Origin of the sequence: Candidatus Laterigemmans baculatus (assembly GCF_010367455.1) — a bacterium.
Taxonomy (GTDB): domain Bacteria; phylum Planctomycetota; class Planctomycetia; order Pirellulales; family Pirellulaceae; genus Laterigemmans; species Laterigemmans baculatus.
In genome coordinates, this window is record NZ_WRPR01000072.1 from 1 (window position 1) to 57,671 (window position 57,671).

The window sequence follows — 57,671 nt, forward strand, 5'->3', positions numbered from 1 at the left end:
GGGGAAGCGGAAAGCCAATAATCGGTGTTAGCCTTGGTTCAGCTCCCCACCTTTCCTTCGTGCTCTTCGTGTCCTTCGTGGTTTCCCCCATCGGGCGGCGATCCGCGGGCATCAGCTCGCGTAGGTAGATTCCGTTAGAGTCAGGAAATCTCAGATCTGGAATCCCCTAGTTCTAACGGAATCTCTGCGCGCACCGGGCCGGGGAAACAACCACGAATCACACGAATTACACGAATGGTGGCCACGGAAGGACACGAAAAAACACGGAAAGGAAAGGGACCGCCGATAGCACGGAGAACGCGGATAAAAGGGGAAGCGGGAAGCCCACGTCTCGCGGCAAGATCAGTCCGTACTTTCGCGGCGCATCACGGAGGTGGCCGCGATCTCGGGAACCGCCAGGGTCAAGATCGAAGGCAGCCAGCTGACTTGTTCCGGAGCGATCCGGACGCGGACCAGGATGTCCGCACCCGGCTCGGCATTGGCGAGGATCTCCGGTTCAAGCTCGATCGTCGCGGCCTCGACCGACATCAAACTCAGCTCCTCCATCACCCGCTTCCGCACCCCCGCTTCGGTAGCGCTCGGTAGCACGGCCATCCTCGCTCCTTCGCGGGTGGCTTGAACGGCCGCATTCTTGACCATCATCAGCCGTGCGCTCTCGATCATCCCAAAGGTGAACAACAACATCAGCGGCGCGATCAAAGCGAACTCGACCGCCGCAGCGCCTCGGCGGCGGCGTGTAGTTCGGTGGCGGCGTGCAGTTCGGCGGAGGGAGGGGGTCAGCGACATGGAAGTGATCCAGGAAAGTTGAGTGGGCGATGAAAACATGCCGAAGCTCACTGGACGAGCCGCACGGGAGCGAACGCATAGTGGCTGTTGGTGGTCGCCGCGTTGGTCACCACCGCCCCGCGAGCCAGCGTCATCGCCGGCTGAACGACCAGCCGCTTCTGCTTCATTGGACCCGTTAGCTTGACCTCCAGGATCCGCACCCCTTCAAAGCGGATGATCGTGTAGTTGGCGTTGTTCCCGTTGCCGCTTACCGATTCAAAGATCGGAATCAGCCGCTTCTGGCCGATGATCGACGCCAGCTCATCTTTGATGCCCGCGCTGATCCCAGTGTCGCCATTGAGATAAAGCTTCCCGTAGTCGTCGAACATGAGAGGCTTGCCGAGGTCGATGAAATCCTGCCGTGAGATTCCGTGCAAGATCTGCCGCGAGAGGTCGGCGGTGCTATTGTTGCGGCCCCCGATATCGACCGTGCCCCGGTTGCCTGGTGAGCCGGTGCCCTGAGGGTAGAGATTGCATTCATAGATTCCATCGCCACCCTTTTTTACCACGCCACCGACCACGCAGAAATCATCCGATGTGTTTTTGGCGATCGTCTCCTCCCAAGTTTCTCGATCGAGCGCGATCGGCAGCAAATTGATGTTGTGGTCTTCCGAAGGTGGAGTCCGAAAACCGCCGATCGACGCGGACATCGCAGCCGTCGACGAGCACTGCAGCCCCAGGCTGCCGCGCCCAAGCAGTTGCGAGAAGAACAACGGTACCTCGCCGTTGACCGCATCCTGACGCCGCAAGTGAACCCGCACCGCATTGAACTTGCTCGGGTCGCTCGTATCAAACAACGCGGGCGTTTCGCTGTTGTAATACCCGAGTTGCACGTCGCTGTACTCGTCGCTCAACAGTGGCGATTCGGTACAGATCGTGTTTCTCGCAGCCACGTTCGAGGCGGCCACGGTGATCGCTTGCGCCAAATCGTGTTCGCCGGTGCCCTTGACTCGCTCGTCAAACAGCTGCCAGCACGCAGCCATGGCCGCTGCGTCGGCCGAGCGACGAAGCTCGCCGCGGGCCACCGACACGTACCCCAAATCGATGCTGACCGCCATCAAAACGATCAGCGCAGTCGTTAAGAACAAGCCGAGTACGGCGGCCGCACCGCGACGATCACGGCTAGCTCTCCGCCCGGCCCTTTTCCGCGGAGCCAACCGGAGCTCCTTCGTTCGGCTGGGGCAGTTGGGAACAAGGGGATGCGATACTGGTAGAAATCTAGACATCGAAATGAACTCGCTGCACAGGATGGAATGATGCGTGGAAGCACAGGCAAGGCGGAATCCAAGACCCGATTAGGGGCTACGGTTCACGCTGACTTGACTCACCGTTCCATCGGTTCGATACAGCCGCACATCCCTTAGCACCAGCGATTCGACTCGATTGCCGCCAAACCCAATGTCGATCATTTCCAGTGATTGCGAGGGATCGTAAGCATTGAAATGCAATGTCCCTTGCGCTGCCATTCGCACAGCAGTCCAATATCCACCAAAAGATCCCCAGTCCGCGGCGTACCCATCTTTGACGTGGTAATACACGCTGTCTCCATGGACGTTCATGACGCTCGTCCAGCGGACCGTTTGAGCATGGGAGACGAGGGGCTGATACGTGCTACTGCGGAAGCTGTCGAGATGCTCAGAGCCGTCCGCGGCGACCACATGGAAGCCGCCCCCGGAGAACTCGTGATCGACCGCATGATTCAGTTGCAGCTGGAAGTAACGGTCGGGATCCGCCGGATTCGGGGGGAGGAAGAAGGTGAGTTGCGGAGAATGGATCGACGAGTCGGGCTCGTTGATGACCATCTCCCAATCTTCTTCGATTCGATAGATGTCGGCAGCACGACTGGATTGGACTCCAATCGCACAAGCGATCAGCAGAAAGGCGGCGAGACCGGGCCATGGCCGAAAGAATCCGGCCGCATACGCAGAACGCACCATGGTTACAGTTCCCAACGAGAAGAGAGATTCGAGGAGGCGCCACCAGCCGTCTCGATGCCTGCACTCAGCCCTTCGGCAGCCTGGCGATCCACCACACGGGGTGGACCCATAGCTTTGCGTCACGGCCTCACGACCGCTTTGCCCTTATCGATTGGATAAGCGAACAGGGGGAACATGCATCGACATCAGTGGGCGTTTGAAACCTAGGTTACGGTCGGAGGAGGTGCAGAAAAAAAGGTGAAAAAGCATCAAAATTTTGCGTGGCCCGAAGCACCCCCGCACCGCGCCCACCCTCTCCAGTTGCAATTGGATTATCATCGGGGGACTTGGAACCGCTCCGTCCAAAAATCCTGAGCCGACGGCGCTAGCCGCGGGTTCCCCTGAGCCGACGGCGCTAGCCGCGGGTTCCCCTGAGCCGACGGCGCTCGCCGCGGGTGCTGCACGCGGTTGGCGCTGACATCAGCCGCCACGCGCTAGCGTCCGGTTTCGCGGCGTTTGGGTAACCGCGGGTTCGCGCCCGGCGGCTGATGAATCATCCGCGCTCGCCGCGGGTTTTCCGGCGGAGCTTTTGTATCTCGAACGCGAACGTGGAGAGCTGGATGTTGCTGCAACGGAATTTTGTCCGGGGGGTGTTGCTGGTCGTGCTCGCGATGGCCGGTCCGGTTCATCGGGGGGCGGCGGCAGAGCAGCCGAATATCGTGTTCATCTTCAGCGATGACCATGCGCCGCACGCGATCGGAGCCTACGGCGGCCGCTACGACTCGCTCGATCCGACGCCGAACATCGACGCGCTCGCCAGGCAGGGGATGACGTTCCGCAATAGCTTTTGCACCAACAGCATCTGCGGACCGAGCCGGGCGGTGATCCTCACCGGCAAGCACAGCCACATCAACGGCTTCATGAACAACGGCAACCGCTTTGACGGCTCCCAGCCCACCTTCCCGAAGATGCTCCAACAGGCCGGGTATCAAACGGCGCTGTTCGGCAAATGGCACCTGCAGGGAGAGCCGCAGGGTTTCGATGCGTGGCGGATCCTGCCGGGGCAGGGGGAGTACTACAACCCCGTGATGATCGGCCCGGAAGGACGCGAACGGATCGAAGGCTACTGCACCGATGTGGTCACCGAGCTGTCGCTCGAGTGGCTCAAGCGAGGCCGCGACCAGGACAAGCCGTTTCTGCTGATGTGCCAACACAAGGCGCCGCACCGCAATTGGATGCCACCGCTGCGGTACCTCACCTTGTATGACGACGTCGATATTCCCGAACCCGAGACGCTATTCGACGACTACGAGGACAACGCCAGCCCGGCGCGGCATCAGGAGATGGAGATCGATCGCCACATGGATCTGACCTTCGACCTGTTTGTCGATCTGACGGCCGATTCGGAGCAACCCGAAAAGCCCACCGACGTCTCGGCTCGCCGCAACATGCGGCACATGACGCCCGAACAATTGGCCGCCTGGAATGCCGCCTTCGGCCCCAAGAACGAGGCCTTTCACAAAGCCAATCTGAAGGGGCGAGATCTGGTCCGCTGGAAGTACCAGCGGTACATGAAGAACTATCTGCGGTGCATCAAATCGGTTGACGACAGCGTCCAGCAATTGATGGCGCACCTCGAGGAGGCGGGGTTGGCCGAGAACACGATCGTCGTCTACTCCTCTGACCAAGGGTTTTACCTCGGCGACCACGGCTGGTACGACAAGCGGTGGATGTACGAAGAGTCGTTGCGAATGCCGCTGATCGTTAAATGGCCAGGCGTAACCCAACCGGGCTCAACCGCCGATGCCATGGTCCAGAACCTGGACTACGCTGAGACCTTTCTCGATGCGGCGGGCGTGGAGATCCCAGACGACATGCAGGGGGCTTCACTCGTTCCGCTGCTCGAGGGGCAACAGCCCGACGATTGGCGGAATTCGATCTACTACCACTACTACGAATACCCGAGCGTCCACATGGTCGCCCGCCACAACGGGATTCGCACCGACCGCTACAAGCTGATCCAGTTCTATCAGTTTGGAGAGTGGGAGTTCTACGATCTCGAACAAGATCCCGACGAGTTGACCGACCAGTACGGCAATCCGGAGTACGCCGACGTGATCGCGGAGCTCAAGCAGCAACTCGAACAGCTGCGGCAGAAGTACGGCGACGAGACGGTCACCGAACCGCTCTCGCCGGAGGAGCAGGCGAAGATCCGCCGCCGCTAGGCGTGCGAATGGGGAACCGGCTGATGGGGCGGCAGGGATTTGTGCGGCGGCAGGGGTGAGGAGGGTGTGGCTCGCTCACTCGGCTCGGGAAAATCCTTGCCGCTGCGGGCCGGCATGGCCGTGACGACCCGCTCGATCTCGGCCGCCGACATGCCCCGCTCGGCCAGGGCGATCTTGAGTTCGACGTCCATCCGGTGCCTGCGGGCTTGACTGATCGCCTGCGCGACTGCCTGAATCACGAGATAGGTGAAGGCGCCGAGGATCGCCACGACCGGGATCGCAAAGGGGCTGAAGAGCATTGGTCATTTCCTTGTCGATTCGTAGAATAAGCGAACGCCACCGCGATTCCGTCTTCGCTCGTCCGCGCCCCCGACCTTCTCGCTCTCGGATTATTTTCTCGGATGCCGGAAAAAGCCTTTCCTCCCCCGCCGCTCGAGATCGGCCCGCTGCGGATCGATCCTCCGATTCTACAGGCACCGATGGCGGGTTTCACCAACTACGCCTTTCGCCAAATCGTCCGTGGCTACGGCGGAGCCGGGCTGCAAGCGACCGAGATGGTCAACGCCCGCGGCTTCGTCTGGCTCGACGAGCACGAAGCGGAGCACCCGGATCGGCTGTGGGGCGTGGCCGAAGAAGCCCGTCCGCTAGCGGTGCAGATCTGGGACAACGATCCCGAGACGATGGCCAAAGTGGGTCGCCGGCTGGCCGAGGAGTATCGGGTCAGCGTCGTCGACATCAACTTTGGCTGTCCGGTCCGGCAGGTCACCGAGAAAGCTCACAGCGGCAGCTACTTGCTCCGCGATCCCGGTCGGATGCACGCGATTATTCGGCAATTGGTCGAAGCCTGTGCGCCGACGCCGGTGACCGCCAAGATCCGCCTCGGCTGTACCCGCGATCACATCAATGCCAACGAGATCGCCCGCGTGGTCGAGGAAGCGGGGGCGGCGGCGCTGACGGTGCACGGGCGGACGGCGCAGGACTTTTTCAAAGGCTCGGCCGATTGGGACCGGATCAGCGAGATCAAGCAGCACCTGCGGAAGATCCCGCTGATCGGCAACGGCGACTTGGATTCCGCCGACGCGGTGGTCGAGGCCTTCCGTCGCTACGACGTCGACGGAGTGATGATCGCCCGCGCCTCGCTCGGACGCCCCTGGCTCTTTGCTCAAGCGGCCGCGGCGCTGCGCGGTGACCCGGTCCCGCCGGAACCGACGCTCGAGGAGCAGCGGCAGTGCATGCTGCGGCATTACGAGCTGGTCGTCGAGCGTTTCGGTGAAGCGAAGGGGACGATGCTGATGCGGAAATACGCCTGCTGCTACGCCCAGGGCAAGCACGGGGCCCGCCACTTCCGCACCCACGTCGCGGGCGTCACCACGGGCGAGGAGTTCGCCCGTGTGGTGGAAGAGTACTTTCCCCGCGAGCCGCAGCCGGTCGCTTCCTGAGGGCTGCCCTTAAACGCAATTCCGTTCGTTTTCCATCTCATCAGCCGCCGGGCGCTAGCCCCTGGTTTCTGAAAACGCCGTGACAACCGGACGCTAGCGCGTGGCGGCTGATTCTGCGACCGCCATGAAAATGAACGGTGCTGCCCCTAGACGGTGGGCGTTTCGGTCGCCGAAGTCTCGCTCGGAGGAGCGACCGCTCCGGGACCCGCATAGGGCTGAATCTCCCCGCTCTGGAGCCGGTCCCAGTAGTGGGTCAGGCGGCGGCGCACCAGTCCGCTGAGGATGAACACCCCGAGCAGGTTGGGGATGCACATCCCGAGGATCATCAAATCGCTAAAGGTGAGGATGTTGCCGCGGGTCACGACCGAGCCGAGGAACGTGAAGGTCAAGAAGAGCAGCTTATAGATCGGCGAGGTGTGCGCCCCGAACAACTCCGCCCAGCAGCGTTCCCCGTAGTAGGACCAGCTGATGCAGGTCGAGTAGGCGAACATCACGACCGCGCCGTAAAGCATGTAGCGGAACCATTCGTGCCCTCCTTCGCTGAAGGCATACACGGTCAGCTTGGCCCCTTCCTTATCGGCGATCGCTCCGGCCATTTCCGGCGCGTTGTAGGCTCCGGTGACGATCACCACCAAAGCGGTAATCGTGCAGACCACGACCGTGTCGACGAAAGGCTCCAGGAGCGCGACGATCCCTTCGCTGACCGGCTCATCCGTTTTGGCGGCGGAGTGGGCGATCGCCGCCGAACCGACTCCCGCTTCATTGCTGAACGCGGCCCGCGTGACCCCCACCACCAAGACCCCGAGGAAGCCTCCATAGATCGCGTCGGGCGAAAACGCCTTGCTGAAAATGGTGCCGAACGCTGCCGGAATTTCCGTGACGTGGAGGGCCAGAATGTAGAGAGCCGAAAGGACGTAGGCGGCACACATGAAGGGAACGATCTTTCCAGCGACCGCTCCGATGCTCTTGATCCCACCGACAATCACCACCCCCACGAGAACCGCCATCACCAGCCCGTACACCCAGGGATAGCTCTGCAGCAGCGGGACGTCGGCCCGGATCGCCTCGAGCGACTGACCGACCTGAAACGAGTTGCCCCCGCCCAAGCTGCCGCCGATGCAGAGGATCATGAAGGCGACCGCCAGAACGCGTCCCAGCCCCCCCATCCCTCGCTCGGCCAAGCCGTAGCGGAGATACCGCATCGGTCCCCCCAGCACATGCCCGTCCTCGTCCTGCACCCGATAGAGTTGGCCGAGGGTGCACTCGGAGAACTTCGACGACATCCCGATCAGCCCGACGAGCATGATCCAGAACGAGGCTCCGGGCCCCCCGGTGCCGATCGCAATCGCGACTCCCGCGATGTTCCCCAAGCCGACGGTCGCCGAAAGCGCCGCGGCGAGCGCCTGGAAGTGCGAGACCTCTCCCGGCTCGTTGGGATCGTCATAGTCCCCTCGGACCAGCCGCAGGGCATGCCCAAACCCGCGAACATTGATAAACCCCATCCGCAACGTCAGGTACACGCCGCCGCCGAAGAGCCAGACGACGACGAACGGAACCGACGTCCCCAGCCAGTCTTTGGTGCCGAAGTCGTAGAAAATCACCGTCTCGATCGGCGTGACCACGTAGGAGCCAAAGAACGCATCGATCTGCCGCATCCAGCCCGCCGCCCGGCTCTCTTTCTTGGCTTCCCCCGGCACTCCCTCGGCAGCCGCACCGTCGACGCCCGCTTCCGCTTCGGCCGCCGCCTCCGCAGCGGCGGGGTCGGCTGCGGGATCGCCAGCCGGTTCGAGCTGGGCGACCAAGACCGGTTCAGCGGCCCCCAGCGACTCAGCGGCCCCCAGAGGTTCAGCGGCCTGTAGAGGTTCAGCGGCCTGTAGAGGTGGGGCGGCCCGCAGGGAAGGGCTGCCCCAGAGCGATAGGAGCACGAAGAGGAGTGGCGCGGCGTTACGGAGCATCATAAGCTTCGTACCTTTGCGGTTAAAACGGACACGGATAAAAGGACAGTTAGGACCTGGAGGTCAGCTCATCGAGGTTAAACGCCCTCGCTGACTCCGTAAACCTCGGGTTTTCCGTTCTCGGCGGCCGTCTTGGCCGCTGCCCGCCGAGTATCTTAGCCGTTCGCCGCGACCGCCTCGTCGACAACCTGCACGATTGTTTCCGTCACGCCGTCGGGGTCGGCGTACCAGTCTTTAGCCAGCACGCGCGCCACTCGCCACCCGAACGCCTGCAGCAATCTCGGCCGCATCACGTCGCGTTCGACGAGATCGGTTTGCTCGTAGTAGGCTGCGGTGTCGACGAGGATGCCGAGCCGATAGCGATCGTCTCCTTGGCGGTAGACGGCCAGATCGCAGCGGAAATGCGACTGCCCCACCGCGCGGTCGACCCGGTAGCCGCGGGCGGTCAGAGCCTCGGCCAGTCGTTCGGAGACGACGTCCGCAGCGGGTTCCTCGACGGCGCTTCCATCCCTCCACCGCGACAGGCCCTGCAGGATCCGCTCGACGGTCGCGGCGTCCCCGACCGACGCGGCTTCGGCGTACCGCAGATAGTTTTTGAGACAGCTCGCCCCATCGTTGTAGTCGTTGGTGATCTCGTTCGCAGTGATCGAACTGACGACCGCCATGTGGCGTTTGGCGCGTGAGAAGGCCACGTTCAGTCGCTTCTCGCCACCGCTTTTGTTGATCGGGCCAAAATTCATCCGCATTCTGCCGTCGGGCGGGCGGCCGTAACAAATGCTGAGGATGATCAGATCCCGCTCGTCGCCCTGGATGTTTTCAAGGTTCTTCACGAGCAGCCCCACGAACTGTCCCCCCTCCTCGCGTTCGTACTCCGCTTCGAGCGATTCGCGGAACGCTTTGTCTTCCTCACCGAGTCGAGCGAGCGCTTGCTCGATTTCATCCTGCTGCGCTTCCGAGAAAGCGATGATCCCGATTGTCTGACGCTGCGGATCCTGCAACAACTCGCGAACCATCTCCGCGATGTACTCGGCCTCGCCGCGGTTTCGCCGTTTGTCGTAGACCGCGTAAGGCAGCCGGTGGAAGCTGATCGCGCGCCGCAGCGCCTCGGCACCGCCGAGCGCACCGTCGCCCGCCGCGCTGGTTTCGATCGCTGCCATTGCGACTCCCGGCAACGATTCCTCGGGCACGGTCAGCAATCGGCCGTCGTAGAACGCCCAGTTCGAGAAGCTGATCAGCGACTCGCTGCGGCTGCGATAGTGCCAGCCGAGCATCGTCGAGGGGAGCATCTTCGCCGCGTGGCTCAGGAAGCTGCCAGCGTCCAGATCGTACTGGACCCACTCGCCGTCCGATTCGACGAGCGTCGCTTCGTCTTCCTCGTCGGACGATTTGGCGGAGAAGAAGTCGGTCGGCGGCAACTGCATTTCATCGCCAACGACGATCGTCAGCGGCGCTCGGCAGAGCGCCGGCGCCGCGTCCTCCAAGGCGATCTGGCTGGCCTCGTCGAAGATCACCACGTCGATCCGCTCGGCGTCGAGGGGGAGCGTGTCGGAGACGCTCAGCGGGCTCATCAACCACACTGGTTTGAGATTGGCGACCACTTCGCCGGTCTCCCCGGCGGCCAAGTCGCGGATCGCCTTGTACCGCATCTGTTTGCCGAATTCGTGTTCGAGCTCGCGGCGGCCTCGCGCGTAGCGTTTCTTGAACTCCTTCTGCTCCGCGGTCAGATTCGCCGCCGGTGCCTCCGAAAGGCTGAGGTTCTCCAAAAACCTCTGCCTCACCCGCCGCCGCACTTCCGCCGCGTTGGTCCCCAGCCATTGGTCGTAGTTCGCAGCGACTCGCTCCGCCGTTTCCCGCAATTGCACCGAGCCAAACCGCTCTACCTCGCGCTCCGCACGGAGGGCAGTCGTGAGGCAATGCTCGGCGACGGCCGCTTCGATCTGCCGCGGCGTGTAGGGAAGGCGTTGCAAGGCCCCGCGGACCGCGGCGGGAACCGTCTGCAACTCCTTCAACGCCTCGAGCACCTGCACGACCGACTCGGGATTCGCCGTGATCGCGTGCAGCGACTCGCCGAGCTCCTCGAAGGTGAACCGCGAGACGTCGTCGGCCAGCTCGGCAATCGCCGCGTCGGCCTCAGCCAGTGGAGCGGCGGCTTGTTGGATGGCTTGTAGAGCTTCCTCTCCGCGGGCCGTGCCGGTCGCCGCGAGGAATTCCCCATGGATCTCCCGCAGCCAAGCGGGCAGCCGCGGCAGCCACTCCCGCAGCTCGCCGACTTCCCGCACGAAGTCGGCGACCTGCGCCGGCTCGATCTCCAGCGAATCAGCCGTGGCGTGGAGCTCTCGGTCGTAGCCGCGCCGGGCCGCATGCTCGTCGGCAAGCTGCTGCAGGATCCGCGACCAGGGAGGGCGAATCCGGTGACTGCTGAAGTCATAGCTGCGGCGGAGGACCGAGCGAAGACGCCACCACGCCGGCCGCAACCAAGCGAGGCTCGTCGCCTCCAGCGCCGTGGCCTGCTCGAGCGCCAACTCCGTCTCTTCGGGGCTGAGCTTTTCTCTCCAGTTCTGGTTCGCCTCAGCGGCAGCGGCGATGGCTCGCTCCGCGGCGGCAAACCGTTTGGAGACTTTCCCGTGCCACCGGCCGTCAGCTCCCTGGGTTCCTAACAGAGCCAACTTCTTCGCCGCCGCGACGTGCGCGAGCCGCGAGCCGTACTCGACCAACTGCCGCGCGTCGCCGAGGTGTTCCCAGTGTGCCGGGTTGATCCCCGACTGCGCGAGCGGTCGATGGACTTCGCCGAGCAATTTGGTGGCCCGGGCTGCCGCGGGAAGAACGGTCTGCAGCGGCCGCTCCTTGTCGGCGAGTCGGGCCGCAAGAATTCGCAGTGGGTGCTGTGCGAAAACCGCATCGTGCCCTCCCACCTCCCGCCATACCTGCTCGAACCGCTGCACGGCATCACGGCTCGCAGACCACTCGGCCTCGCTCGGCAGAGATTCTTTGGCGACGGGGTCGAGCTCCGGCAAATCGTCGCGAAGCGTAATGCAGCGATCGATCAGCCCGCGGACGGAAGTTGCCGCTCGATCGGGAGTCGACTGCATCAGACTATCGAATCGCTCAAGCGGTCGAAGCGCCCGATCCAGAGCGTCGAGAACCGTATGACGACCTTTGCCCCTCTTGCGATCGCTCTCGCCGGCGGAGATCCAATCTTCATAAGTTCGCTTGAGATCCATCACAAACGCTTTCTTGTCCGTTTGTGAATCGTGAATCAGGCAACACAGCTCATCCAAGCCGCACTGCTTGAGCCGTGCATAGACGACGTCGATCGCCGCTCGCTTTTCGCAAACGAAGAGCACGCGTTTACCCCGCGCCACAAAGTCGGCGATCAAGTTCGTGATCGTTTGAGATTTACCCGTCCCCGGCGGGCCTTGAATGATGTAACTCTTCCCATCCGCCGCTTCGGCAATCGCCATCGCCTGGGTGGGGTCGCAGGGCACCACATCGAACCGCTCGGCGAACGATCGCGGCTCGACGAGGTCGCGGCCCACGGGGCGCGGCGATAGAGAGAAGACGGCATCGAAAGCCGGATTCGGTTCGTCGCTAGCCAGCAGCGCTTCGTAGTCTCGGACCAGCGACATCCGCCGATACCGGAAGTTCGCCAGCGTCACGCTGCACAGGTCGAACGTCCATTCGTACGGGTTGGCCTCCGCGGCCGACTGCAGCGCGTAAAACTGCTTCTCCTTTTCGACCGTCGGCGCCTCGGGTTCCGGAGCGACGTATTGGCGAGGGCGGGGAGCCTGCTCGACGATTTCCCGCAGATGCGTCGCCGGAGGCCGAATTAAGGAGCTGAAAAGTTTAATGCCCAGCGGGTGGTAGTTCGCCGGATCGTAGCTGTAGTCGAGATCGAGAAATTTCCGCACTCCCCTGCCAGCCAACCTCGCCTTGCGGCGGAATTGGTCGAGTCGGCGGCGAGCCTTTTCATGTATGAGTTGGATCCGCGGCCGCTCGATTTTGGTAAGTGCGACGGCCGCCTCGGAGGCTTGAATCTTTCGCGCCAGCTCGTCGCCGAAAGCGCTGAGCGAGGTTTTGGAGAGGTCGAGCGACTCGGGGAGATCGATGTTGTAGAGCTGTTTGAATTGGTGGCGCACGACCGGGTTGACTTCCGCCTCCGTGCCGGCCGGCTCCAAAGTATAGGTGTCGCGAATCCCTTTCTTCTTTTGGACCTCGACCGGCAGGAGCACGAGCGGCGACTGGTAGAACTCGACCGGTTTTTCTTTGAGGTTGGCCCAGTGCAGGAAGCAGGCGACCAATCGCAGCTGAGCGAAACCAAACTCGGCTCGATCGCGTCGCGTTTCGGCGATCAAGCGTTCCAACTGACTCGGCAGATAGAGCACTTCGGCGAAGTTCAGATAGCTGTTGAGCGACACCCGCTTGCTGCCGGTGAGGCTCCGCTCAAAAGTTCCGCTCCAGGTGAGGATCTGGTCGGGGCGAATGTTCTTGATGTCGAACGAAAGCGGCACCGAAGCATGGGTGAGATTGATACTCTGCATCGTCGGCTGGAAGTGGAGCAGACGATTGCGGCGAGAAATCTCAAACAGTCGCTCCCGCAGTTTCGTCAACACGACGGTGCGTTTGTCGCGCTTCGACCGCTGGGCAAAATTTTTGGTCGCCGCAAGATCCGTCTCCAGATCGACCGGCTGGTCACGGTAGTTCTCCAGCGAGCGGATCAGCGATTCAAGATCGGGCGCTCTCCGCTTGCGATGGATCTCGGTCATCCGGCCGATCACTCGGGCGACGACCGGGTGCAGGTTGTCGGTGATCGCAAAGAGATTGCGGCGGTGCGCGACAAACCTTTCCAGCGACTCGAGATTCCGGAAGTCGAGCCCACACGCCAGGCTGGCCAAGATCATCCCCAGGCTGAAGATGTCGGTCAGCGGATCATGGCAATCGCAGAGATGCTCCCACGACTGGTAGCCCGGCAGAAAGACGGGGCGCTGGATCGGTTGTTGGCCGTCACCGATCGCCAAGTCGATGACCCTCACCGCACCGTCGTCCACGTCCGTCGTGATCCGCGTCTCCGCGACGACATCGACGGCGGCTCGACTTTCGCGCTCGATCTTCTCGACCGCGGAAGACCGCCGAACGCTCCCTCGCTTCGCCTCCTCGAACCAGATCCGGACTCCCTCGACGCGCAAGTCATCGAGCCCAGCAAGCGGAGCGACGAAGCCGTCGGCATGAGCTTGGAGCGTCTCCCTGGCCAGCGGCAGAAAACTGGCGAGGGCGTCTTCGGTGCTGAAGCCTCCGGTCTCGAGCCGATCGCCGAGGAAATCCCCGAAAGCCGTCATGGCGAAGTCCCCAGTTTGGCCGCGTCAGCGATCAGCCGCTCCCGATCGGCCGCGATCTGTTCGAGCTGCTTTTTCCGCAGCCTGAGCTCCTTGGCTGCGATCTCTCCCATCCGTTTCTCGAGCCCCAGGCGGGCGGCGATGTCGAGCGCATGGGCCAGCGGTGCGGTTTCCAATTCGCGATCGGCCGAAGCGAAATCGAGCAGCACGTAGCAGCAGTAATCTTGGACCGAAGCGTGGGCCTCGGCAACGGGCGTCTGGAGCGCACCGAGCCGGGAATCGGACGCAGCCGATTTCGGCGAGGCGCTCGCGAGGGGAGGGGGCTGGTAGTCGTCAAAAAACAGCCGGCCGTGCGAAAGCAGCAAGTCGGTGCGAGCCCAGGCGGGTTCGAAAAACGCGTCGAGGAGCGACCGCGTCCAAGCGTGCAGCCGCTGCTGGGCGATGAAGTCGAGCTCGTCGAGTGGTGGCTGGCCCTCGATCAGCTCCGCCAATCGCTGTGCCGCTTCGGCGGGCTGCTCCTGCCACAACTTGAGGACATGCGCCCGAAGGTAGGCCTCGGGATGCGTCAGCCCTTCGGAAGCAGCCGCCGGACTTCGGCCGAGAATCTCCTCGGCTTGCTTCAGATAGCCCTCGGGGTCCACGCGATCGAGGCCGGTAGAGATTTTCACCAGCATCGAGACGACGTCGTGCGGGTCGCCGATCACCCGCAGAGCAACGCGATCGCAAAAGACTTCGGTGTACAAGTCGAACAGCCGAGCGGTGGCGAAATGGGCCGCCGCGGCTCGGCGGTCGTGCGTCATCGCCGAGAGCACTTGGGAAGCGATCAGCAGTTCCCCCTCCCAGCGTTCGTAGAGCATTACGTGGCCAAGCTCATGGGCGAACAGCGCTCGCAGCTCGGCTTCGTTCAGCTTCTCGGCGACCGGTCCGTGCAGCACGACGTGGGCTTCGCCGGGGAGGTAGGCGAGCGAGGCGTTAAGGCCTGCGGGTTGCTGGGCGTGGTAGACGGTGACGGCGACTCCCGGAGCGACCCGGCCGGCCACTTCGTCGGCGATCCGGTACAGATCGCTCTGGCTTCCGCGATCGACGCGATACGTCTTCTTCAACAGCTCAAATCGGTTCGCCTCGGCATGCTCGGCTCGGACGCGGTTCAACGCGTACCACTGCCAGACCTCCGGCTCTTCCCGCTGCAGGTAATCGCGAACGGCCGCGTGATACGCAAGGGGCTCTTCAAGCGGTGCTGTTTCGCTCATCGGTCGGAAGCCTGGTTGCTCGCCGCGCTGATTTGGGGCTGGCCGCGCTGTTTTGGGGCTGGCCGCGCCTATCATAGGGTGGACGCGCCGCGGCACACAATTTTCACCACCGTTTTCGCCACTTGAGCGAGATTCTACGGGAGCGCCTAACGATGCCTTACGATCCGGTATATCACGAAGAGGGACCGACGCGGGAGGAGATCGACCAGTCGAGTGGGCCGATGGTGCTGGAGTTCGGAGCGAACTGGTGCGGCCACTGCCAATCGCTCTCTCCCACGGTCGAGGCGCTGCTCAGCAACGCCCCCGACGTGCGGCACGTGCGGATCGCCGACGGTCGCGGCAAAAAGCTCGGCCGCTCCTTCCGCGTCAAACTCTGGCCCACCCTCGTCTTCCTCCGCGACGGCCAAGTTGTCAGCCAGCTCGTCCGCCCCACCGACGCCGAAGCCCGCCGCGGTTTCGAGGAATTGATCGCGAGCTAGCCGGTCTCCGAGATCCTGGACATCACCCTCTCCCCGGGAGGGTGACGGTGGAATGCACTGATTTCGCCGGCCGGTTTTTGCTGCTTGTTGCCGTCAAACGTGCGGTAGACTGAGGGTCCGGGTCATTCTCCAGTCGCGAGCGTGGAGTGCGGGCAAATGAGCAGCGATCTCGGCGAGCACTCGAAGCAAACAACTCCCGATCAAACAGTCACGGCCCACCCACCCACGCTCCGCCGCTGGGTCCTGTTCGCGCTGCTGACGCTGGCGGTCAGCTGCGGGCTGTACGTTTTGTTTGGCCCCAAGCCGCGGACGGCTGAAGGTGTCGTGGTCGCGACGGCCGACGAAGCCAAGGCGAGTGGTTACCGGCAGGAGGGAGAGATCTCGGACAGCTGGGGCGTGGAAGCGGCAGCAACGAAGCTCGAGTCCACCCGCAACGTCATGGCCGCGCACTCTTCGGCCAGCTCCGGCGGCGACCGGATGTTTGCCAGGACGCTGGCGATCTACAACCTCGACGACGACCTGCTGATGCAGCGCGTCGGGCTGGAGGTTTTCGAGCGGCTGCGGGATTCGGGCAAATTCGAGCGGGTCCAGTACCTGCCGGCCGGCAAACGGCTGCCCGATGGCGAGCGGCTTCCCGAGGCGTTCCTGACGCTCGACAAGCGTGAGTGGAACGAAAGCGGGCTGCCGGGAAATCGTCGCTTTGAAGGAAAGATCCTCGTCACCGCCAGCGATCGCTTCCAGCGGTCGAGCCATTCCTATCAAAACACACTTTCCCCGCCGCAGTTGTCTTATCGCTGGCGAGCCGAGATCGACTACACCGCCACGCAGCTCGGGATCGAAACCTCCGGCGCCCGCTATCAAGCGGTCAGCCGCGACTTGGCCAAAGAAATCACCGAGCGGCTCACGAAACTGCTCGACGAGAAGATCTCTGAGCACGGCGTTCCCGGCGAGCTTCCCGAACCGTTCTACCCCGAGTACGTCGAGCCGCCTGCCTTCGATTTTCTCGCCGAGCTCAAGGCCGAGAAATGGATCGATGGGCCTCTGTTCATGGCCCCCGTGGTCGCAGTGTGGCAGACGCCCGCCGTTCGGGTGCCGAGTGAAGTGCTCGCAATCGTCAGCCGCTCGCTCGCCGAAGCCGACTGGGACATTCCCGAGTCGATTTCCGAAGGCAACTATTTGCGGGCGACCAAGGGGAACCAAGTCTTCGAAGTCTTTCGCGAGAACGACGGTCACTACGTTGCCGGCGAAGATGCCGAGGCGCCGCGCTCGATGTATCTCGTCTACCACCGAGGGATGGGAGTGAAGGAACTGGACGAGGCGGTGCGACGACTGTTTGAGGAGCGGGCCGACGAGTCGGTGCTGGTGATGTTCCAGAACCACTGGTACCGGCACCAAGAGCTGGTGGAGGAGTACTTCAGCGATCAAGCTCCCACCACAGCCGAGAGTTGGTTGCAGCTGGCACGGTTCCGCAAAAAGCGTGATCCGGACGCGGCCCGCGAGGCCCTTCTGCGGGCCAATGCCCTGCAGTGGGTGTTCCACCACAAGTCAGCCGACTCGTCGATGAAGAAGCTCGCCAAAGACCTCGGCATCGAGCGGCTTCCCCAAGACATTTCTCCCGAGATGATGGAGGCGCTTGGGTTCAGCGATCTTCGCGAACCGGGCGAACTGGAGCTGACGGTGCGCGAGAACCAGCCGGCAGCGATTGGGCTTGGCGAAGACGACGAAGGACAGCGGTGGCTCCTGCTGACTCCCATTCGCCGGCACGGGGTTCACCCCGAGCGGTCGCTGCGGATTCAGATGCTCACCCTGCGGAAGGGAGGCTGGAGCCAGTCGGACCAGACGGGCGGCGATCTCACCAAGCACGATTCTCGGGCCTTGACCCACCGCCTCGGCGACGGCGACGAGCTTCAAGTCTTCAGCGACCCGCTCGACGACGACCGCTACCGCCTAACCCTCCAACGCACGGCCCCAGAACAAGATCCGGAGACCGATCCGGTTCCCAGCGCCAATCCTCCTGCAGCCGATTGAGCATGGATGCGGCAGGACAAGGCGGATACAAAAAAACCCCGGGAGACGCGAAGTCTACCGGGGTTTCTGCATTTCAGGAAAAGTGGTTGGGGCCGGGATTGAACCGGCGACACCTGCATTTTCAGGGAAGGGAACCGCGACCATTTCACCCCGTAAAACCCAGTGCGAAGCGCCGCCCCCGCAATCCGGTTGCTCCACTGGTTGCACCAGCGAACCGGAAAACAGCAACGGGTCCGATGCCCGATTTTTGAGGACGGGACGTTCGTGTACGTACCGTTTCCGCGGAAGGCCGGAGAGCGCGACCCCCGCCCCTACCCGAGCTCGGCTTGGCCATTCACCAACGGCGTTCCCCACTTCCAGACCCACGCCGATCCGGACTGGGAGAATCTGACCTACGGGGACAACTGTGCGAACGCTCGCGCCGGTAGCCTGGCGAAAGCCGTCCCCGGGGACATTCTCCTCTTCTGGTCGCTGCTGTGGACCAACAGCGGCGCTGCCACAGGGCCGAGACGCGACAACCTGAGCTAAACGGATTCGGAGATCCAGCGATACTCTCGGATCATGGGCCCTTCGCGAGTTTCGAACACTCGGGCATCTTCAGAGATCATCTGTTTCAACATCCACCCTCCGTCCTGTCCAGCGCTCTTCACCGGGTCGGCGCTTACCCCTTCGTGCTTCCTATATAGGGCGAATAACGGAGTTCCTTCCCAGTAGAAGTTATCGCCGCCCATCAGGTCTCTCAGCGAGAACCACTCATCTCTCCTATTTTTACACCAGCAGTAGACGGCTCCCTGCAAAAAGATCCGGATCGAAATAGACTCTAGTTCCGTTAGTCCGGACACATTTCGCAAGTCGGAGTGCGGGGTCAGACTCATCTTGTTGTTTTCCGTGCGGCATATGAGGCTGGAAAAAGAAGTCGGTGTGCGTCACGAAAGGCAGCTAACCGGGGGTAAATACTCTCAACTGCGCCGCCGGCGTGGGATCGAGGCTCATCAGCCCGGTCTTGCTGGCGACTAGCCCGCGGTTGATTGCCTCCCGCCGATACTTTTCGCGCCCAATTGAGAATAAACGCCTCATCAGGTACGCCTTCCTGCCGGGATTCACCCATCCCACGAACTGCACCTTTCCTCGCAGTTGATTGAACGTCTGAAACGGACCGTCGAAATGCGCTCCGTCCGCAAGCGACTTTGCGTCTTTAAGCTGCTGATCGAGCCTGTCAGCGTATTCACGGGTGACGTCGAGCTTGCTATCTCGCATACGGATCCCCGTGATCGCTAGATCCTCAAGACGCCCGAATGCTTCTTTTCCGGGATGGATTTCGAACCCATGATCTCCCAAAATCTTGCGGACGATTGAGGCGACATTGCTCCGACGCAAGTCATACCGCGCAGACAGGGTGATGTCGTCAACGAAACGTGTATACACGACGCCGATGCTCTTACATGCTTCGGCGATGCGGTTATCGATCGGACAAAGAATCTGATCGGCCAGTATCGGACTGCTCACTAACCCCAGTGCTAGGTGATGATTAAAGGTAGTGAGTGCCGTACAAGCGCGGGCCACATCAGCGGAACAATGCAGTCGGTCCGCGAACAAGCGGTAGACTCGGCGTCGGTGAATTGAGGGGTAGAAGTTCCGGATGTCGCTCTTGAACGCGAATCGCGACCCGGCGTGGGCAATCACGTTTGATTTGATGCTTCTACCCCGGATTCCACCGTGGCTATTATGCGAAGGCCAAAGCCTTTGCAACAGGACGCGCCGATAGAACCGCTCCTGTACCAAACGCAGATCTCCCGAAACGTCGATAACGCGACGTGGCCTCTTTTCTCCTGCAGGATCGCAGAGCAACAGCTCCTTTATGAACTTGCTGGGCGACTCAAGTGCCGATGCTAGTTTCTCAGGATCCGTCTTGAGTAGCCTACACAACTGGTCGAGACGCCACAGATTAAGCATGTGCTCGCTGGTCCTCGCTTTTCTCCGTGGCTACTACGTGTTCAACGATGCCGCTCCAGACATTCCTCAGTTCGCCCGCTACCGCACGAACGGACGGCGGCAACTGGTCGCTGTTGGGCTCGTCACACCACGCCAACACGTAGAGATCGATGCCCCAAAGCTCTTGATATTTCGACAGCAGCTTAGGCGACGGTATCGCCTTGCCGTTTTCAATGTTGCTTAGATGCACAGCTGTTATGCCGAGTCGTTCAGCCATTGCAACCTGACTGTACTCAAGCCGTTGGCGAAATCGTCGAGCCGTTAATCCGAGATATTTCATAAGGCCAATGCCTGTCAAATTTGGTTTTGGGAGACGTTAGAGGTCAATGCGGCCGAGAATCAAATCGAGTGCCCTTGCCGTTGCCGTTCTCGCACGCTGCAAGTCAGGCGGACGCAGGCTCAGGCAATCGGTAACTTCCCGCTCGATCGGCTCCAACGCCTCCCAGTTCGTTGTCCCGAGATCCTCGCAGACGCGAAGCCGGTTCCAAAACTCGACTATCAATTCGAGTTCCTTTTCGGCTTGCGTCTTTGTTTCTCCCGGTGACGGCACGCTTCGTGACAAAGTTGCCATGATTGCTCTCCTAGTAGGCCAACGAACGAGTCAAAGTGACTCCCAAACCACTCGCCGGCGCGTTCATCCTCTTGAGATGCCGTCCGTCGAAATTTTCAGCGTCCTGCGACGCCGGTTCAGGTCCCATATGGGACAACGTGACAATCACGTGCTTAGGAGAGCCGTACTGTCTGGCGAGCATTAAACCCGGAGTTTAAGGACCGCTCAAGTGGCAGTTCTCCTTTTTTGAGTCAAGTGTCGCCACTATCCCAAGTTCACTGGCATCCACGCGCCGCCGACAACCGCTTGCATTCGGCCCCAAGAGTGCGCGATCTTTGTCACGCGTCGGTTGGATCGACCGGAGCATGGTGCGGGGGCTCAATTGGTCATTCTTCGAGCCTTAAGGATTTCAGCTCAGCACCTCTCCATAATGTCGCCGGCGCGATTACACCCCCATCACCTCTCCGGCGTTTTCGGCTAGCCATTGCTTTTTCGTGGCGAAGTCGGGGACGGCTCGGGCTAGGTGGGTCCAGAAGGCGGGGGTGTGGTGAGGCTCGCGGAGGTGGACCAGCTCGTGGGCGACGATGTATTCGACGATTCGCGAGGGCAGCAAGATCGTTCGCCAGTGGAAGTAGAGGCGGTTCCCCTTGCCGCACGAGCCCCAGCGGTAGCCGAGGTCCTGGACGGTGACGCCGGCGGATTGGACGCCCAGCCGGGTCTCGAGTCGCTCGACGCGGCCGGGGAGCCAGCGGCGGGCGTGTTCGGTGTACCAGCGGATCATGTGGCTCCGCCCGTCGGCCGCGTCGCTGCGGCGCATCCGGAACCGACCGTGCTCGAGCTTGAGCGGCACGTCCTGCTCGTCGACCAACTGCAGCCGGTAACTGCGGCCGAGGTACGGGAACCCCTCGCCGCTGACGTACTGCTTCGTCACCGCTGGCGGCCGAAGAGCCTCCTTCTCGGCCAGCTTCGTAAAGATCCAGAAACGCTTTTCGCGGACGAAGTCGTCGATCGCCGCCGCCGGGCAGCCCTCGGGGGCGTAGAGAACGAGCTCGCCGCCGCGATCGACGGTGATCTGCACGGTCTTCCGCCGCGTGCTGTGGCGGAGCTCAAACCGCAGGTCGTCGACGGTGATCGTGCTTCCGTTCACTCGCTCTTTACCAGCTTGTCGTGGTTAGCCCGGCTCAATTCCATCAGCCGAGCCGTCGCGGCGTCCAGCCGGTCGAAATCAATAATCTCCGATTCGTCGAGGAACCGGAACAGTTGGCCGCGGAGCTCGTCCTGCCGCGTGGCGTTCTTCCAGAAGTCGACCACGGCGATCGAGGGACGGATTAGGCGGTCGACCATCTCGACGGTCTGCTCGGCCAGCCGTGCCGCGTCGCCATCACCGACCAGCGTATCCCGCTCCCGTTCCTGCCGGAGCAGATCGAAGAAGGGAGCGTGCAGCTGCGGATCGAGCCCGCACCCGGCGTCGTCACCGCGCCCCTGAACCACCTCGTCGACAAAATCCTCCAAGGCGAGCGCCAGCTGCTTCCAGTCCTCGCCGAACTGATGGAGGATCTCCTCGAGCCGCTCGGAGAGCTTTTGGTAGTGGACCGGGTCCTCGTCGATCTTCTTGCGGATGTGGCTGCGGACCGCGTGCTCCATCTCCGACGCCTTGGCCCGGTCCGATACCTGTCGGCGAATGTGTTTGGCGAAGTTGCTGTCGGTGATCGCGATCGGCGGGATGCGAGGATCGATCCCGAGCGAAATCACGTGCTCGTCGATCAGCCGCTGGACCTTGCGTCCCACGTCCTTCCCGAGTTCAGCGAGACCGATGCGATACTTCTTCCGAGCCAGCTCGTAAATCTCTCCAAGCTGCTCTGCATCCTTCACGAACGGCAGCCCCTCGGGCCGCGGCAGCACCAGGTCGAGCGTGGCCAGAAACTGCTTGAGCTTGACCGAGAATTCCGCCCGTAGCCGCTCGTCGGCGAGCAGATAGACGGCCGCGTCAGTGTCGGTGATGTCGTCCACCCCGTGGCTATGGAACAGGTCGACGACGCGAGCGTGACGGTCCCGGAGTGTCGGGATCTCGTCCTTCAAGCTCTGCAGCGCTCCTTCGATGTCCTCGGCGCTGTAGGCCGCAAGGGCGTCCCGAAGGTGCCCGGCAACGCCGTAGTAGTCGACCAGGATTCCGGCGCTCTTGCCGTGGCCAGTTCGGTTGACGCGAGCGATCGCCTGCAGCAGCTCCGCCTCGCGGATCGGACGGTCGAGGTACATCACCCCTTCGATCGGCGCGTCGAAGCCGGTCAGCAGCATCGATTTGACGATCAGGAACGCCAGCGGGTCACTGTTGTCGCTCGCCCCGTCGGCCCGAGTCGCCGCACGCATCGGCAGCGTGGCCGGCACGTCGTAGTCCGGCTCCCCTTCGGCGATCTTGCGGGTCGCGTCCGCCGCGGCGTCGGCCGCTCGACGCACATCCATCGGCGGCAGGGGTTTCTTGAACCGCGCGATCCGGCTTTCGATCTTCGCCGCGTCCGACCACTCGTTCAGCTCGGGCAACTGATTGTTTTCAGCGGAGATAATCGCAGCGAACTCGAGCCGCCGGAGCACGCCGAGCACCCGCCACGCCCTGACGGCCGCACGCGTCGCCCGTGGCTTGCGATCGAGCTCCAAGTCGTCCAGCCGCCGCGTGGCTTCGTCGAGCTCCAGAGCCGCCTGCACGAGCTCGTCACGGGCTTTGGTGAGCGCCGCCTGATACCGCACCGCCGCGCGTCGGCTGTAGGCGACCACCTGGGCTTTGAGGCCGCTCGGCAGGATGTTTTCGACGTAGTGCCAGAGCATGTCCCGGGCTTTGGCCTGGATCAGCTTCTCGGCTTCGAAGATCGATCCCCGCGTACCGTACTTGCGCTGGATCGCCTTCCGCTCCTCTTCGCTCCGCTCCTGAAACAGGTCCTCAAACAGCTCGTCCAGGTCGCGGCCGTCGGCGACGGCTCCCGAGACGGTGCGGCCTTCGTAGAGGATCGGCACCGTCGCCCCGTCCTGCTCGGCTTGGCGGATCGTGTAGCGGTCGAGGAACTCGCCAAAGATTTCGTGGGTCCGCTTCTTGGCCCCCATGATGATCGGCGTGCCGGTAAAGCCGATCCGGGCACAGTTGGGCAAAGCCTGCAGCAAGTGGCCGTGCAGGGCGCTGCTGTGGCTGCGGTGCGCTTCGTCGACCATCACCAGGATCGCCTCGTCGTCGTTCAGCAGCCCCAGGTCGCCGACCGCGTCGTCCGCTCCACTTGTCCCCTCGCCCGCTTGCGGGAGAGGGTTAGGGAGAGGGCGTTCCTCCAGGTCTCGGTCCTGGTACTTCTGGATCATCGCGAACACGATCCCCGGCCCTTTGCGGCGGAGCAGCGTTTTCACTTCACGGACCCTCCGCGCCCGCTCGACCGTCTCACCGGTCAGCGTTGCGGTGTCCGACAGCTGACGCTCCAGGTCCTTGCGGTCGGTAACCACGACGATCTTGAACCGCCGCAGCTCGGAGAGCGAGCGCATCTTGCGGACCAGAAAAACCATCGTCAGGCTCTTTCCCGAGCCCTGGGTGTGCCAGACGATCCCGCCCCGCCGATCGTGCTCGCCGTCCTGCTGGCGCGTCTTGCCGTGCAGCAAGCGGTCGACTGCCGCGTGGACGGCGCGGAACTGCTGGTACCGGCACACGATCTTAACTGTCCGGCCGCCGCTCTGCTGGTACAGCGTAAAGTGGCGGATGATGTCCAGCAGGTGGGCCGGCCGCAGCATGCCGGCAACCAGCGTGTGTTGGCTGCTGAGCCGCTCTTTCCCGAGCTCCCGCTGCACATCGGCCAGCGGCACCGGGGCCGTGTCCTTCCACTCCAGGTAGTACCTCGCCTCGGCTCCAATCGTGCCGACGCGGGCCTCGTCGTAGCTGGTCGCGATCAGAAACTGGTTAGTGTAGAAGAGCCGCTCGTTCCCCTCGTTCTCCTCGCACTCGCCAGCGTGCTTGCGGGCGTTGTGGTAGCGGCGGAGCTGATCGACCGCGGCGGTTACGGGCTCGGAGCTAGTCGGGCTTTTGCACTCGACGACAACGATCGGAATGCCGTTGACGAACAGTGTGACGTCAGGCCGGATGGAGCCTTTGGACTGGCCGCCCGGGCAATCGACCTTGAACTGGTTGACCGCTGTAAACGTGTTCCGCTCGGGGTGGTCCCAGTCGATGAAGTGGACCGTCTGGGCGCGGCCGCCGTCCCAGCCCGGCAGCCCCTCGACCTGGACGCCGCCGAGCAGCAAGTCGGTCGCTTCCTGGTTCGCCTCGATCAGCCGCCGGTGGCCGATCCGCTCAAGCGAGCTGACCGCGTGCGAGACGCGGTCGTCGTCGAGCCACGGCTGGCCGTCGCGGAGGTTGATCCGGCGGATCGCCTCGCGGAGCTCGGTCCCGAGGAACACCTCGCGGAACGATTCGCGGCCGGTCACCGAGGGATCGCTGGCGCTGCCGCACAGCGTCCGCCAGCCCATCGCGGCGAGCTGGTCGAGTAGCGGCTGTTCAACGTCGGTCCACTCCGGTCCGCCGGTCATCGGCATCTTCCTCTTCGTAGGTCGACTCGTCCCAAGTCGACACCCCCTCGATGATGGCTCTATACGCGGTCTATACGCGGGGCGAGTATAGCTCGGCTAGACCGCAAGGTGATGCAGCAAGGCGAGTTGCGGCGGATTCACGCAGCGTAGGGGCAGGTTCTATGCGCGGTTCTATGAACACTTTGGGTCATAGCGACTCCCGATCGCCGCACCGCGGTTAGCGACTCTCTGTCCATTCCAGAAGGGCCGGCTGCTACAATCGCGGTATGGAATCACTCGACGACATCATCGCGGCCGCCCAGTCCCTGCCGAGTTCGGATCGCGCGCGGCTGATCGCATTGCTCTGGGACGGCATGGCTCCCGAGGATTGGGATCGGCCCAGCGAGGAATGGATCCGCGAAGCGAACCGCCGCAGCGCGGAGATCGATGCGGGTACGCTGCAGACCGACTCCTGGGAAAACGTCCGCCAGCGGGCCCGTCGCAGGGCGGGCCTGGTGTAGGCAACTCCAGACGCACCAGCCGCGTAGCGGCGACATAAAATAGCCAGGGGCGTGAGCCCCTGGATCCGGTGCAATCCCCGCGCGAAAGCCCCAGCGGGGCGGCATAGCAAACCGCATTGCCTCAATGAATGCCTCTCGGAGCGACGAACGCGTATCGAATCCGGAAACCCGGCCCCGAAATCCAATCTATATCGCCCCTACGGGGCTGGCACGCGTGTTGGCCCCGCGTCCCAGGGCTGACGCCCTGGGCTATTCTCTGTCGCCCCGCTGGGGCTGCGGCTCACGCTTCGGGGTGCGTGCGGAGGACGCCTGTCCCAGGGCGTCGCTCTACGGCTACGCCGCGACGCTCTGCCCTGGGCTGACTTGTGAAAGCCCTCCAGGCCTGGTTCCGCGACGACGCGAGACCCTCTCTCCACCGCCGATCACTGCGCCGTCTCCTGCAGGAGCTCCGTCACCCGGACGCGCCCGGTGAGGAGGTCGTCCATGAGGCCCTGCTTGAGAAGGTGAAGTTTCGCGAGTTTCACGTCCTCCGCTCTAGACCGGTCGGTTGCTGCCCCTAGCCGATCGGCAATTTCATTAGCTTCATGGGCTGGCGGCAATGCGATTGGTACGCGTCGAAGGTCTCTAAGATTGATACCACGAACAGCGACGCCAACTGTATGAGTTTCAATGAAGGACCGGGGGCCCGGCATATTTAGATATTCGCGGACGAAAAGGGGGTTGCATCGCACCAAAGCTACTCGAGCCGTATCTTGAGTGATATTCGCCTGATCGAGTTGGGACGGAACAAATGCCATGCGGCCGACGGTGCCGCGAATTGTGAACAGTAGATCCCCCGGCGCAAGCCGAGACCGTCGATATTCGAGATCAATCGCTGGGCTCGTTAGGAGCAGCTCGTTGAGGTTAATAGCACCTCCCTTAATGTCCTTGACCTTGACCACAGGCACTCCTCCCGGGAATTCTAGCCCCGGCATCAGGATGCCGTACACGATCGGGCGCAGGCGATCGACCAGGTGCTCGAGCTCCTTAACCTCCCACACCTTCGGAATCCTTCCCAGTTCCGAATCCTTGAACTGCTCGGGGTGGCGGTCGGGGTCGCGGAGTTGGCCATTGTCGTCGATGCCGCGGGTGAGCAGGTCGTGCAACAGACCCTGCTTGACCTGCTCCAGCTTGGCGATGATCTGCTCGGTCTTGCGGATTGCCTCGTCGACCGTATCGAGAATCTCCGCAATCAGCCGCTGCTCGGGGAGCGGAGGGAGATTCAAAGGGAACCGCACGATGTCGCGTTGCGAAAGGCTCGCCTGATTTATTGCAGACTTGCACTCGCGTCGGGCATATGCCCTGCCATGATCCGCAGCAAGCACTGCGTGCAAAAACCACGGATTCGCTCTCTCCGGTAACGGCCTCAGCAACATTAGGTTCATGCCGTGAAAGAGCGCGTCCCCGCCCTCGTATATAGCCACCTTGCCCATGTGTGAAATGGAATTAATGTGGCTGTACAGGATGTCGCCAGGCTCCATTTTGTACTGCGAAACGGGTTTCGCTAAATGCCCGACACGCGACCAGTCGATCGTCCCGCTAGCGATAGTCTCGATTCGCGTGACAGGGAAGGCTGTCGTCTCACCCACCTGAGTCGCTGTAGTGCCGTTGCGGATTAGCGAAAGAACATCGCCGAGCTTTGTACGCTCCCATCCTGCAGGTGCATTCTCTCCCTCAGGCATACCCCAGCCCTCCCAAAAACTCCCGCAGCTTGCTCGCCGCCTCGTCCCTCTCCTCCTCAATGCTGGTCAGCGTCACCCGGTACTTGTCCCACCAGTTTTCGAACGCGGCCACCATCTGCTGGCGGTGGTCGGCGACGTAGCGGTCGAGGATCGCGTCGAGATCGCTCCGTAGGATCGCCAGCGCCAGCTCCTGAGCGGCGCCCTCGTCGAGCCCCTCGCGGGCTTCACGGAGCCGCTTGGTGAAGTTGCCTTCTTTGGTCTTCAGCTTCTTCTTCGTCGCCGCCAGCTCCTGCTTCAGCGTTTTGAGCTCCTCGTCACTCAGCGGTTCGTCGCTGCCGCCATCGCCTTCCTCCTCCTCTTCGTCGCTCGCCGCGGTTGCTCCGCGGATCGTCGCGTCGAGCTCGGCCCGCTTCGCTTCCAACTCCGAGAGGTCGGCTAGGTACTCGGGGAGCAGCCGTTTGACCAGCCGGTGCTCGAGCGGGTTGTCCTTGCTCCGCTTATCCTCCATCGCGGTGAGAATGCTCACCTCCCAGGCTTCGACCAGTCCGGTAAACCCGCGGGCGGTAATCGTCTTGAGGTCGTTCTGCACGTCCCCCCACCACGTCGCGATCACGCCGGTGACGCGAAAATGGTCGAGCAGCCCGATCTGCTCCAGCGTCCGCTGGAAGCTGGAGAGCAGCAGCGCCCGGAGGTTCATCAACCGCTGCGTCTCGGGGAGCGCGGCGATCGATTTGCGGTGGTGCGCCCACCAGGTTTCGACCTTCTCGGCCAGCTGGCGTTCTTTGGCCTGAACGCCCGCGTCGGCTTCGATCCGCTGTTTGAGGTCCGCTTTGTCGGCTAGGTCGCCGGCGAAGTCGTAGTAGCCCGCCTCGCGATCGACCAGCAGGTGCTGCGGGTCGAACCCGTGGGCCTCGAACAACGGCCGCCGAGCGTCGACCTCCCGCTGGGGCACACCGCCGAAGAGATGCGCGCGGACGTCGTGTGGCTCCGGCGGCGGGGCGTTGTCGGCGTAGCGGCGGATGTTCAGGTTATCGTCGTTCTCCCGCAGCTCGTCGCGGGTGACGACGCGGGCGAAGCCGTCGATCGTCTCAAAGTTCCGCCAGGCGCTGACGATCTTCTCGATGTGCTCGGGGTACAGATAGTTCTGGGCCCGGCCCTCGTAGTATTCGCGGTCGGCGTTGATGAACAGCACTTTTTGTCGCCGCTCCTTGGGCTTGGCCCCGGGGGCTCGCAGCACCAGCAGGCAAGCCGGGATGCCGGTGCCGTAAAATAGGTTCGAGCCGAGTCCGATTACGGCGTCGAGTAGGTCGTCGTCGAGAATCCCGCTACGGATCTCTTTCTCCGCTCCGCCGCGGAACAGCACGCCGTGGGGCATGACCGTGACCACCATCCCGCCCGGCCGCAGCACCGAGATCATGTGCTGGACGAACATCAGGTCGGCCTTCTTGCCGCTCTCCGGGCAGAAGCCGAACCGGAACCGCTCGGGGAATGGCAGCCCATCGCGGGAGTAGTTCTGCGAAAAGGGCGGATTGGTGAGCACGCGGTCGAACCGCATCAGCTCGCCCCCTTCGGTGTGCATCGGCTCGGCCAGCGTGTCGCCGTTCTGCATATTGGCGTCGGGGATGCCGTGCAGGAGCATGTTCATCTTGCTGATCGCCCACACGCCACCGTTCGATTCTTGGCCGTACAGCCCGAGGTTCCGCGAATTCAGCCGCCGCTCGTCCAAGTATTCCTTGGCCAGCACCAGCATGCCGCCCGAACCCGAGCAGGGGTCGTAGATCCGCTGGCCCTCGTCCGGCTCGGCAATCTGGACCATCATCCGCACCACCGCCCGAGGCGTATAGAACTCGCCGCCCTTCTTACCGGCCGAGTCGGCGAAATCCCGGATCAGGTATTCGTAGGCCGCCCCGAGCAGGTCCGGGTACTCGAAATCCTCGTTCCGCAGCCGGTACTTGGAGAAGTGGGCGATCAGGTCTCGCAGCCGCTTATCGGGGATCTTGGACTGGCCGACCTTGCGGTTGAAGTCAATGTGGGCGAGCACCCCCTCGAGGCTCGTATTCGCCTCCTCCAGGGCCGAGAGAGCCTTGTTCAGCCCATCACCGACGTTGTGGTGCACCTCGTCGCGGAGGTGCCCCCAGCGGGCCTGCTCGGGCACGAAGAAGTGCTCGCCGGCATAGTAGCTGGGGTGATTCGCCCGCTGCTGGGCCTGCTCCGCCGAGCGGCCCCGGTCGAGCTCCTGGGCCACGACCGCCTCGAACCGCTCCTCAAAAACGTCCGAGCAACGCTTCAAAAACAGGACGCCGAAGATGTATTCCTTGAACTCCGAGGCGTCCATCTTCCCGCGAAGAATATCCGCGGCAGCAAACAGGTGGCGTTCCAGCTGGGGCAAAGTCAGGGGCATCGGAGATCCATGGCGACGTCAACCGAGGCGAGCGCCACAATCCAAGGGCCCAACCAGCCCAAAAGCACCCGCCTCGTCAATGAGGGGCCCAGCAGCATAGCCCACCGCCGCCACCCGCAACCAGATCGGCCTCAGACGCAGCGGTCTCGGCTCAGGCTGACGGATCCGAAAAGGCGGACAAACGTCACGCGATGGAACTGGAGGCGGGGGCGTAGGGGAGACGACACGATAAGAGCCGCCGGCCCACTATGCTGTCGCCGGCATCGATTCTCTTCGTGGCAATCCGGTCCAGGGACGGTAGAAGCCTCGGAGCTTTCCCATAGCCCAGCATGTGAAGAACAGTGACTACGGCACAAAAGACTCGGTGGCCCGGCCTGATGGACAAGCCGACGGCGGCTGAGTACCTGTGCATCAGCGAGCGGACCATCACCAAGCTGGTGTCCGGCAAACAGATCCCATCTCGCACAGTAGGACCAAAGCTCATTCGGTTCTGCAAGGAGGAGCTGGACGAGTGGATGCGAGCGCTACCCACCGGCCAGACAGCCAGAGAGAAGGAAGCCAGGCGTCCTAAGACCGGGTGATAAAGAGAATTCGCCCCGTGGTCCGCTGCAGACTGTCGGTCGCCTATGATGATCGCCGGCGGCTTTACGATATGGCCGGTGTTCGTTGACATTCGGAGTTTTCATGAAGACGCTGCGTTCACAGATAGTTGCAACCACAGAGCTCGACCGACACGGAGACACCATTCCTCGGTACGTGCTTGAGCACATGTACAGCCAGATACCAGATCCATGGCTCATGATGGACAATCACGATCCATCACTGCCTGCAATTGCTCGCGGCTACAACAAGCAGTTCGTCCAGCTCGATAATGGGCACTGGGCGATTCGTGCGGATGTCGAGGTTTTCGACGAATCGAAACTCGCCAAGTATGGCGGTTTCAGTATGACGTTTTCGGGGAAACGATATTCGCTGAATCTCAGTCGTGTGGCAGATGTCACCTTGGAATTCAACCCAAGAGTATTCGAGGCAAGAAAGATCCTTGAGATTTGCTCTGCGTCCAACGGCGGCCTACAAGTAGACGCCCTGGAGATACACCAAAAGGGGATGGGAGAGTATGTCGCCCTGGGCCTCTCATTCGGGTCTGCTGCAATACTTTCAGGATTTCTACAAGAAGCCGGCAAGGATAGCTACACTGCCCTCAAGAAGAAAATCCTTGAGTTGGCCAAGGCGCAACGGGACGAGGAAAGTCAGGGATTGAAGTGCCAAATGGCATTCACCTTCGAGCGACACGGAGGACAAACGGAGGTTCTCGTTTCGGTAGATGCTGAAGACCTTGAGTACCTTGAGGCAAAAGGGCTCGACGCCCAGTACGTCATCGAACGAGTGAACGAGGCCGTGGGCCCCTTAGACGTGAGAAAGGTCGTTCTTAAGGCCGTTCGAGATTCGCCGATCGTCTCGGTGACCTACTTCATCGATCGAGACGAGAACCTGCACGAAGCCGAAAATGGATAGTACCATCGCCACGACCGCCTTAACCGACCAGCAGCTCGCCGACGCTCTCCTATCGATCGCACTAGCGATCCCCAGCGATGTTCCACTGAACGTCCTCGCTGCTCACGGGATGCCGCGGGTAATCCTCTGCGACTCCCCGGAGAAAGCAGACGCGGAAATTCTGGAAGCAGCCGCCCAAAGCTTCGGGCCGCTCCTGGCCACTTCGATGGATCACTTCGACCAGTTCAGGCGGTTGGGGCTATGATCTGCACCCCTCCCGGGCGCGATCAAGAGTAGGTCGCCAACGAACTGCGAGCGGCCTACACCATCGCGACCGCCGCGGAAGACGCGGCGTGCCGAGCCGGCGCGTTCGGAGCGGGCAAGAAATCTCCCGCTTTTCTCCGGGCTCTATACTTATCAAATAGTTAGAAAAATGGGCGAGCGTTGCACGCAACCACCCGGTGCTGTCGACCGATAGGAAGCGAGGTGGTGTGGGGAGGGCGGTCAGCAATGGCCGCCCTTACCCGATTTCGGCGGCTGCGCCCACTCAAAGAACCTGTTGCCAAATGTGTGTATAGTTGATGTCCGAGTCTTGCCCAGCAGGCGGATTCAAGAGTCGATCCGCCAAGGTGCCGTGCGCAGCCCAAATTTTGGCAGTATTCAGCATCTCGCTCGTCTGCTCGATCAGCGGGATGAGTTGTGCCTCTGTAAACGGGGCCAAGTATGCCGCGTCCTGACGTGACAATGCCGTTTGCATCGTGCGACCAGCCGCGTGTATCTCGACAACTGCTGCCACGATCGCGTCATTGTTCGCGAGCTGGGTCAGTGCGGTACGCACATTTTGGGCGTGGGTTTGGTGGTCGAAGAGTTGGCCCGCGTGCCCTTGCCTCTCTATTGCTCGCTTTCCCTCTGCCAAAGTGCCGGCAAGCGCAACCTTTGCGAGCGCATTGGCATCTGGGGTAAGTCGCGCGAAGTCTGTTCCACCACCCCAGCCGCAGTGTGCTTGAACGATCCAAGCCCGGCTCAAGCTGTCCCAACCGTTCTCGAATGTGCCGATGAGAGCATGCCCAACCTCGTGGTCAGCCGCTGCCTCGCGATCTCCAATAAGTGCTTCCATGAGTTCCTCTGCTTTCTCGACCGGGCGAGCGTCCACTTCTGTCGCCGAATTCATTTATCATCGGTCGAAACGGCGAGATCGTCGCGCAAGAGGCAATTCTCGCCGGTTCGGATCGCTGTTCTCGCCCCTTGGCGAGATCGTGTCGGCCGGTAATCTCGCCGATTCCTGGAGTCGGGTCCATCACAAAAGGGGCGGGCTGGCTTAGTCCGCTCCGGCTCCCCACGATCGGGCCCCGCGGTCCAGCCTCCCTCGATCGACGCCCCCCGCCGGGAACAATCGCTTGGGCAGGGTTGATCCACGATAGGACCGACGGCCGGTCTCGCCGACGGCTGCGAGGTGACGAGTCCGGAAGCCCGTCTTCGTCGTCTTTCGGGGGGCGTTGTCGCCGTGGCCCTGCGCCAAGCGGCACTGGCACTGGCGTCCCCACGGGCATGAGGCGGAACGTGTGGTACCAGCACAACAAAGGCGATCTTCGGACTCGGTCGGGCGCCCGCATTGCTGCGACTACTCGATCAATCGCCCAGCGGGTGTGTGTCACGGTATTAAGTTTCCGCCCCGCACATCCCCGGGGCATCCTGCCGATCCGACGGACCGACCGGACCAGACGCAACCGCATGGCGCTCGTGCAGCGAGATCCCGTGCTGATCCAGTTGGCGACGAGGACCGGGGAGAACGGACAACCCACCACCGCCCCCGGTCGATCACACCGGCAGGTGGCGGGGGGGGCGCCGCGGGGACTGCTTCCCGGGCTCGCGTCAATTGCTGCTGGCGTATACTCGCATTCTCCGCGGCTAGGTTAGCTCCCGAACGCTAGATTCCCCGATCCGGCTCGCCGTGTTTTCTTTCTCTCGGGGCAACCACGGGGAGGTTGGCCAATGGCCAGCGTGTTCAAGAAGAAGACCACGCGCCCGCTGCCGGAAGGGGCGGAGATCGTCACGCGGAAGGGCGAGCGAATCGCCCGCTGGAAGCTCCGCAACGGCAAGACTCGGACGGCGCCGGTGACAGTCGGGAAGGATGGTACGGAGCGGATTACCACCGAGGCGGCGACGTACACCGCCAAGTACCGCGACGGGGACGACATCGTTCGCGAAGTCGCCACCGGCTGCCGGGACAAGCAAGCGGCCTAGGCCAAGCTGGCGGAACTGGTCGCCCGGACCAAGAAAATCCGCGTCGGGGTCTTCACCGGGGACGAGAGCACGGTTGCTGACCACCAACTGCTGCCGCTCGATACGCACATCGACGCGCACATCGACTACCTGCGGAGCCGAAAGAAGAATGCCGACCGAATCGAGACAACGAAGCGACGCCTGAAGGAATCGGCCAAGGCGTGTGGATTCCGGCGGCTCGCCGACCTTCGCGCAGACACGCTCCGCAAGTACCTCGACGCGCAGACCGCGGCCGGGCGGTCCGTCTCGGTCGTCAACGGCTACGCAGCCGCCTGGACGGCTTTCGGCTACTGGTGCATCGGGAAGCGGATGCACGGCCGGCGGTCAAGCATGAACGGCGACAAGCGGCTGATCGTCAACCCGTTCGCCGGCATCGGCCTGCTCGATCCCAAGTTGGACCGGCGCCGCATCGCTCGGCCGCTGACCGAGCGGTCCAGACACGAAAAAACCCCGGGAGACGCGAAGTCTATCGGGGTTTTTGGATTTCAGGAGGAGTGGTTGGGGCCGGGATTGAACCGGCGACACCTGCATTTTCAGTGCAGTGCTCTACCAACTGAGCTACCCAACCAGCCGCAGCGGCGATTCGTGCCCGGCGAGCGGACGAAGAACCATCGCATGGCAGGAATCGTAGAAGGCAGGGCAGAGGAATGTCAATCGGAGGCTTTGCGGTTTTTCGACCGCACCCCAATTTTCATCGCCCCCGCTCCAGATGTACCGATGGTGCGGATGGCGCCATCGTCGCCCATCGTTGCCTTCCGCTCCGCGAAAGTTGCGCATGTCACGCTTCTTTCGCGGAGCGAAAGGCGACTATTATATTATTGCGTCGGGATGTCTTCCGCTGGGGCGCGGAATGAGACGAGTCGAGGGTATTGCCGGAGCTGAAGCGAACAGATGCGACACCTGCAAGCGGTCCGCGGATCGTTATCCCCCTCGCTGGAAGGATCCACGCCGCTGAGATCTTCGCCACGGGAGCTTTCGCGACGGGAGCTTTCGCCGCTGCCGCGTCATCCGCTGGGTGCAGGGTCGGTCGCGCGGCGAAGGGTGGGGCTGCTCGGTGTTGGCCTCGGTTTGTGGCTGGCTCTGGCCGCCGCCCCGGCACTGGCTTACACGCCGGAGGACCCGGTCGTCCTGCAGATGGTCGAGCGGGGGATCGGTTTTCTCGAGGCCGTGGAGGCTGGAAAGTTCGAAGACGCGGCCCGGACGTACCGTCACGGCGGCGTCATTCTCGCGGCTTACGCGCACCACAAAGTCCGCCAGGACGCGACGAACCCGGTCGTCCAAAAAGGGCTCGAGGCGGCGCTCGAAGAGGCTCGCGAGGCGATGCAGGGCAAGCTCTCGAACAGCTCCAAGGTGACCTACGAGACCTCGGTCGCTCTGCTGCTGATGATGGATGTCGATCCGACGAAGTACGCCAAGGAGATCCAAGCCTTGGGGGACGCCTTGTTCGCGGCCCAAAAATCCCATGGCGGCTTTGGCTATCTCTCGGAGGAGGATGGCGACACTTCGCAGACGCAGTACGTCGTGCTGGCGATGTGGACGATGGACCAGATGAACTTCAAGGTCCCGCCGGAAGTCATGGCTCGGGCGGTCCACTACCTGTTGCGGACGCAGGACCCGACCGGCCAGTGGGGCTACAAAGGGGTCGACTCCGGGAGCATTGGCAAGCTGGTCCCGCAGGACAATCGCAAGGGTCACTCGCTGACGACCGCTGGCGGCGGCAGCGTGTTGATCGGCGGCGATTACTTCGGGCTGTGGCGGAAGACCAAACAGATCAAGAACAACGTCACCGGATTGCCGGCGGCGCTCAAGGAACAGAAGCCGGAAGAAAAGGCTGAAGAGAAGCGGACCGGCCTGTCGGTCCCCGCAGCCGGGCTGATGCAGTTCGTCGGGCGGACCGAAAACTGGCTCACGGCGAACCCCTATCGTCGGACCACCGGCCTCTCGTGGCATTACTACTACCTCTACACGCTCGAGCGGTACGAGAGCTTTTTGGAGATCGCCGCGGGGCGTCAGGAGAAGGAGCCCGACTGGTACAACGCGGGGGTCGAAGCCCTCCAGAGTGCGCAGTCGAAAGATGGCGGCTGGGCTCATCAGGCGTCTGACGCGGCGCACTCCTCGCCTCAGATCGCGACCTCGTTCGCAATCCTGTTCCTGATCCGCAGCACCAAGAAGGCGATCGGGGAGATGAGCGAGGGGATGCTCGCGGGCGGTTACGAATTGCCCAAAGACACCACCGACATTCGGGTCGAAGGGACGCAGATCAAAGGCAAGCCGGTCGCCACGGCGGTGACCGATCTGCTCAGCTTGCTCGAAGACGAAGAGGCGAGCGTCGAGACCGGTTCGATCCCCGAGGATCTGAAGCTGGCCGAGGATCCGGAGGAGCGGAAGCAGCAGCTCGCGCGGCTCGAGCGGCTGGCCCGCGGCAGCGAGTCGTATCAGTCCCGCCGCGTGGCGGTCCGCCTGCTCGCTCAGAGCGATGAATTGAAGGTCGTGCCGACGCTGATCTACGCGCTCAGCGATCCCGACTCGGTCGTCAAACGATACGCCCGCGATGGGCTACGGTTTATCAGCCGCCGCTTCGATGGTTTTGGGACGCCCGACGCCCCCTCGCAGCGAGAGGCCGAGCAGGCCGCCAAGGCGTGGCGGTCGTGGTACAACGAGCTCGACCCTGGCTACGTGTTTCTGGATTGATGTCGATGCCCCAAGCTCCGTCCCCCCCTCGCCCCGCCAAGCCGTCGACTGCTGCGGCGTCCGATCCTGCGCTTCCGGCGGCCGGTCCGAAGCAGGTCGTCCGCCAGGAGCTGAAGGTCTCGCGGTTCGACCAGGTCAGCTCATTCCTGCTGGCCTTCGCGATGTTCATCGGGATCCTGGTCGGATTGCTGTTTCTGCTGTGGGTCACCAGCGGCGGAAAAGTGGTCACCGAGGTGATGCCGCCGATCGCCGAGAACCCGGCGGGTCGCGGCGAGAACGCGGAAGGGTTCGAGCGCGATTTTGAACCGCCGGGAGCCGAGGAGGTCGAGGATCTGCTCGAGCCGACGATGGAGGAGACGCTGACCGCCGTGACCGACGCGGTCAGCACGGTCGCCGCTTCGCTCGATTCGGTCGACTCCAACGCCACGGCGACGACGCAGGGGAGCGGGGCGGGGGACAGCCGCCAAGCGGGTCCGGAAGGGGAAGGGGACGACATCGTTCCCCGCTTTGAACGCTGGAAGCTGAAGTTCGCTGCCAAAAACCTCGTCGCCTACGCCACCCAGCTCGACTACTACGGGATCGAACTGGCGGCGATCGGCGGCCAGATCCAGGGAGTCGACTACGCGAAGAATTTGGCCGCCGCTCCGCAGACGCGGCGTGGCGAGAGCGAGACCGAAAAGCGGCTGTACTTCATGTGGACCGTCGCCGGGCCGCTGATGCAGTACGACCGTCAGTTGCTGCAAAAGGCGGGAATCCCGCTCAACGGTCGGCAGATGCTCAAATTCGTTCCCCCGGAACTCGAAAACCGGCTCGCCGCGGCGGAACTGGAGTATGCTCGCGGGCAGGGTCACCAGAGCGTCACCGAGATCGCCCAGACCGTGTTCGAATCGCAGCCGGCCGACGGCGGTTACACTTTCGTCGTCATCGAACAACGTTACCGCGTGCCCAAGACGCAGAAGTAGGGCGACCGGCGGTACTCCCATTCTCCTCTCCGCATAGGAATTGATGCATGTTGCTCCTGGGGATGTCGGTCTTCGACATCATCGCGAACTCGATCTACTTCGCGCTGGCTGCCGTCGCGATCTGGGGTTTGTTCTGCATCGTCGTCGTCTGGAGTCGCGTCAAACAGAAGCGATTCAAAACCGAGGCTGCTCAGGAAGAATTCCTCGAGCAGATCGAAGGGGCGGTCGCGGCGGGCAAGTTCGATCTCGCCGCCGAAGCCTGCCACGACGATGATCGGGCTCTGCCGCAGATGATCGAGCTGGCGCTGGCGAACCGAGCTCTGGGCTACGCGCGGGTTCGGCAGCTGATCCTCGACCGCTTCCAGCGCGACGTGCTGGCCGACCTCGAGCACCGCTTGAGCTGGGTCAACACGGTCATCAAGAGCGCTCCGATGATCGGGCTGTTCGGGACGGTGTTCGGAATGATGGGGGCGTTCCAGACGCTCGCCTCGGGCGGCGAGGCGATGGACCCCTCGAAGCTGGCCAACGACATCAACATCGCGCTGCGGACGACCGCTTGCGGATTGGCGATCGCCGTGCCGCTGATCCTGCTGATCGCCAGCGTCAATATTCGGATCGAAAAGATGGAAGACTTGGTGGGAGCCGGACTGACGCGGTTCCTCGAAGCCTTCAAAGTCGGTTTGGACCGGACCTCGTCGGCCTACCGCCAGGGGGCTTGAGCCGATGGCTTTCACCGTCTCCACGACCGGCGACTCGGAACCGCCACTGGAACTCGCTGCGAAGAAGCGGGTCGATGACGAGATCGACATCACGCCGATGATCGACATCGTGTTTTTGCTGCTGATCTTCTTCGTCGTCGCTTCCAAAATGGATCCGACGCAGACTGCGGCGGTTCCGGCAGCCACCCATGGAACGTCGGTCTCGAGCAAGGACTCGGCGGTGATCTTCATGCGGCGGGGAGGGGGCGATCAGGCCGAAGTGCTCCGCGGCGACGAGTCGCCGTTTAGCGACGATGAGGAAGCCCAGCGGTCGGAGATCGTCGACTACGTCACCCAGCAGCTCGACCTCGGGAAACAGCAGGTGATGATCCTCGGTGAGAAAGACGTCTCGGTCGGCGAGGTCGCCCGAGTGCAGCGGGTCATCGGCGACGCGTTCGAGAGCCTCGGTTCCACCTACATCGCCGTGAAGGAGGAATGAGTCGCCGCGCCCGATGAAGGACGCGGTCGATCGATGGTGATGAGCATCAAAATTCAATGTCCGAACTGCGGCAAACGGTCCAGCGTCCACCAGCGGATGGTGGGCCGCCAGATGCGGTGCCCCAGCTGCGAAGAGCTGATCCAGATCCCCACCGCCGAGCAGATTGAAGAGGCTCGGCGGCGGAAGCGGGCGGCCGCCGAATCCGCCGCGGCGGGCGTGACACTGCCGCACGGTGGGAATCAGAGCGGCGCTTCGGCAGCCCTCGCCTCGGCCGAAGAAATTCCCTGGGCCGCCGCGATTCCCGTCGCCTCGCAGCCGGCAGGGCAGGGGAGCGAGCTCGAGGGCCGCTCCGACGATTCCGGCTTCGAACCGTTGCCGATCGGTGGCCGAGGCAAGCGGGAAGAGACCGAGATGGACATGACGCCGATGGTCGACGTCACCTTCCTGCTGTTGATCTTCTTCATGGTGACCGCTTCGTTCGCCCTGCAAAAATCGATCGCGATGCCCCGGCAACAGAGCGACGCGCCGAGCAGCCAACCGGTCGAAGAACCGCAGGATGAGTTGGATCAAGTCACGGTGCAGATCGACGAGTTCGGAGCTTTCCTGGTGCTGGCCGCTACTTGGGAACGCGAAGTCGCTGGCAAACCGTCGCTGGTCAGCGCGCTTCGCGAAGCGCAGCCGTCGAGCGGCGGCGGAGCTCGGCTGGTGATCGAATGCCACGAAGCGGCCAAACTCCAGAGCCTGGTCGACGCCATGGATGCCGGGACGATCAGCGGCTACGGGGAGCTGCAAGTGACCCAGGTCGATGGATTCAACTGAGCAATCCCTTAAGCTCCCGCCACCTACTCTTCCAATCTGATTACGCCCCCAAACGTCCTGTTTGAACGCATATGCTGGTTCGCGAATTGATCGACCGCCTGGAAACGGGTGGCCTGCTAGATCAGGAAATCATCGAAGCGCTCCGCCAACAGTTGGAGGAGAGCGGTGCACGCGTCACCCCCGAGGCGGTCGCTAAACTGCTGGTCGACAACGGCCACCTGACCCGCTTCCAAGCCACGAAGCTGATCGGGGAACTGCGGAGTTCCGGGTTCAGCGAGGGGGGCGGCGACGAGCGAGCTGCCGAGGCGGCCTCGAGCCAGGGCGAATTGTCGCTGGCCGACGAAGCAGCGGCTCCCAAAGGCGGCCCCCCCACGGCGATGGTGCTCGATGACGACGAGGCCGACGAGTTGGCGGCCGACGACGCCGAGTTCGCCGAAGCGGCGATCATCGACGAAGAGGCTGGCGACGACGAGCTCGTCGAAGCGGAGCCCTGGGACGAAGGCGAAGAGATCGCCGAAGCCGAAGCAATCGAGGAGGGCGAAGCGGTCGAGGACATGGCCTCGCTCGCCCCGCACCCGGTCGTCCCGGTCGGCGACCGCCGCAAATCGCACAAGAACGTCTGGGATTCGATCTGGATCTACGGCACGGTCGGCGTGATCGCCGTCCTGCTCGCCACCGGTGCCGCGCTTTACTACGTGCTCGACCGGACCAGCTCCGAAGAGTTCATCGCCCGCGCCGATGGGCTCTACAGCCAACAAAACTTTCCTAAAGCCCAAGAGGTCTATCGCGACTTCCTCGATGCCTACGGCGACGTCGACGAGAAGTCCTCGATGGCCAAAGTCCGGATCGGGCTGTCCGACATCTTCATCGCCAAACAATCCGCCTCGGATCCCACCCAGGCCCTCGTCAAAGCACAGGAGATCCTGCCGACGATCGAGAACGAGCCGGCCTTCGAAGACGAACGCACCGACGTGGCTGGCTTGCTGGTCGACATCGGTTCGCAGATCGCCCAAAAAGCCGACTCGCTGACGGTCGCCGACGACAAGCAAGCGACGCTCGGCCAGCTCGACGAGCTGCTCGCCCTGATGCAAAACCCGCTGTATGTCAGCACCAGTTTGCGTCAGACGCTCGGTCCGCGGATCGCAGGAATCGAAGAAACGCGAGCTCGCGTGCAGCGGGACATCAACCGCGACCGCGATTTGGCCGAGGCGATTGCGGCGATCGAATCGGCGCTCAAAGCCCAAGAGACGAAAAAAGCCTACGACGTCCGCACTTCGCTGGTCCGTCGCTACCCACGCCTCCGAGACGATGCGCGGTTGTCCGAACTGGTGCTCGAGGCGAGCCGCATCCAGCAATCGCTCGTCAAGCCGCTCGAGTCGCTCCCGGCGGTCAGCCGCGAGCCGGTTGCCGGAAGCGAATTCCGCTCGGTGCTGCTGGCCAACCGCACCGGGAGCGGTGTTCCGGAGCTGGCCGATCGCGTGGTCTACATTCGGGCCCGCGGTTCGGTGCTGGCGCTGGCCGCCGATGACGGCCGAGTCCTCTGGCGGCGGTTTGTCGGCTACGAAAACGACAACGCTCCACTGCCACTCGGCGAATCGGCCGCCGACGGCGTGCTGTTGAGCGACGGCCGCGACGGCGAGCTGCAGCGGATCGCGGAGAACGAGGTGCAGTGGCGGTCGCAAATTGGCGAACCGTTCACCCAGGCGGTGGTCGACGACGAAACGATCTACACCTCGACCACCTCGGGCCGGCTGCTCGCCCTCGACGCCGAGAGCGGTGAAGCAAAGTGGGGGCGCCAGATCCCGCAACCGCTCGAGGTCAGTCCTGGGAAATCCGATCGTGGCGGGCACCTCTTCCTGCCAGCCGAACACAGCAACCTGTACGTGCTCGAGAGTGGCGACGGCCAGTGCCTGCAGTCGTACTACATCGGCCACGAAGCGGGAACGATCCGCGTCCCCCCGGTTCCCTTGCTCGGACACTTGTTCGTGATCGAGAACGCGGGGAGCGATTATGCACTCGTCCACATCCTTCGCGTTGACGAGCAAACGGGGAAGGTCGAACGAGCGCAAGGCAACTTCCGCTTGACCGGCAACGTCACCGTCTCGCCCGAAGTGCAAGGGCGGCGGCTGATCGTGCTGACCGACCGCGGCCAAGTCGCCGTGTTCGATGTCGAGCCGAGCGCCGAACGGGACAAGGTCTCGCGGGTGGCCGAACAGGTCGCGACCTACGATCGGCCGACCGAGACGCAGATGACCGTGGGCCGCAATCAGATGTGGGTCACCGGGACGCGGATCGGTCGCTTCGAACTGCAGATCAACACCGGCAAAGTCGTCCGCGACTGGGTTCGCCACGAAGGAGACCGGTTCATCGCCAAGCCGATCCTGATGGGTCAAACGCTGATCCACGCTCGACAGCTGCGGGGCACGCAAGGCGTGCGGATCACCGCCTCGCGGCCCGAAGATGCCCAAATGCTTTGGCAGACCGACGTCGGCGTTCCGACGGCGATGATCACGGCCGATCGAGCCACGCAGTCGATCTACGCGATCACCTCGCAGGCGGCGCTCTACCATCTCGACAGCGAAGCTCTGGAAAACGAGACCACAGCCGGTCCGGTCGAAAATCCAGGCGGGGCAGGGGTGGCAATGCGGTTCGAGGATCCGCTCGACGCCGACAACGGCCGCTACATCTTGACCAATCAAGAATCGGCCGAGCAGATCGTCCTCTTCGATCCGGCCCGCTCGAGCGAAAAGCTGCGGTTGGTGACGCTCTCGATGCCCCCGGGCAACTCCGAGGCGGACCCGATCCTGGTCGCCGGCGGGCTGCTGATGCCGCTCGATACCGGCCGAATCGTGCTGATGAACTGGCAGACCGGGATGCCGCTGGGGAGCCCCTTCCAGCCTCCCGCCAAGCCGGGCGAGAAAGTCCGCTGGACGACCCCGGTCACCAGTCCGGCCGATCCCGACCAGGTGCTGATCGGAGACAGCCGCGGGATGCTCTATCGGCTCCGCGCGGGCGAGCAAGTCCGCGAGCTGAGCAGCAAGGAAGTCACGCACCAGTTCGTCGGTCCCGCCGCGGCGATCCAAGGAAGCTGGATGGCCGCGGTCACCGGGGCCGCCGGAGATACGCTGGTCACGTTCAGCACGACCAGTTTGGAGGAGTCGCATCAACGGATGATGGGCGGGCGGATCGTCTTCGGGCCGGTGGCCGTCGGAGATGCCGTGCTGCTGCAGACCGAGGACGGCAAGCTACGGCGGGTCGACCAGGCGGCTGAAGAGATGTGGTCGCTCCAGTTGCCCGGCGGTCAACCGGTCGCGACGCCTCAAATCGTCGATGGCCGCTTGCTGGTCGCCGGTGCCGAAGGCTGGCTCGTGGCGATCGATCCCTCGAGCGGTGAAGAGACCGGGCGAGTCGAAATCGGCCAGCCCCTCTCGGGCAATCCGCTCCCACTCGGTTCGCGTTTACTGGTCCCCGGTTCCGAGGGAATCGTCTTCATCGTCGAGATGCCCTGAGGTCTGAGGAAACCCGAGATGAGTTTGTTTCGATCGATGAACCGCGACTGGACCGCCCAACGGCTCGGCTTATCCCAGCTGCTCGGCGTAACCCAGCTGCTCGGCCTCGCTCTGCTGGTCGGCGGTTGCCTGCTCGACAGCCGTTCGGCGTTCGCCCAGATCACCGCGAACTACGCCACCGAAGGGGAACCGGAGCAGGAAGGGATCGAGCTGCTGCAGACCGAGCCGTACGACCTGATTCGGTTTACCGAGAGGTCCGGAGGCGGCTGGGCGAAGGTAATGCCGATCGACTTCCCCGGGCGCAAAATCCCTCGAGACCCCAAAGGGACTCTGGCGGTCAGCGTGCTCGGCCTGCCTGGCAAAACCTACGAGGCCCAGTGGACCTCCATCGAATCGATCGAGCTCTGGGAGGATCGGCTGCTCAAGGAAGCCGAGCGGCTGATGGCGGCCGGAGAGTTTGGTGCCGCTTATCCGTTCCTGTCGGTGCTGTATCGCGACAATCCGAATCTGCCGAAGGTCGGGGAGCTGCGGAAGGAGTACCTGCTGAAAAACGCCGCGGCGGAATACACCGACGGCGACGCCCGCAAGACGTTGGCGATCCTCGAATCGCTGCGTGCCTTCGCTCCCGAATATCGCACCGACCAAGTCCTCCGCGCGATCAGCCAGATCACCGATCGCTTGATGCAGTCGATGCAGGACGCGGGGCGTTTGCAGGATGCCCAGCAGTTGCTCGCCCGCCTCAAAGAGGACTACCGCCCCGAAGAGGTCGAATCGATTCCGATCTGGGACGCCAAGTTCCTGAAGCTGGCCGAGGAAAAACGCGAGGAGGCGCTCGCCGCCCGCGATGCGAACCGCTGGCGGGAAGCCCGGCGTTTGGCGCTTGACAGCTACCACCTCTATCCGGCGATTCCCGGCGGCCGGGAGCTGGTCCGAGAGATTGAACAGGCCTATCCGCTGGTCAACGTCGGAGTCCTGCAGACCGCGACGGTGCTCGACCCGACCCGGATCGACAACTGGCCCGCCCGCCGCTCCGGCAGCCTGGTGTACCGCGCGCTGTTCGAAATGCGGAACGCCGGCTCCGAGGGGGGCGAGTACGAATTCCTGTTTGGCGACAGCAGCCAATCGCCCGACCGCCTGGAGCTGAATCTGGAGTTCCGCCCGGAACGGCTCGAGGGTCCGCTGTCGGCGATCAGCTCGTTCTCGGTGGCCGACCGGCTCACGTCGCTGGCTCTCCGCGACTCGTCCGACTACCGCCCCGCTTGGGCCGGCGTCGTCGACTCGCTGGCGGTTCCCGGACCGAAGCGGCTCGACATCTTTCTGCGTCGCCCGCACGTCCTCCCGCAGTCGTTGCTGCAGGTCAAAGTCGATGGCAGCTGGGTGGGTCTTCCGGAGAACTCGCCAACCGGCGCCTACCGAGTGGCCGACGAGCAGTACGAAGAAGGCGTCACCCGCTACCTGCTGGCCGAGGACCTTCCCTACGAAGGAGGACGGCCGCGAGAGGTTGCCGAAGTCCAGCAAGACGACGCGGCCGGTGGAGTCGCTTCGCTCCTGCGAGGCGACCTGGATGTGCTCGACCACTTGTTTCCAGCCGATGCGGCGAGACTCCGCGATGCTCCCAACATCCGCGTGGAAAATTACCCGCTGCCCACGGTCCATTTGCTGATCCCGACCTCGGACCATCCGTACTTGAGCGAGCGGACGTTCCGCCGGGCACTCGTCTACGGCATCAACCGCCAAGACATTTTGAAGGGCGAGCTGCTCGGCAACACGTCGCTTCCTGGTTGCCGGGTGATCTCCGGGCCATTCCCGGCTGGAGTCACGCCGGATGATCCGCTGGCGTATGCCTACGACGAATCGATCGCCGCCCGCACCTACCAGCCGCGGCTGGCCAAGCTGCTCTCGACGATGACCGAGCAACGCCTGAAGGGGGAAGCGGATCGAGCCAAAACCACCCCGCCCGAGCTGACGCCGCTGCGGATCGCCCACCCGCAAGACGACCTGGCGCGGATCGCCTGCCAAGCGATCAAACAGCAGCTGACGATGCTGGAAATCCCGGTCGAGTTGGTCGAATTGCCGACCGGCGTGTCGCAGCCCGAGGCGGGGACCGCTGACCTGGTCTACATGACGGTCGCGCTGTGGGAGCCGATCACCGACGCCCGCCGCGTCCTCGGTCCGGAGGGGCTGGCCCATAGCCAAGACCAGTTGATCGGGCTCGGGCTGCGGCGGCTCGAATCGGCTCGCAATTGGCGAGAGGTTCGCGAGCGGCTGTTCGATCTGCACAGCATCGTGCATCACGAGTTGCCGGTGATCCCGCTGTGGCAATTGGTGGACTCCTACGCCTACCGCAGCGAGCTCTCGGGAGTCGGAACGAATATCGTGTCGCTGTACCAGAACGTCGATCGCTGGAGGTTGGCGCGATGAACCGCACTCTTTGGATCCTGTCCGTTCTCTGCTTCCTGCTGCTCACGCCTCGCTCGAGCCGCGCCGATGAGCAGCCCGAGTTGCCTTGGGATTACGATCCCTACCGGGTGATGATCTGGATCGCCGGCGCCGACACCGCGCGCGTCGAGGAACACTTGCGGGAGCCGCTGCTGGAGTTTCTCGATCGCGATTTTGCCGCTCTGTGGCGGACTGACGTGGCGGCCGCACCGCGTGGTTTGACCGCCATGGCCCGCCGCGATCTGACTTCGATCACCTACGACTCTCTGACGGCGAACGATCCGGTGATCGCCCTCAAACGCGATCACGAGAACGCCGCCCGAATTCGCTTTCCGAGCGATCTGGCGGAAAAGGTCCAGCGAATCCGCGTCGCCGCCGAGCACGCCGCCGAAGTGGCCGAGCGAGGCAAAGCAGCGAGCAACCCCACGCTGCACGGGGCGGTCGCTCGGTTCGAAGCGGTCGAGGGCGATCTGCTGACGGTCCAGTCGCTGTGGTCCGAGGAAGCGACCGAGGCTGTCCTGTTGCCGCGAGGGATGGCGATCGGCTTGGAACCCGAACCCAAGCTGATCGAACTGGAGGTCGAGGGACGCGTCGGAGCGATGCTGGAGAACTACGACAAGTTCTTCTTCGTCTCGCTCGAAGACCGTGGCATGGGAGCCGATGTCGCGGCTCGCGAACTCGATTGCCTGATGCGTTATCCGGGGCCCGAGATTCGCGAAATCGCCGGCGACGCGGAGGAGATCCCCGCAGCGATCGCTCGCGCGGTTTCGAACGCCTTTGCCCCCATGGTGCGAGTCGAAGATGTCGGCAGCCGGGAGGGTCAGGGACGCGTGCGGGCCGGGAGCCTGATCACCGCCAAGAACTCTCCTGCCGCGATCACCGTCGGCGACTATCTGCAGCCGATGATCCGCAAGAACGACCGCATGGGCGAGCCGATGTTCCTGCAGGTCATCGATTGGACCTACCTGGCCGTCACCGAGCAGAGCGACTCGAAGGTCTCGATGCAGATCCACTCCGGGCGGGCCGGAGCGCTGGCCGGTCGTCGCAACAGCCGCACCGAACGGATCGCTCTGAAAGTCCGCACCACGCGTCCTGCCACGACGCTCCGGCTGCATGCCAAGGGTGATCCCGAGTCGCCGCTCGTTGGCTACGACGTGTATGAACGCGACCTGGAGTCCGACGAGATGCGGCTGATCGGCCACACCGACTGGGACGGTCGATTGCGGGTCGAGAAAGCCGACTCTCCGATGCGGTTGCTGTACGTCAAAAACGGGGGAGCCGTCCTGGCTCGCCTGCCGCTGGTCCCGGGGCTGACCGAAATGGAGACCGCGGATCTGGTCGGAGACGACATTCGCCTCCAGGCCGAAGCCTACATCCGAGGCGTCCAGAACGCGATCATCGACTTGGTCGCGATCCGCAGCCTGCTCGCCGCCCGCATCCGCTTGCGGCTGGAGAATGGCGAAATCGACGAAGCGACCGAATTACTCGAGGCGCTCCGCCAAGAGCCGAGCTACGAAAAGATCGCCAACGACATGGCGGTCGCCCAAACCGTGATCAAGTCGAGCAACCGCAGCGAGCAGCGGAAGATCGACACGATGTTCGGCGAGACGCGGACGCTGCTGGTCAAGCACATCAGCCCCTCGCTGATCCGCACGCTCGAAACCGAAGTGGCGGCAGCCAAAAAGAAGCCCCCTAAGGACGAGCCAGCCCCCAAAGCCGAGCCGGCTCCCAAGGACGAGGCGGAGGAAGCATAGTCGCCTTTCGCTCCGCGAAAGTAGCGCGGAATCGCTACTTTCGCGGAGCGAAAGGCGACTAAGGGTCTCCTATTCGCGGGTCAAACCCATCGCACCCTCCCGGCGGGAGGGTGATCTCTTATCGCCCGTTCACTCGGGCTTGCGTCGCCAGGCGGGTTTCTTTTGCCGCGCCTTCGGATGGTGCTGGACCTGCAAGTGGGGGGCGCTTTTGGCGAGCAGCTTGGCTCCCTCGGGGCGACTGGTGCCGCGGACGACGAGGGCCCGCAGCTTGCCTTCGGCGCGCCGATAGAGCTCGTCGATCTCGAACTCGACGAACTGCCCTTTGCGTGGCGTCGCGTCGCGAGGTCCGGCAGGCTCCCACTTGGTCACGTGAAAGAAGACGTCCTCGCGGTAGTCCTCCGCTTCGATGAAGCCGTACTTGCCGCTTTCGTCGATGTGCCGGATCCGTCCCAGCCGACGACGCTGGAGGATAAAGGGCTCAGTGTTCTTTTCGGTCATATCAGTTCAGGTGAGGGTCGCACTCAGTATCGTCGACTCCGACCCAAGACGCTAGGGAATGACCGACTCCGCTGCGAACCAGATGGGGCCACATCGATTCATCCGCCTCAAAGACGCGATCGGCGGTGGCCGGCAGCAGGTACCAAGCCCCGGCAGCAATCTCCTTTTCCAATTGCCCGCTCTGCCACGCAGCGTGCCCGATGATCAACCGCATCGGACCGTCGGCGGTGTGCGAGACGAGTTCCTGCAGATGCTCCTTTTGAGCCGCGACATAGACGCCCGAGCCGGTCTCGGCTTCCGCCAATTTCTGCTGGGCGTGCAACGCGACGACGGGCCCCGCCATCGGCCCCCCAAAATGGATACTGCGGTTATTCGGCCGCGGAATCCGCGATTCGCCCGCATCGAGCAGCTTCCAGAGCTCTTCCGGGCCCGGCTGCAAGGGCCGGTTGAGCAAGACGCCAATCGCCCCATCTTCATCGTGATGCATGACCAAACAGACCGATCGACCGAACAAGGGGTCGACCATGCTGGGCGACGCAACGAGCAATTTCCCCGTGAAGGAATCGGACATGGGAAGGTTTGCCATCAAAACCTAAAGGTAAGAGGGAAAGCACTGCCAAACTGACAGACCAAACCAATCAGTCCCTAGGAAAATCGCAAGTTGCGGACCAATGGTTGCGGCCGAGGGGACGCCACAGACGAAAAACTTTTCCCCGTCGCACCCAAATCCGCACGATTGCGCAAACCGCCAAAACCGGGCCCCGGAAAGTCCGAGCAGGTCACAGTTAAATCAGCTAAATCAGCCGCCACGCGATAGCCCGAATTATTCATCAGCCGCCGGGCGCTAGCCCCCGGTTCCCGAAAACGCCGTGACAACCGGACGCTAGCGCGTTGCGGCTGATGAACAATTCGCGCTGGCGCCGTCGGCTCAGGGTTTTTCGACCGAGCCTGACGTACCCCGCGCGCGTGCTCTTCTACTCGGCCTTCACCGAAATCCGTTTCGCTTGGCTGCTCTCGGACTTCGGGAGCCGCAGTTCGAGCACGCCATTGTGGTAGCGCGCATCGATCTCTTCCTCCCGCACGTTCTGCGGCAGCGTGAACGACTCGTAGAAACGACCGTACCGGCGGTAACCGTTATCTCCCTCTTTTTGCTCTTCGCGATGCTCCGCCGTCATCGTGAGCACGTTGCCGGCGAGCTTGACGTCGATTTCATCGGGTTCGAACCCCGGCAGTTCCGCCCGCACGAGGTACTCGTTCTCCTGATCGTCCCACTCGACCTGGCCGCCGATCAACGACTGATCACCGGGGAAGCCGAGACCGGTCGCTCCTTCTTCGAGGAAGCGATCCCAGAGCTCATCGAAATCGCGGCGAAAGCGAGCCAGGGGATGGCTCTCTTCCTGCCGCCGCTTGAGCCCGCCCTGCTGTTGTTGCCGGTGCGGGAGTAATTTCTCGAACATGGTTCATTACCTCCTGAACAGTTCCACAAAAGGACACCTTCCCCCCTCGGCGAGCCGTTATTCGGCTCGCACCTCAATCCGCCTCGGTCTGGCTTTCTCCGATTTCGGCAAATGGATCGTCAGCACACCGTGACGCATTTCGGCACAGATTTTCTCGACGTCGATCGACTCGCCAACGGCAAAGGTGCGGTGGTAATCTCCCACTCCATATTCCCGATAGAGAAAACTCACATTCTGCTGCCGCGGAGCCACCTTTCCATGGATCGACAACTCGCCATTTTCAAAACGAATGTCGATATCCTCTGGACCGACGCCTGGCATATCTCCGTAGAGCACCAATCCCTCGTCCATTTCTTGGATATCGAACTGGGGCATGTACGTCGCTTGGCGAGTCGCTTCGCGCTGCGGCTTGTCTCCTCCCACTTGGGCTCGGGTCATCGCTGTAGTCATCGCAAAATCCTCCTATATATTTTTTTAACCGAAAGTAGACTTTACTCCGCTTTCACCGTGATCCGCCGCGGCTTCACCTCGGGACTCTTCGGCAAGGTTAAAGTCAGCACACCATGGCGAAATTCGGCGGAAACGTGTTCGCTGTCGACTCGGCAGGGGAGCTCAAGCATTCGGCTGTAGCTGCCTTCCTCGCGTTCTTGGCGATGCCACGTTCCCTGCGGAGTTTCGGGACGTTTCCGCTGCCCTTTAAGGCTTAGCTGATTGCCTCCCGTGACATAGATCTCGAGATCCTCGGGGCCGACGCCTGGCAACTCCGCTTCTAAGAACAAGTTGTCGTCGTCTTCCCAAAGGTTCATGGGGGGATAGGCCGGGGCCGCCAGCGGCGATGAACGCCGATCTCCATAGCGACCAAAGACGCGGTCCATTTCATTCCGCAGCCGATTCACTTCCGCCAACGGCTCCCATCGCATCGATGCCATCGCAGTCGCTCCTTAGGATCAAGGTACGGAAACCAATTGTGAGATTTTGTACGTGTGGTGCCCCACTCCTGGGTGTCACTGCAAAATTGACAGCCCGAAGGACGCTAAAGGAGAAAATAGCAAGCAGCGCGCCACTCGCTTACGAGCACCCCATCATGGTGGTTAGATTGTCAACCGCAACTGCTCAGAACTCCCGCCGTCGCGGATTCCTGGGCTTTTCGATTTCGGTGACGATTTGTCCATGGCGAAAGATCGTCACCGTACCGGTCGACTCGCTGACGGTGATCGCGATCGCATTGGTCACCGAGGTGATTGCGGCGGCGGCGTGGTGGCGGGCGCCGAGCCCGTGGGGCAGGATGCACTCGACCTGCTGGGGCCCGGTTTTGAGGAGGCTGCCGCAGGTGACGATGACGCCGTCTCCTTCGATGATGAACGCTCCGTCGATGGCCGACAGTTCCTTAGTCGTCTCCTCCAGGTTGGGGTCGAGCAGATTCCGCTCTTCGGCGGGATAACCGCGGAACGGATTGATGATCATCTGCTTGGAGAGCCGGATGACGTTGGGCGTGTCGCCGACGACGAACAAGGCGCCGACCGGCTTGCCTTCCCGCCCTTCGCTGCCGAGCTCCGCCGCGATGTCGATCACCCGCTCGATAACCTGCGGCATCACGTCGGCCGGCAGCCGCTCGTCACCATGGGTGCTGAGGCCTTCCATTCCCCATCCGACTTCGGCCACGACGATCGTGTCGAGCCGGCCGCTGTCGGAAGCTCCGGTCACACAGATGACCGTGTCGCCGCGGCGGACGACGCCGTGCGACCAGGTGAGAAACACACCCATCTTCACCAGCCCGATGCGTGTGAGATTGACGTTCGGGATCCGAATAATCCGCGCCGGGTCGAGGGCTCCGGCCGGGCTTCCCGCCCGACAGATGTAGTAAGCCTTGCTGGCCAACTCCGGGGGCAAAGGAAGCGGCTCGCAACCGAGCGCATCGGAATAGATAAAGACGGCTTGACCGCCACAAGCCTCGAAGATTGCCGAGAGGTATTGAACCAGAGCCGTGGTGATTCGCTTGGAGGTCGTTTGGCGGTCTTCCATACATCCCTCGGGAAGAGCCTTGCTCCTCCGGGCTGCATCTTCGGGCCGCTCCTAGACGAGATTCCCGATGATGGCGTTTCGATCGATTAGCCGCTGCTCGCCGTCCTCGCCGCTGACCCCGCAGGCCCGCAGCCACCGCCTCCGCAGCTGGTCCTGGATGGCGGTTGGCACGCGATGGCCGGCGGCAGTGGCTGCCAATTTGCCGCCGGCTCGATGCAGATGACCTCCCCCGTGGCCGAGGCCGCGGATCGTCTCCTGCAGCAGCAGCGTCGCGTTTCCAGCGTCGCGGGCCGTTCGTGCCGAGAGGAGTACGTCGGCGTTGAACACGGCCCCGCACAGCACTCGTTGAATTCCCTCGCAACGGATCAGCAAATCGCCCAACTCGCCAACCGTTTCGGGCCCTTCGGCGTGGGGCAGCATGCAGAACGCCGCATCGCCATAGACGAACGTGTTCTGTAAGCCCAGGACAAGGTCGCTGAAGTAGCCGCGCGTCAGCGGGGCCTCCTCGATCTCGGCCAGCACGCTAGGGTCCCCCAGCCGCGTCAACCAGGGAAGGACCGCCCGATCGATGCGTGAATACCCCCACTCGCTGCCCCGAGTCTCGGTGCGAATCGCATACAGCAGCGCCGTCGCCAAATCGCTTGGCGGCTCCAAACCCTGTTCGCGCAGGTACGTAGCCGCAATCGTGGCAGACGCCGCCACGTGCGGACGGACGTCGAAGAACACTCGCGGCGGCTGGCCCTGCTCACCTCGATGGCCCTGCTCACCCCGGCGGCCCTTCGTCCGCCGCGAGCGATGGGCGGGGGGGTGCCCCTCCAGGGGCGCGTGGTGGTCGATCACCGCCACTGGCCGAATCGCGGCACTGCCGAGCAGGTGGTTCGTCGCTTCGAGACCACAATCGACGAGAATCGCCGCAGTTCGCTCGTCGGTACGCAGCTCGTCGAGCAACTCGATCGGCGGGCTCAGCAGCTTCACCATCTGGCGGTTCTCGGCCCGCACGATCGCCCCGCCACCGATCAGCCGCACTGGTTTGTTGGTGCGGTTCTCGAGCAGGTACTTGATCGCCCAGCCGCTTGCAATCGCATCGGGATCAGGGTTGTCGTGCATCACCACGACGGCGCCGCAAAACGGTTCGAGGACCGTCAACAGTTTCGCCGAGCGTTTGGTCTTCGCACCCATCGTTGCTGCGATCATGTGTTGTCCTCCTCGTCCCCCTTGGCAAGCTTCGATGCTTTGCCCCCTAAAGTGGCAAAGCATGTGCCACCGCTCCCCCGGAAACGTCTACGATTAGGCGACGCGAGGCTGTGGCAGAAAATCCTGAGCCGACGGCGCTGGGCTCTGTCAGAAAATCTTGAGCCGACGGCGCTAGCCGCGGGTGCTGCAGCGAAAATTCCGGGCCAGCGAGGCCCGAGGCTAGCGCCTACGGCTCAAAAGACTGAAATCACTCGGTTTTCGGACAGAGGCTAGCGCCGACGGCTCAACAGACCTCACAAAATCACGGCAAAACCTTGAGCGACGGGAACGATGGCGCGGAACTACGAAGAGATGCGACGGATCTACATGAGCGGCGGAATCGACGAAGCGGAGGTCGCCGCCGACCCGGCCGAGCAGTTCCATCGCTGGTTCGCCGAAGCGCTCGACTCGTCGCCGGGGGACTGGTTCGAAGCAAACGCGATGACGCTGGCGACCTCCGACTCCTTGGGACGAGTCGCCGCCCGGATCGTGCTGCTCAAAGGCTTTGAGGGCGACTCCCCCCTCTTCTACACCAGCTACGACTCCGACAAGGGCCGGCAGCTGGCCGAGAACCCCGCGGCGGCAGTCTGTTTTTACTGGTCCCATCTGGAACGCCAGATCCGCATCGAGGGGCGCGTCGAAAAGGTCGATCCGGAACTCAGCGATCGCTACTTCCAAAGCCGCCCGCGAGGCAGCCAGCTCGGTGCCCTGGCGAGCCAGCAATCGGCGGTCGTCGCCAGCCGTCAGGTGCTCGAGGACCGCGTCGCCGAACTGGATGCCCTGTACCAAGGGCAAGAGGTTCCGCGGCCGGAGAGCTGGGGCGGCTATCGACTCCTGACCCACCGCTACGAATTCTGGCAAGGCCGCCCAGACCGAGTTCACGATCGGATCGTGTACCTCCGCGAAGACGCCGGCGGCTGGCAGCGGAAGCGGCTCTCCCCCTAGCTCTCGCGGCCATAGTCGCCTTTCACTCCGCGAAAGTTGCAGTGCATAGTCGCCTTTCGCTCCGCGAAAGTTGCGGTGCATAGTCGCCTTTCGCTCCGCGAAAGTTGCGGGCCTGCGCTACTTTCGCGGAGCGAAAGGCGACTATGGGAGCGTCCGGTTCTCACGGCATTTTCGAGAACCGGGGGCTAGCGCCCGGCGGCTGATGAATAATCCGGTCGAGCGAGTGGCGGCTGGTAATCGGAGGGGCACGCCCGAACCAGCGATGAGCGACAACGGTGCTCCGGAACCCGGTACACTGTCGCCTTTCGTTTCCTGCCCCCCTGGGAGAGCTTCACGATGCTTCAGCGTTTCCGGCACATCGCGGCCGCCGTCCTGATCACCTCGCTCCTGGCCGCACCGGCCAGCGCCGACGTGCAACTGCCAAATGTGTTCAGCAGTTCGATGGTCTTGCAGCAGAAGCAACAGAACAAAGTCTGGGGCAAAGCGGAGCCAGGTGAGGCGGTCACTGTCACGATCGATTCCCAGACCCATCAAGCGAAAGCCGACGACCAAGGTCGCTGGCACGTGATGCTCGAACCGCTCAAGGTCGGCGGTCCCTACACGCTCGTCGTGCAAGGCAACAACAAGGTCCAGTTCGACGACGTGCTGGTCGGAGAAGTGTGGGTCTGCTCCGGCCAGTCGAACATGGCCTGGACCGTGGATCGTTCGACCAACCCCGACCTCGAACGGCTGGCGGCCCATTACCCACAGATCCGGATGATCAACTTCCCCCAAGTGGGTTCGCAGGAGCCGATCTGGACGCACGACGTGCAGTGGCAGGTGTGTTCGCCGGAGACGGTCGGAAACTTCTCGGCCGTCGGATACTTTTTCGCCCGCCAGCTCCATGAAACATTGGACGTCCCGGTCGGGATGATCAACAACGCCTGGGGCGGCTCGGCGGCGGAAGCCTGGGTCGATCGCAAGACGCTCGCAGAGGACGGGCGGTTCGACGGGCTGATGGAACGCTGGAAGTCGATGGAAGATCGTTATGCCGAGCTCTCCGGTCGCGATGATCTGGATGCGAACCAGAAGAAAGAGCTGACGAATCTGATGCGGGCGATGGGAGGCAACCAGCGGCCGGCAAACATCTATAACGGCGTCCTCGAATCTCACCTCGGCTACGGGATCCGCGGCGCCATCTGGTACCAGGGCGAATCGAACGCCGGTCGGGCTTACCAGTACCGCGACCTCTTCCCGCTGATGATCTCCCGGTGGCGGGAGGAATGGGGCCAAGGCGACTTCCCGTTCTACTGGGTTCAGCTAGCCGACTTCCGCGCCGAAACGGCCGAGCCGCAGGAAAGCGATTGGGCCGAGCTCCGCGAAGCGCAGACGATGACGATGGACAAGCTGCCCCACACGGGGGAAGCGGTGATCATCGACATTGGTGAAGGCAAGGACATCCACCCCCGCAACAAGTACGACGTCGCGCTGCGGCTGGCTCGCTGGGCCTTGGCGAACCAGTACGGGATCGAGATTCCCTTCCAGAGCCCGCGGTTCAAATCGATGGAGATCGAGGGCTCCAAAGCGATCCTTAGCTTCGATCACGTCGGTCCCGGCTGGCGTCCGTTCGACGTCCCGCAGCCGCGCGGCTTTGCGATCGCCGGCGAAGACCGCAAGTTCGTCTGGGCCGATGCTAAGATTCTCCCCGACGGGCGGATCGAGGTCTCGAGCAGCGAAGTCTCCGAGCCGGTCGCCGTGCGCTACGGCTGGGCCGATAACCCGGTCGTCAACATGTACAGCCAGACCGACCTGCCGCTGACCCCGTTCCGGACCGACGACTGGGACGGAGTCACCAAGGGCAAGCAGTAATTAGTACGTCAGCAGCAGACGGCGGTTTGTGACACAGTCGTTTAACGGCAAGCCGAAGGCGACTGTGTTTTAAAAAGCAGTCGCCTGCGGCTTGCCGTTAAACGATTCGCCTGCCGGGCGGCTACAGCATGTCCATCGGATCGATGTCGATCACGAACTGGATATCGGACTTGGGAGGCGGCTTGAGATCGGCCGCGGCGCGGCGGATCACGCCTCCCAAGACGGCCGCGTCGCCGCACTGCAGTAAGACGTGAAAGCGAAACTTGCCGCGGAGTCGGGAGATGGGCGGCGGAGCGGGACCGAGGATCCGCACGTCGGCTCCCTTGAGCGTCCGGACCGCTTCAAGGCGTTCGACGAGCGATTCGGAAAACGCTTCGGTGGCCCGCTCGTCGGAGCCGCGGATGATGATCCGCGCGACTCGGCCGTGGGGCGGGTAAGAGTACTTCCGTCGCTGCTCGAGTTCCTCCTTGGCGAAGGTTTCGTAGTCGTGTCGCGCGGCCGCTTGGATCGCCGGGTGCTCGGGGGTGTAGGTCTGGACCAGCACGCGGCCGCCGCGGTCGCCGCGCCCGGTGCGACCAGCGACTTGCGTGACTAACTGGAACGTCCGCTCGGCGGCGCGGAAGTCGGGAAAGTGCAAGGCGGTGTCGGCATTGATCACGCCGACAAGCAAGACGTTGGGGAAGTCGAGCCCTTTGGCGATCATCTGCGTGCCCAGCAAAATCTGGAGCTCGCCACGGCGGAAGGCCGAGAGGACCCGCTCGTGGCTCCCCGGCTTCCGCATCGTGTCGCTGTCCATGCGAGCCAGGTGGGCTTCGGGAAAGCGGGCCTTGACCTCGGCTTCGAGCCGCTGGGTGCCGAGCCCTCCATAACGGATCCCGTCGAACTTGCACTCCGGGCACCACGGCGGCGTGGGGATCTGGTAGTCGCAGTAATGGCAGATCGCTTTGCTGCCGTCGCGGTGGTGGGTCAGCGGCATGTCGCAGTCGGGGCAGCCGACGACGTGGCCGCAGGCTGGGCACTGGATCGAGGTCGCGAAGCCGCGGCGGTTGAGCAGCAGGATGACTTGGCCTTGGTCGCGAATCGTCTGCTGGATCGCCTGGTGCAGCGGGCGGCTGATCGATCCGCTGCTCCGCTGGTCCTTCATCCGTAGATCGACGAGCTGGACATCGGGCAGCGGGCGGTTCTCGACCCGGTGCGTCATCTGGACCAGCGTGGCTCGCCCACTCTTAGTCGCGTTCCACGACTCGAGCGAGGGGGTCGCCGAGCCGAGCACCAGCGGAAAGCCGCCGATCGCCGCTCGCCGCCGGGCGACGTCGCGGGCGTGATAGCGGGGGACGGTGTCTTGTTTGAACGAGGCGTCGTGCTCTTCATCGATCACGATCAGCCCCAGGTTCGGCAGCGGGGCGAAGACGGCGCTGCGGGGCCCGACGACCACGTGCACTTCGCCCGCGGTGATCCGCTGCCAGTGGTAATGCCGCTCGGACGGCGACATCTGGCTGTGCAGGACGGCGACCGATTCAAAGCGGTCCTCGAACCGCTGCCGCGTCTGCGGCGTCAGGCTGATCTCCGGGACCAGCACGATCGCTTGCCGGCCGAGCCGCCGAAGGTGTTCGATCGCGCGGATGTAGACCTCGGTCTTGCCGCTGCCGGTGACGCCGTGGATCAGCAGATTGTGAGCCCCGCCCGCGTCGATCGCCGCATTGATCCGCGCCAGCCCCATCCGCTGCTGGTCGGTCAACTCGAGGCGAGGCAGCGCGGCGGCAGGGCGGGGCGGGGCAAGCGCGCCGCCGGTTTCCATCACGCGTTTGACTTCGGCCGTCAAAAAACCTTTCTTCCGCAACCGCCGGATCGGATCCTCGGTGCACTCGGCGAGCGTCGCCAATTGGCTGGTCGTCAGCGGCCGGGCCGCGGCGATCAAATGCCGCAGCGCCGATCGCTGCTTGACCGGCAAGGCGTCGACCACCGCGTCGTCGAGCGCTTGGGGCGTCGGTTTGACGAAGGTCCGCTCGCGAGTTCCCGCCCCGCCGCGGACTCCCGCCGGGATCAGCGCATCGAAGACCTGTCCCGGCGGCGCCTGGTAGTAGTGGCTCATCCAGAGCACCAAGTTGACCATCTGCGGACTGCACAGCGGGTCGTCGTCGACGAGCTCGGCGACATCCTTCATCGATCGCGCCGGGCGGAGTCCCGCTCCGACCTCGGTGCACCAGCCGAGGACCGTGCGATTGCTGCGGCCGAGCGGTACGCGGACCCGCATCCCGGGAGCGAGCGAGTCGACCAACCGCGGCGGGACCCGATAGTGAAACGGCCCGTGCGGGGCTTCGGAAAAGACGACTCCCGCAGCCACCGTCGCGTCGTCCGCTTCGATTTCCCACGGCGGCGCATCGCGCTCGAACAACTCTCCCTGCTGGACTTCCTCGCCCGCTCGATCTTCGTTCGCCGCTCGATCTTCGTTCGCCGCTCGGGGATTATTCGGAGAGGGAGCCATGAGCAGCGGGGGCAGCGCAGGAGGAGAAGTCACCACGGGAGCTCCTAGGATAACGTCCGCCGCCGGAATTGCCGAAGCACCCAGTTGCTGGGGAGGAGTCGCTGAAGGAGCTGACATCGCTCTGGTCCTCAGGATCGAATCGCCGAAACCGATCCGCCGCAACGCCGGGGGATCTGCTGAGGATTATCCGCCCGGCGAGTGACACCTTTGGTCAAAGCGGCAAGGAAAAATCGGCAAAAACGCAGCAAGACCGCGCGCGGAAAAATCGTTTAACGGCAAGCCGAAGGCGACGGTGTTTCAAAAAGCAGTCGCCTTCGGCTTGCCGTTAAACGACTGTGTGACTGAACTGCTCGAATGCCCGAGGGGGAGGGTGACGTAATACACCGGCCCAGTGGAGAATGGGCGACGCAGCGAGGGGGAATTGACGCCGAGAGCGGGAGGGGGACTTCGAGACGATGGGGTTGCGGATTGGGATTTTTGGCGGGTCGTTTGATCCGATCCACGTGGGCCATCTGATCTTGGCCGATACATGCCGCGAGCAATTGGAGCTCGACCGCGTGCTGCTGGTCCCCACGGCCACGTCGCCGCTGAAGCTCTCGGGGCCGCGAGCCAGCGACGCGGCGCGGAGCGAGATGGTTCGCTTGGCGATCGCCGGAACCGAGACGCTCGAGCTCGAGACGCTGGAGATTGAGCGGGGCGGGGTCAGCTACACGATCGAGACGGTCGCCGCCCTCGAGCAGCGGTGGCCGGGCGATGAGCTGGTGTTATTGATGGGAGCCGACGCGATCGCCACGCTTGAGCTGTGGCACCAACCGGCGGAACTTCTGCGGCGCGTTCCGCTGGGCGTGGTCCTCCGCGGTGGCGAACCGGCCC

The 57,671-nt window shown here is 63.2% G+C and carries 45 protein-coding genes, 1 tRNA gene and 1 riboswitch (1 of these 47 running past the window's edge); of the genes, 21 read left to right on the forward strand and 25 right to left on the reverse strand.

Going from position 1 to position 57,671, the window contains the following annotated elements; all coding sequences use genetic code 11:
• Window positions 1–342: 342 nt before the first annotated feature.
• The 3 genes from GNK13_RS14115 to GNK13_RS14125 all read right to left on the reverse strand — a co-directional run bounded on the left by GNK13_RS14115 (window position 343) and on the right by GNK13_RS14125 (window position 2,762).
• Window positions 343–786, reverse strand: a complete 444-nt coding sequence (locus GNK13_RS14115) for a TadE/TadG family type IV pilus assembly protein (RefSeq protein ID WP_164103200.1) — start codon at window positions 784–786, stop codon at window positions 343–345.
• Between the two features lie 47 nt (window positions 787–833).
• Window positions 834–1,982, reverse strand: coding sequence for a TadG family pilus assembly protein (locus tag GNK13_RS14120; protein WP_390622515.1), 1,149 nt, complete (start codon window positions 1,980–1,982; stop codon window positions 834–836).
• A 138-nt stretch (window positions 1,983–2,120) separates the two neighbouring features.
• Window positions 2,121–2,762, reverse strand: a complete 642-nt coding sequence (locus GNK13_RS14125; protein WP_203329066.1) for a hypothetical protein — start codon at window positions 2,760–2,762, stop codon at window positions 2,121–2,123.
• A gap of 71 nt (window positions 2,763–2,833) precedes the next feature.
• A riboswitch (cyclic di-GMP riboswitch) is annotated at window positions 2,834–2,915 on the reverse strand.
• A gap of 446 nt (window positions 2,916–3,361) precedes the next feature.
• Here GNK13_RS14125 and GNK13_RS14130 point away from each other — a divergent pair.
• Window positions 3,362–4,966 carry a sulfatase family protein gene (locus tag GNK13_RS14130; protein ID WP_164103203.1) on the forward strand — a complete coding sequence of 535 codons (1,605 nt, stop codon included), beginning with the start codon at window positions 3,362–3,364 and terminating at the stop codon, window positions 4,964–4,966.
• On the opposite strand, the gene GNK13_RS14135 is transcribed toward GNK13_RS14130, so the two are convergent.
• Window positions 4,963–5,265 carry a fructosamine kinase family protein gene (locus GNK13_RS14135; RefSeq protein ID WP_164103204.1) on the reverse strand — a complete coding sequence of 101 codons (303 nt, stop codon included), beginning with the start codon at window positions 5,263–5,265 and terminating at the stop codon, window positions 4,963–4,965. The genes GNK13_RS14130 and GNK13_RS14135 overlap by 4 nt on opposite strands.
• A gap of 102 nt (window positions 5,266–5,367) precedes the next feature.
• Between GNK13_RS14135 and dusB the strand changes: the two genes are divergently transcribed.
• Complete coding sequence (gene dusB, locus GNK13_RS14140) at window positions 5,368–6,405, forward strand: tRNA dihydrouridine synthase DusB (RefSeq protein ID WP_164103205.1); 1,038 nt, start codon at window positions 5,368–5,370, stop codon at window positions 6,403–6,405.
• Between the two features lie 146 nt (window positions 6,406–6,551).
• Here the strand turns inward: dusB and GNK13_RS14145 are convergent, their stop codons facing one another.
• The 3 genes from GNK13_RS14145 to GNK13_RS14155 form a co-directional block, all read right to left on the reverse strand.
• Entirely contained in the window at window positions 6,552–8,363 is a 1,812-nt protein-coding gene (locus GNK13_RS14145; RefSeq protein WP_235935162.1) for an alanine/glycine:cation symporter family protein, read from the reverse strand.
• Between the two features lie 152 nt (window positions 8,364–8,515).
• Window positions 8,516–13,693, reverse strand: coding sequence for an AAA domain-containing protein (locus GNK13_RS14150; protein ID WP_164103206.1), 5,178 nt, complete (start codon window positions 13,691–13,693; stop codon window positions 8,516–8,518).
• Window positions 13,690–14,940 carry a M48 family metalloprotease gene (locus GNK13_RS14155; RefSeq protein WP_164103207.1) on the reverse strand — a complete coding sequence of 417 codons (1,251 nt, stop codon included), beginning with the start codon at window positions 14,938–14,940 and terminating at the stop codon, window positions 13,690–13,692. The genes GNK13_RS14150 and GNK13_RS14155 overlap by 4 nt, the downstream gene beginning before the upstream one ends.
• 152 nt (window positions 14,941–15,092) lie before the next feature.
• Between GNK13_RS14155 and GNK13_RS14160 the strand changes: the two genes are divergently transcribed.
• From GNK13_RS14160 to GNK13_RS14170, 3 genes are all read left to right on the forward strand, one after another.
• Window positions 15,093–15,419 (forward strand): thioredoxin family protein, encoded by a 327-nt coding sequence (locus GNK13_RS14160; RefSeq protein WP_164103208.1) that lies wholly within the window; start codon window positions 15,093–15,095, stop codon window positions 15,417–15,419.
• 156 nt (window positions 15,420–15,575) lie between these two features.
• Window positions 15,576–17,447 (forward strand): hypothetical protein, encoded by a 1,872-nt coding sequence (locus GNK13_RS14165; RefSeq protein ID WP_164103209.1) that lies wholly within the window; start codon window positions 15,576–15,578, stop codon window positions 17,445–17,447.
• Between the two features lie 162 nt (window positions 17,448–17,609).
• A complete protein-coding gene (locus GNK13_RS14170; RefSeq protein ID WP_261345422.1) occupies window positions 17,610–17,975 on the forward strand; it encodes an Nmad3 family putative nucleotide modification protein in 366 nt (121 codons plus the stop codon).
• Between the two features lie 411 nt (window positions 17,976–18,386).
• Here the strand turns inward: GNK13_RS14170 and GNK13_RS14175 are convergent, their stop codons facing one another.
• The 5 genes from GNK13_RS14175 to GNK13_RS21510 form a co-directional block, all read right to left on the reverse strand.
• Window positions 18,387–19,400, reverse strand: a complete 1,014-nt coding sequence (locus GNK13_RS14175; protein ID WP_164103211.1) for a reverse transcriptase family protein — start codon at window positions 19,398–19,400, stop codon at window positions 18,387–18,389.
• Window positions 19,393–19,719 carry a helix-turn-helix domain-containing protein gene (locus GNK13_RS14180; protein ID WP_261345423.1) on the reverse strand — a complete coding sequence of 109 codons (327 nt, stop codon included), beginning with the start codon at window positions 19,717–19,719 and terminating at the stop codon, window positions 19,393–19,395. Before GNK13_RS14180 ends, GNK13_RS14175 begins: the two co-directional genes overlap by 8 nt.
• Window positions 19,720–19,755: 36 nt before the next feature.
• Window positions 19,756–20,010: a hypothetical protein gene (locus GNK13_RS14185; RefSeq protein ID WP_164103213.1), complete on the reverse strand. Its 255-nt coding sequence runs from the start codon at window positions 20,008–20,010 to the stop codon at window positions 19,756–19,758.
• A gap of 424 nt (window positions 20,011–20,434) precedes the next feature.
• The gene (locus GNK13_RS14190) at window positions 20,435–21,136 is read right to left on the reverse strand and encodes a M48 family metallopeptidase (RefSeq protein WP_164103214.1); all 702 of its coding nucleotides are present in this window, start codon (window positions 21,134–21,136) and stop codon (window positions 20,435–20,437) included.
• A complete protein-coding gene (locus GNK13_RS21510; protein ID WP_203545367.1) occupies window positions 21,133–24,546 on the reverse strand; it encodes a type I restriction endonuclease subunit R in 3,414 nt (1,137 codons plus the stop codon). Before GNK13_RS21510 ends, GNK13_RS14190 begins: the two co-directional genes overlap by 4 nt.
• A gap of 260 nt (window positions 24,547–24,806) precedes the next feature.
• Between GNK13_RS21510 and GNK13_RS14205 the strand changes: the two genes are divergently transcribed.
• Window positions 24,807–25,040 carry an addiction module protein gene (locus GNK13_RS14205; RefSeq protein ID WP_164103215.1) on the forward strand — a complete coding sequence of 78 codons (234 nt, stop codon included), beginning with the start codon at window positions 24,807–24,809 and terminating at the stop codon, window positions 25,038–25,040.
• Between the two features lie 422 nt (window positions 25,041–25,462).
• Here the strand turns inward: GNK13_RS14205 and GNK13_RS14210 are convergent, their stop codons facing one another.
• Both GNK13_RS14210 and GNK13_RS14215 read right to left on the reverse strand, forming a co-directional pair.
• Complete coding sequence (locus GNK13_RS14210) at window positions 25,463–26,761, reverse strand: restriction endonuclease subunit S (protein ID WP_164103216.1); 1,299 nt, start codon at window positions 26,759–26,761, stop codon at window positions 25,463–25,465.
• A complete protein-coding gene (locus tag GNK13_RS14215) occupies window positions 26,754–29,162 on the reverse strand; it encodes a type I restriction-modification system subunit M (protein WP_164103217.1) in 2,409 nt (802 codons plus the stop codon). The genes GNK13_RS14210 and GNK13_RS14215 overlap by 8 nt, the downstream gene beginning before the upstream one ends.
• 377 nt (window positions 29,163–29,539) lie before the next feature.
• Here GNK13_RS14215 and GNK13_RS22090 point away from each other — a divergent pair, with 377 nt between their 5' ends.
• From GNK13_RS22090 to GNK13_RS14230, 3 genes are all read left to right on the forward strand, one after another.
• Entirely contained in the window at window positions 29,540–29,743 is a 204-nt protein-coding gene (locus GNK13_RS22090; protein ID WP_164103218.1) for a helix-turn-helix domain-containing protein, read from the forward strand.
• A 103-nt stretch (window positions 29,744–29,846) separates the two neighbouring features.
• Entirely contained in the window at window positions 29,847–30,677 is an 831-nt protein-coding gene (locus GNK13_RS14225; RefSeq protein ID WP_164103219.1) for a hypothetical protein, read from the forward strand.
• Window positions 30,670–30,921 carry a hypothetical protein gene (locus GNK13_RS14230; RefSeq protein ID WP_164103220.1) on the forward strand — a complete coding sequence of 84 codons (252 nt, stop codon included), beginning with the start codon at window positions 30,670–30,672 and terminating at the stop codon, window positions 30,919–30,921. Before GNK13_RS14225 ends, GNK13_RS14230 begins: the two co-directional genes overlap by 8 nt.
• A 282-nt stretch (window positions 30,922–31,203) precedes the next feature.
• Here GNK13_RS14230 and GNK13_RS14235 read toward each other — a convergent pair whose 3' ends face one another.
• On the reverse strand, window positions 31,204–31,827 hold the full coding sequence (locus GNK13_RS14235; RefSeq protein WP_164103221.1) for a hypothetical protein: 624 nt from the start codon (window positions 31,825–31,827) through the stop codon (window positions 31,204–31,206).
• A gap of 821 nt (window positions 31,828–32,648) precedes the next feature.
• On the opposite strand from GNK13_RS14235, the gene GNK13_RS14240 reads away from it, so the two are divergent.
• Window positions 32,649–32,900 carry a hypothetical protein gene (locus GNK13_RS14240; protein WP_164103222.1) on the forward strand — a complete coding sequence of 84 codons (252 nt, stop codon included), beginning with the start codon at window positions 32,649–32,651 and terminating at the stop codon, window positions 32,898–32,900.
• 534 nt (window positions 32,901–33,434) lie between these two features.
• Here GNK13_RS14240 and GNK13_RS14245 read toward each other — a convergent pair.
• Window positions 33,435–33,507 (reverse strand) — tRNA-Phe (locus tag GNK13_RS14245).
• A complete protein-coding gene (locus GNK13_RS14250; protein WP_164103223.1) occupies window positions 33,498–33,716 on the reverse strand; it encodes a hypothetical protein in 219 nt (72 codons plus the stop codon). Before GNK13_RS14250 ends, GNK13_RS14245 begins: the two co-directional genes overlap by 10 nt.
• Window positions 33,717–33,830: 114 nt before the next feature.
• On the opposite strand from GNK13_RS14250, the gene GNK13_RS14255 reads away from it, so the two are divergent.
• From GNK13_RS14255 to GNK13_RS14290, 8 genes are all read left to right on the forward strand, one after another.
• On the forward strand, window positions 33,831–35,630 hold the full coding sequence (locus tag GNK13_RS14255) for a hypothetical protein (RefSeq protein ID WP_164103224.1): 1,800 nt from the start codon (window positions 33,831–33,833) through the stop codon (window positions 35,628–35,630).
• Window positions 35,630–36,592, forward strand: coding sequence for a hypothetical protein (locus tag GNK13_RS14260; protein ID WP_235935164.1), 963 nt, complete (start codon window positions 35,630–35,632; stop codon window positions 36,590–36,592). Before GNK13_RS14255 ends, GNK13_RS14260 begins: the two co-directional genes overlap by 1 nt.
• 47 nt (window positions 36,593–36,639) lie before the next feature.
• Window positions 36,640–37,311 carry a MotA/TolQ/ExbB proton channel family protein gene (locus GNK13_RS14265; protein WP_164103225.1) on the forward strand — a complete coding sequence of 224 codons (672 nt, stop codon included), beginning with the start codon at window positions 36,640–36,642 and terminating at the stop codon, window positions 37,309–37,311.
• A 4-nt stretch (window positions 37,312–37,315) separates the two neighbouring features.
• Window positions 37,316–37,789: an ExbD/TolR family protein gene (locus GNK13_RS14270; RefSeq protein WP_164103226.1), complete on the forward strand. Its 474-nt coding sequence runs from the start codon at window positions 37,316–37,318 to the stop codon at window positions 37,787–37,789.
• A gap of 39 nt (window positions 37,790–37,828) precedes the next feature.
• Window positions 37,829–38,608 carry a biopolymer transporter ExbD gene (locus GNK13_RS14275; protein WP_164103227.1) on the forward strand — a complete coding sequence of 260 codons (780 nt, stop codon included), beginning with the start codon at window positions 37,829–37,831 and terminating at the stop codon, window positions 38,606–38,608.
• A 71-nt stretch (window positions 38,609–38,679) separates the two neighbouring features.
• Entirely contained in the window at window positions 38,680–42,117 is a 3,438-nt protein-coding gene (locus GNK13_RS14280; protein ID WP_164103228.1) for an outer membrane protein assembly factor BamB family protein, read from the forward strand.
• Window positions 42,118–42,135: 18 nt separating this feature from the next.
• Complete coding sequence (locus GNK13_RS14285; protein ID WP_235935166.1) at window positions 42,136–44,538, forward strand: ABC transporter substrate-binding protein; 2,403 nt, start codon at window positions 42,136–42,138, stop codon at window positions 44,536–44,538.
• A complete protein-coding gene (locus GNK13_RS14290) occupies window positions 44,535–46,310 on the forward strand; it encodes a hypothetical protein (protein ID WP_164103229.1) in 1,776 nt (591 codons plus the stop codon). Before GNK13_RS14285 ends, GNK13_RS14290 begins: the two co-directional genes overlap by 4 nt.
• A gap of 129 nt (window positions 46,311–46,439) precedes the next feature.
• On the opposite strand, the gene GNK13_RS14295 is transcribed toward GNK13_RS14290, so the two are convergent.
• The 7 genes from GNK13_RS14295 to GNK13_RS14325 all read right to left on the reverse strand — a co-directional run bounded on the left by GNK13_RS14295 (window position 46,440) and on the right by GNK13_RS14325 (window position 51,481).
• Entirely contained in the window at window positions 46,440–46,808 is a 369-nt protein-coding gene (locus GNK13_RS14295) for a cold-shock protein (RefSeq protein WP_164103230.1), read from the reverse strand.
• A gap of 1 nt (window position 46,809) precedes the next feature.
• Window positions 46,810–47,379, reverse strand: a complete 570-nt coding sequence (locus tag GNK13_RS14300; RefSeq protein WP_164103231.1) for a YqgE/AlgH family protein — start codon at window positions 47,377–47,379, stop codon at window positions 46,810–46,812.
• 403 nt (window positions 47,380–47,782) lie between these two features.
• Window positions 47,783–48,265, reverse strand: coding sequence for an Hsp20/alpha crystallin family protein (locus GNK13_RS14305; protein ID WP_164103232.1), 483 nt, complete (start codon window positions 48,263–48,265; stop codon window positions 47,783–47,785).
• 57 nt (window positions 48,266–48,322) lie between these two features.
• The gene (locus GNK13_RS14310) at window positions 48,323–48,715 is read right to left on the reverse strand and encodes an Hsp20/alpha crystallin family protein (RefSeq protein ID WP_235935168.1); all 393 of its coding nucleotides are present in this window, start codon (window positions 48,713–48,715) and stop codon (window positions 48,323–48,325) included.
• A gap of 41 nt (window positions 48,716–48,756) precedes the next feature.
• Entirely contained in the window at window positions 48,757–49,194 is a 438-nt protein-coding gene (locus GNK13_RS14315) for an Hsp20/alpha crystallin family protein (RefSeq protein WP_164103233.1), read from the reverse strand.
• Between the two features lie 184 nt (window positions 49,195–49,378).
• Complete coding sequence (locus tag GNK13_RS14320) at window positions 49,379–50,287, reverse strand: DNA integrity scanning protein DisA nucleotide-binding domain protein (RefSeq protein WP_164103234.1); 909 nt, start codon at window positions 50,285–50,287, stop codon at window positions 49,379–49,381.
• Between the two features lie 51 nt (window positions 50,288–50,338).
• Window positions 50,339–51,481 (reverse strand): DHH family phosphoesterase, encoded by a 1,143-nt coding sequence (locus GNK13_RS14325; protein ID WP_164103235.1) that lies wholly within the window; start codon window positions 51,479–51,481, stop codon window positions 50,339–50,341.
• A gap of 330 nt (window positions 51,482–51,811) precedes the next feature.
• Between GNK13_RS14325 and pdxH the strand changes: the two genes are divergently transcribed.
• Both pdxH and GNK13_RS14335 read left to right on the forward strand, forming a co-directional pair.
• Complete coding sequence (gene pdxH / locus GNK13_RS14330; RefSeq protein ID WP_164103236.1) at window positions 51,812–52,465, forward strand: pyridoxamine 5'-phosphate oxidase; 654 nt, start codon at window positions 51,812–51,814, stop codon at window positions 52,463–52,465.
• Window positions 52,466–52,801: 336 nt separating this feature from the next.
• Window positions 52,802–54,313, forward strand: coding sequence for a sialate O-acetylesterase (locus GNK13_RS14335; protein WP_164103237.1), 1,512 nt, complete (start codon window positions 52,802–52,804; stop codon window positions 54,311–54,313).
• A gap of 121 nt (window positions 54,314–54,434) precedes the next feature.
• Here the strand turns inward: GNK13_RS14335 and priA are convergent, their stop codons facing one another.
• The gene (gene priA, locus GNK13_RS14340; protein ID WP_164103255.1) at window positions 54,435–56,798 is read right to left on the reverse strand and encodes a replication restart helicase PriA; all 2,364 of its coding nucleotides are present in this window, start codon (window positions 56,796–56,798) and stop codon (window positions 54,435–54,437) included.
• A gap of 455 nt (window positions 56,799–57,253) precedes the next feature.
• On the opposite strand from priA, the gene nadD reads away from it, so the two are divergent.
• A protein-coding gene (nadD, locus tag GNK13_RS14345; RefSeq protein WP_235935171.1) for a nicotinate (nicotinamide) nucleotide adenylyltransferase crosses the window boundary here: on the forward strand, window positions 57,254–57,671 show its 5' portion. It continues 200 nt past the right edge of the window; 418 of the gene's 618 nt are visible here — the first part of the coding sequence; its start codon is at window positions 57,254–57,256; its stop codon lies off the right edge, out of view.

Coding starts and splice junctions, on each gene's coding strand:
- GNK13_RS14250 (WP_164103223.1), bottom strand. CDS start 33,716: ATGCGCAACTTTCGCGGAGCGGAAGGCAACGATGGGCGACGATGGCGC.
- GNK13_RS14280 (WP_164103228.1), top strand. CDS start 38,680: ATGCTGGTTCGCGAATTGATCGACCGCCTGGAAACGGGTGGCCTGCTA.
- GNK13_RS14260 (WP_235935164.1), top strand. CDS start 35,630: ATGTCGATGCCCCAAGCTCCGTCCCCCCCTCGCCCCGCCAAGCCGTCG.
- GNK13_RS14315 (WP_164103233.1), bottom strand. CDS start 49,194: ATGGCATCGATGCGATGGGAGCCGTTGGCGGAAGTGAATCGGCTGCGG.
- GNK13_RS22090 (WP_164103218.1), top strand. CDS start 29,540: ATGGACAAGCCGACGGCGGCTGAGTACCTGTGCATCAGCGAGCGGACC.
- GNK13_RS14125 (WP_203329066.1), bottom strand. CDS start 2,762: ATGGTGCGTTCTGCGTATGCGGCCGGATTCTTTCGGCCATGGCCCGGT.
- GNK13_RS14210 (WP_164103216.1), bottom strand. CDS start 26,761: ATGCCTGAGGGAGAGAATGCACCTGCAGGATGGGAGCGTACAAAGCTC.
- GNK13_RS14135 (WP_164103204.1), bottom strand. CDS start 5,265: ATGCTCTTCAGCCCCTTTGCGATCCCGGTCGTGGCGATCCTCGGCGCC.
- GNK13_RS14295 (WP_164103230.1), bottom strand. CDS start 46,808: ATGACCGAAAAGAACACTGAGCCCTTTATCCTCCAGCGTCGTCGGCTG.
- GNK13_RS14305 (WP_164103232.1), bottom strand. CDS start 48,265: ATGTTCGAGAAATTACTCCCGCACCGGCAACAACAGCAGGGCGGGCTC.
- GNK13_RS14150 (WP_164103206.1), bottom strand. CDS start 13,693: ATGACGGCTTTCGGGGATTTCCTCGGCGATCGGCTCGAGACCGGAGGC.
- GNK13_RS21510 (WP_203545367.1), bottom strand. CDS start 24,546: ATGCCGATGACCGGCGGACCGGAGTGGACCGACGTTGAACAGCCGCTA.
- GNK13_RS14130 (WP_164103203.1), top strand. CDS start 3,362: ATGTTGCTGCAACGGAATTTTGTCCGGGGGGTGTTGCTGGTCGTGCTC.
- GNK13_RS14155 (WP_164103207.1), bottom strand. CDS start 14,940: ATGAGCGAAACAGCACCGCTTGAAGAGCCCCTTGCGTATCACGCGGCC.
- GNK13_RS14270 (WP_164103226.1), top strand. CDS start 37,316: ATGGCTTTCACCGTCTCCACGACCGGCGACTCGGAACCGCCACTGGAA.
- GNK13_RS14275 (WP_164103227.1), top strand. CDS start 37,829: ATGAGCATCAAAATTCAATGTCCGAACTGCGGCAAACGGTCCAGCGTC.
- pdxH (WP_164103236.1), top strand. CDS start 51,812: ATGGCGCGGAACTACGAAGAGATGCGACGGATCTACATGAGCGGCGGA.
- GNK13_RS14185 (WP_164103213.1), bottom strand. CDS start 20,010: ATGGCAACTTTGTCACGAAGCGTGCCGTCACCGGGAGAAACAAAGACG.
- GNK13_RS14265 (WP_164103225.1), top strand. CDS start 36,640: ATGTTGCTCCTGGGGATGTCGGTCTTCGACATCATCGCGAACTCGATC.
- GNK13_RS14115 (WP_164103200.1), bottom strand. CDS start 786: ATGTCGCTGACCCCCTCCCTCCGCCGAACTGCACGCCGCCACCGAACT.
- GNK13_RS14160 (WP_164103208.1), top strand. CDS start 15,093: ATGCCTTACGATCCGGTATATCACGAAGAGGGACCGACGCGGGAGGAG.
- GNK13_RS14175 (WP_164103211.1), bottom strand. CDS start 19,400: ATGCTTAATCTGTGGCGTCTCGACCAGTTGTGTAGGCTACTCAAGACG.
- GNK13_RS14285 (WP_235935166.1), top strand. CDS start 42,136: ATGAGTTTGTTTCGATCGATGAACCGCGACTGGACCGCCCAACGGCTC.
- GNK13_RS14300 (WP_164103231.1), bottom strand. CDS start 47,379: ATGTCCGATTCCTTCACGGGGAAATTGCTCGTTGCGTCGCCCAGCATG.
- GNK13_RS14240 (WP_164103222.1), top strand. CDS start 32,649: ATGGCCAGCGTGTTCAAGAAGAAGACCACGCGCCCGCTGCCGGAAGGG.
- GNK13_RS14215 (WP_164103217.1), bottom strand. CDS start 29,162: ATGCCCCTGACTTTGCCCCAGCTGGAACGCCACCTGTTTGCTGCCGCG.
- GNK13_RS14225 (WP_164103219.1), top strand. CDS start 29,847: ATGAAGACGCTGCGTTCACAGATAGTTGCAACCACAGAGCTCGACCGA.
- GNK13_RS14230 (WP_164103220.1), top strand. CDS start 30,670: ATGGATAGTACCATCGCCACGACCGCCTTAACCGACCAGCAGCTCGCC.
- priA (WP_164103255.1), bottom strand. CDS start 56,798: ATGGCTCCCTCTCCGAATAATCCCCGAGCGGCGAACGAAGATCGAGCG.
- dusB (WP_164103205.1), top strand. CDS start 5,368: ATGCCGGAAAAAGCCTTTCCTCCCCCGCCGCTCGAGATCGGCCCGCTG.
- GNK13_RS14205 (WP_164103215.1), top strand. CDS start 24,807: ATGGAATCACTCGACGACATCATCGCGGCCGCCCAGTCCCTGCCGAGT.
- GNK13_RS14325 (WP_164103235.1), bottom strand. CDS start 51,481: ATGATCGCAGCAACGATGGGTGCGAAGACCAAACGCTCGGCGAAACTG.
- GNK13_RS14335 (WP_164103237.1), top strand. CDS start 52,802: ATGCTTCAGCGTTTCCGGCACATCGCGGCCGCCGTCCTGATCACCTCG.
- GNK13_RS14310 (WP_235935168.1), bottom strand. CDS start 48,715: ATGACTACAGCGATGACCCGAGCCCAAGTGGGAGGAGACAAGCCGCAG.
- GNK13_RS14235 (WP_164103221.1), bottom strand. CDS start 31,827: ATGAATTCGGCGACAGAAGTGGACGCTCGCCCGGTCGAGAAAGCAGAG.
- GNK13_RS14165 (WP_164103209.1), top strand. CDS start 15,576: ATGAGCAGCGATCTCGGCGAGCACTCGAAGCAAACAACTCCCGATCAA.
- GNK13_RS14290 (WP_164103229.1), top strand. CDS start 44,535: ATGAACCGCACTCTTTGGATCCTGTCCGTTCTCTGCTTCCTGCTGCTC.
- GNK13_RS14255 (WP_164103224.1), top strand. CDS start 33,831: ATGCGACACCTGCAAGCGGTCCGCGGATCGTTATCCCCCTCGCTGGAA.
- GNK13_RS14320 (WP_164103234.1), bottom strand. CDS start 50,287: ATGGAAGACCGCCAAACGACCTCCAAGCGAATCACCACGGCTCTGGTT.
- GNK13_RS14145 (WP_235935162.1), bottom strand. CDS start 8,363: ATGATGCTCCGTAACGCCGCGCCACTCCTCTTCGTGCTCCTATCGCTC.
- GNK13_RS14180 (WP_261345423.1), bottom strand. CDS start 19,719: ATGAAATATCTCGGATTAACGGCTCGACGATTTCGCCAACGGCTTGAG.